The sequence below is a fragment of the Paracoccus sp. KR1-242 genome (assembly GCF_049446195.1).
Classification (GTDB): domain Bacteria; phylum Pseudomonadota; class Alphaproteobacteria; order Rhodobacterales; family Rhodobacteraceae; genus Paracoccus; species Paracoccus broussonetiae.
Window position 1 is genome coordinate 164,585 of sequence record NZ_JBMSED010000007.1, and the last position, 55,606, is coordinate 220,190.

The 55,606-nt window shown below is 66.1% G+C and carries 53 protein-coding genes, 1 tRNA gene and 1 pseudogene (2 of these 55 cut by a window edge); 14 read left to right on the forward strand and 41 right to left on the reverse strand.

Annotated elements, in window-relative coordinates:
- A protein-coding gene (gene hisS / locus ACO2Q4_RS12030) for a histidine--tRNA ligase (RefSeq protein ID WP_311758857.1) crosses the window boundary here: on the reverse strand, positions 1-1,125 show its 5' portion. 360 nt of this gene lie to the left of the window's left edge; 1,125 of the gene's 1,485 nt are visible here — the first part of the coding sequence; it begins with the start codon at positions 1,123-1,125; its stop codon lies off the left edge, out of view.
- Between the two features lie 48 nt (positions 1,126-1,173).
- Here hisS and ACO2Q4_RS12035 point away from each other — a divergent pair, with 48 nt between their 5' ends.
- Complete coding sequence (locus tag ACO2Q4_RS12035) at positions 1,174-1,389, forward strand: SlyX family protein (RefSeq protein ID WP_311758856.1); 216 nt, start codon at positions 1,174-1,176, stop codon at positions 1,387-1,389.
- Between the two features lie 55 nt (positions 1,390-1,444).
- On the opposite strand, the gene ACO2Q4_RS12040 is transcribed toward ACO2Q4_RS12035, so the two are convergent.
- The 4 genes from ACO2Q4_RS12040 to ACO2Q4_RS12055 all read right to left on the reverse strand — a co-directional run bounded on the left by ACO2Q4_RS12040 (position 1,445) and on the right by ACO2Q4_RS12055 (position 9,002).
- Positions 1,445-1,987, reverse strand: coding sequence for a DUF4177 domain-containing protein (locus ACO2Q4_RS12040; RefSeq protein ID WP_311758855.1), 543 nt, complete (start codon positions 1,985-1,987; stop codon positions 1,445-1,447).
- A 258-nt stretch (positions 1,988-2,245) separates the two neighbouring features.
- On the reverse strand, positions 2,246-3,760 hold the full coding sequence (gene gatB / locus ACO2Q4_RS12045) for an Asp-tRNA(Asn)/Glu-tRNA(Gln) amidotransferase subunit GatB (protein ID WP_423319503.1): 1,515 nt from the start codon (positions 3,758-3,760) through the stop codon (positions 2,246-2,248).
- 70 nt (positions 3,761-3,830) lie between these two features.
- Positions 3,831-5,732, reverse strand: a complete 1,902-nt coding sequence (locus ACO2Q4_RS12050) for a cation:proton antiporter (RefSeq protein ID WP_423319505.1) — start codon at positions 5,730-5,732, stop codon at positions 3,831-3,833.
- On the reverse strand, positions 5,733-9,002 hold the full coding sequence (locus tag ACO2Q4_RS12055) for a hypothetical protein (protein WP_423319507.1): 3,270 nt from the start codon (positions 9,000-9,002) through the stop codon (positions 5,733-5,735).
- A gap of 192 nt (positions 9,003-9,194) precedes the next feature.
- On the opposite strand from ACO2Q4_RS12055, the gene ACO2Q4_RS12060 reads away from it, so the two are divergent.
- Positions 9,195-9,992 (forward strand): SIMPL domain-containing protein, encoded by a 798-nt coding sequence (locus ACO2Q4_RS12060; RefSeq protein ID WP_423319509.1) that lies wholly within the window; start codon positions 9,195-9,197, stop codon positions 9,990-9,992.
- A 158-nt stretch (positions 9,993-10,150) separates the two neighbouring features.
- Here ACO2Q4_RS12060 and pgi read toward each other — a convergent pair whose 3' ends face one another.
- The 5 genes from pgi to ACO2Q4_RS12085 all read right to left on the reverse strand — a co-directional run bounded on the left by pgi (position 10,151) and on the right by ACO2Q4_RS12085 (position 15,718).
- Positions 10,151-11,755, reverse strand: coding sequence for a glucose-6-phosphate isomerase (pgi, locus tag ACO2Q4_RS12065; RefSeq protein WP_423319511.1), 1,605 nt, complete (start codon positions 11,753-11,755; stop codon positions 10,151-10,153).
- A gap of 6 nt (positions 11,756-11,761) precedes the next feature.
- The gene (pgl, locus tag ACO2Q4_RS12070) at positions 11,762-12,430 is read right to left on the reverse strand and encodes a 6-phosphogluconolactonase (protein ID WP_311759058.1); all 669 of its coding nucleotides are present in this window, start codon (positions 12,428-12,430) and stop codon (positions 11,762-11,764) included.
- A 2-nt stretch (positions 12,431-12,432) separates the two neighbouring features.
- Positions 12,433-13,884, reverse strand: coding sequence for a glucose-6-phosphate dehydrogenase (gene zwf / locus ACO2Q4_RS12075; protein ID WP_311759057.1), 1,452 nt, complete (start codon positions 13,882-13,884; stop codon positions 12,433-12,435).
- 68 nt (positions 13,885-13,952) lie between these two features.
- Positions 13,953-14,525: an RSP_2648 family PIN domain-containing protein gene (locus ACO2Q4_RS12080; protein WP_423319513.1), complete on the reverse strand. Its 573-nt coding sequence runs from the start codon at positions 14,523-14,525 to the stop codon at positions 13,953-13,955.
- Positions 14,522-15,718, reverse strand: coding sequence for an RSP_2647 family RNA methyltransferase (locus ACO2Q4_RS12085; RefSeq protein ID WP_423319515.1), 1,197 nt, complete (start codon positions 15,716-15,718; stop codon positions 14,522-14,524). The genes ACO2Q4_RS12080 and ACO2Q4_RS12085 overlap by 4 nt, the downstream gene beginning before the upstream one ends.
- Before the next feature lie 115 nt (positions 15,719-15,833).
- Here ACO2Q4_RS12085 and edd point away from each other — a divergent pair, with 115 nt between their 5' ends.
- Positions 15,834-17,636, forward strand: a complete 1,803-nt coding sequence (gene edd, locus ACO2Q4_RS12090) for a phosphogluconate dehydratase (RefSeq protein WP_423319517.1) — start codon at positions 15,834-15,836, stop codon at positions 17,634-17,636.
- 18 nt (positions 17,637-17,654) lie between these two features.
- Here edd and ACO2Q4_RS12095 read toward each other — a convergent pair whose 3' ends face one another.
- The 6 genes from ACO2Q4_RS12095 to ACO2Q4_RS12120 all read right to left on the reverse strand — a co-directional run bounded on the left by ACO2Q4_RS12095 (position 17,655) and on the right by ACO2Q4_RS12120 (position 22,021).
- On the reverse strand, positions 17,655-18,134 hold the full coding sequence (locus ACO2Q4_RS12095; RefSeq protein ID WP_311758846.1) for a low molecular weight phosphatase family protein: 480 nt from the start codon (positions 18,132-18,134) through the stop codon (positions 17,655-17,657).
- A gap of 3 nt (positions 18,135-18,137) precedes the next feature.
- Positions 18,138-18,632: a UPF0262 family protein gene (locus tag ACO2Q4_RS12100; RefSeq protein ID WP_423319519.1), complete on the reverse strand. Its 495-nt coding sequence runs from the start codon at positions 18,630-18,632 to the stop codon at positions 18,138-18,140.
- Positions 18,629-19,939, reverse strand: a complete 1,311-nt coding sequence (gene hisD / locus ACO2Q4_RS12105; RefSeq protein ID WP_311758844.1) for a histidinol dehydrogenase — start codon at positions 19,937-19,939, stop codon at positions 18,629-18,631. Before hisD ends, ACO2Q4_RS12100 begins: the two co-directional genes overlap by 4 nt.
- 134 nt (positions 19,940-20,073) lie before the next feature.
- Entirely contained in the window at positions 20,074-20,553 is a 480-nt protein-coding gene (locus tag ACO2Q4_RS12110) for a DUF2948 family protein (RefSeq protein WP_311758843.1), read from the reverse strand.
- On the reverse strand, positions 20,546-21,829 hold the full coding sequence (gene murA / locus ACO2Q4_RS12115; protein ID WP_423319522.1) for a UDP-N-acetylglucosamine 1-carboxyvinyltransferase: 1,284 nt from the start codon (positions 21,827-21,829) through the stop codon (positions 20,546-20,548). Before murA ends, ACO2Q4_RS12110 begins: the two co-directional genes overlap by 8 nt.
- A complete protein-coding gene (locus ACO2Q4_RS12120) occupies positions 21,830-22,021 on the reverse strand; it encodes a hypothetical protein (RefSeq protein WP_395133709.1) in 192 nt (63 codons plus the stop codon).
- Positions 22,022-22,154: 133 nt separating this feature from the next.
- Here ACO2Q4_RS12120 and ACO2Q4_RS12125 point away from each other — a divergent pair.
- Together ACO2Q4_RS12125 and ACO2Q4_RS12130 are read left to right on the forward strand one after the other, a co-directional pair.
- Positions 22,155-22,229 (forward strand) — tRNA-Thr (locus ACO2Q4_RS12125).
- Between the two features lie 306 nt (positions 22,230-22,535).
- Positions 22,536-22,886: a RidA family protein gene (locus tag ACO2Q4_RS12130; protein WP_311758840.1), complete on the forward strand. Its 351-nt coding sequence runs from the start codon at positions 22,536-22,538 to the stop codon at positions 22,884-22,886.
- Here ACO2Q4_RS12130 and lpxB read toward each other — a convergent pair.
- From lpxB to ACO2Q4_RS12170, 8 genes and pseudogenes are all read right to left on the reverse strand, one after another.
- On the reverse strand, positions 22,861-24,024 hold the full coding sequence (gene lpxB / locus ACO2Q4_RS12135) for a lipid-A-disaccharide synthase (RefSeq protein WP_423319524.1): 1,164 nt from the start codon (positions 24,022-24,024) through the stop codon (positions 22,861-22,863). The genes ACO2Q4_RS12130 and lpxB overlap by 26 nt on opposite strands.
- An 87-nt stretch (positions 24,025-24,111) precedes the next feature.
- The gene (locus ACO2Q4_RS12140) at positions 24,112-24,909 is read right to left on the reverse strand and encodes an LpxI family protein (protein WP_423319526.1); all 798 of its coding nucleotides are present in this window, start codon (positions 24,907-24,909) and stop codon (positions 24,112-24,114) included.
- Positions 24,906-25,694, reverse strand: a complete 789-nt coding sequence (gene lpxA / locus ACO2Q4_RS12145; RefSeq protein ID WP_423319528.1) for an acyl-ACP--UDP-N-acetylglucosamine O-acyltransferase — start codon at positions 25,692-25,694, stop codon at positions 24,906-24,908. Before lpxA ends, ACO2Q4_RS12140 begins: the two co-directional genes overlap by 4 nt.
- Positions 25,687-26,166, reverse strand: a complete 480-nt coding sequence (fabZ, locus tag ACO2Q4_RS12150) for a 3-hydroxyacyl-ACP dehydratase FabZ (protein ID WP_311758837.1) — start codon at positions 26,164-26,166, stop codon at positions 25,687-25,689. Before fabZ ends, lpxA begins: the two co-directional genes overlap by 8 nt.
- A gap of 66 nt (positions 26,167-26,232) precedes the next feature.
- Positions 26,233-28,341, reverse strand: coding sequence for a hypothetical protein (locus ACO2Q4_RS12155; RefSeq protein WP_423319531.1), 2,109 nt, complete (start codon positions 28,339-28,341; stop codon positions 26,233-26,235).
- Positions 28,338-31,114 (reverse strand): annotated as a pseudogene (locus ACO2Q4_RS12160) (DUF4159 domain-containing protein). The gene ACO2Q4_RS12155 and the pseudogene ACO2Q4_RS12160 overlap by 4 nt, the downstream one beginning before the upstream one ends.
- A complete protein-coding gene (locus ACO2Q4_RS12165; protein ID WP_423319532.1) occupies positions 31,114-31,983 on the reverse strand; it encodes a DUF58 domain-containing protein in 870 nt (289 codons plus the stop codon). The pseudogene ACO2Q4_RS12160 and the gene ACO2Q4_RS12165 overlap by 1 nt, the downstream one beginning before the upstream one ends.
- The gene (locus ACO2Q4_RS12170; RefSeq protein WP_395133696.1) at positions 31,980-32,981 is read right to left on the reverse strand and encodes an AAA family ATPase; all 1,002 of its coding nucleotides are present in this window, start codon (positions 32,979-32,981) and stop codon (positions 31,980-31,982) included. The genes ACO2Q4_RS12165 and ACO2Q4_RS12170 overlap by 4 nt, the downstream gene beginning before the upstream one ends.
- Positions 32,982-33,043: 62 nt before the next feature.
- Here ACO2Q4_RS12170 and ACO2Q4_RS12175 point away from each other — a divergent pair, with 62 nt between their 5' ends.
- Together ACO2Q4_RS12175 and ACO2Q4_RS12180 are read left to right on the forward strand one after the other, a co-directional pair.
- Positions 33,044-33,598, forward strand: coding sequence for a DUF1285 domain-containing protein (locus ACO2Q4_RS12175; protein WP_423319627.1), 555 nt, complete (start codon positions 33,044-33,046; stop codon positions 33,596-33,598).
- Position 33,599: 1 nt separating this feature from the next.
- Positions 33,600-34,355, forward strand: a complete 756-nt coding sequence (locus ACO2Q4_RS12180) for a hydroxypyruvate isomerase family protein (protein WP_311758830.1) — start codon at positions 33,600-33,602, stop codon at positions 34,353-34,355.
- Here ACO2Q4_RS12180 and ACO2Q4_RS12185 read toward each other — a convergent pair.
- The 4 genes from ACO2Q4_RS12185 to ACO2Q4_RS12200 all read right to left on the reverse strand — a co-directional run bounded on the left by ACO2Q4_RS12185 (position 34,352) and on the right by ACO2Q4_RS12200 (position 38,658).
- On the reverse strand, positions 34,352-36,673 hold the full coding sequence (locus ACO2Q4_RS12185; protein WP_423319535.1) for an aldehyde dehydrogenase family protein: 2,322 nt from the start codon (positions 36,671-36,673) through the stop codon (positions 34,352-34,354). The two genes, ACO2Q4_RS12180 and ACO2Q4_RS12185, sit on opposite strands and share 4 nt — an antisense overlap.
- Before the next feature lie 6 nt (positions 36,674-36,679).
- Complete coding sequence (gene deoC, locus ACO2Q4_RS12190; protein WP_423319537.1) at positions 36,680-37,639, reverse strand: deoxyribose-phosphate aldolase; 960 nt, start codon at positions 37,637-37,639, stop codon at positions 36,680-36,682.
- A 66-nt stretch (positions 37,640-37,705) separates the two neighbouring features.
- Complete coding sequence (locus tag ACO2Q4_RS12195; protein ID WP_311758827.1) at positions 37,706-38,365, reverse strand: DUF1523 family protein; 660 nt, start codon at positions 38,363-38,365, stop codon at positions 37,706-37,708.
- An 11-nt stretch (positions 38,366-38,376) separates the two neighbouring features.
- Positions 38,377-38,658, reverse strand: coding sequence for a hypothetical protein (locus ACO2Q4_RS12200; protein ID WP_311758826.1), 282 nt, complete (start codon positions 38,656-38,658; stop codon positions 38,377-38,379).
- A gap of 135 nt (positions 38,659-38,793) precedes the next feature.
- Between ACO2Q4_RS12200 and ACO2Q4_RS12205 the strand changes: the two genes are divergently transcribed.
- The 4 genes from ACO2Q4_RS12205 to ACO2Q4_RS12220 all read left to right on the forward strand — a co-directional run bounded on the left by ACO2Q4_RS12205 (position 38,794) and on the right by ACO2Q4_RS12220 (position 42,940).
- Positions 38,794-39,087, forward strand: coding sequence for an FtsB family cell division protein (locus ACO2Q4_RS12205; RefSeq protein WP_311758825.1), 294 nt, complete (start codon positions 38,794-38,796; stop codon positions 39,085-39,087).
- Positions 39,088-39,217: 130 nt separating this feature from the next.
- Positions 39,218-40,249: a pyruvate dehydrogenase (acetyl-transferring) E1 component subunit alpha gene (gene pdhA, locus ACO2Q4_RS12210; RefSeq protein ID WP_395133688.1), complete on the forward strand. Its 1,032-nt coding sequence runs from the start codon at positions 39,218-39,220 to the stop codon at positions 40,247-40,249.
- Between the two features lie 15 nt (positions 40,250-40,264).
- Positions 40,265-41,629 carry a pyruvate dehydrogenase complex E1 component subunit beta gene (locus tag ACO2Q4_RS12215; RefSeq protein ID WP_423319540.1) on the forward strand — a complete coding sequence of 455 codons (1,365 nt, stop codon included), beginning with the start codon at positions 40,265-40,267 and terminating at the stop codon, positions 41,627-41,629.
- Between the two features lie 12 nt (positions 41,630-41,641).
- Positions 41,642-42,940: a pyruvate dehydrogenase complex dihydrolipoamide acetyltransferase gene (locus ACO2Q4_RS12220; RefSeq protein ID WP_423319542.1), complete on the forward strand. Its 1,299-nt coding sequence runs from the start codon at positions 41,642-41,644 to the stop codon at positions 42,938-42,940.
- Between the two features lie 97 nt (positions 42,941-43,037).
- Here the strand turns inward: ACO2Q4_RS12220 and ACO2Q4_RS12225 are convergent, their stop codons facing one another.
- The 3 genes from ACO2Q4_RS12225 to ACO2Q4_RS12235 form a co-directional block, all read right to left on the reverse strand.
- Positions 43,038-46,094: an efflux RND transporter permease subunit gene (locus tag ACO2Q4_RS12225; protein ID WP_423319544.1), complete on the reverse strand. Its 3,057-nt coding sequence runs from the start codon at positions 46,092-46,094 to the stop codon at positions 43,038-43,040.
- Entirely contained in the window at positions 46,091-47,296 is a 1,206-nt protein-coding gene (locus tag ACO2Q4_RS12230; RefSeq protein WP_423319546.1) for an efflux RND transporter periplasmic adaptor subunit, read from the reverse strand. Before ACO2Q4_RS12230 ends, ACO2Q4_RS12225 begins: the two co-directional genes overlap by 4 nt.
- Positions 47,297-47,370: 74 nt before the next feature.
- The gene (locus ACO2Q4_RS12235) at positions 47,371-48,150 is read right to left on the reverse strand and encodes a division plane positioning ATPase MipZ (RefSeq protein WP_311758819.1); all 780 of its coding nucleotides are present in this window, start codon (positions 48,148-48,150) and stop codon (positions 47,371-47,373) included.
- Positions 48,151-48,417: 267 nt separating this feature from the next.
- Here ACO2Q4_RS12235 and ACO2Q4_RS12240 point away from each other — a divergent pair, with 267 nt between their 5' ends.
- The gene (locus tag ACO2Q4_RS12240; RefSeq protein ID WP_311758818.1) at positions 48,418-48,666 is read left to right on the forward strand and encodes a hypothetical protein; all 249 of its coding nucleotides are present in this window, start codon (positions 48,418-48,420) and stop codon (positions 48,664-48,666) included.
- On the forward strand, positions 48,663-48,890 hold the full coding sequence (locus ACO2Q4_RS12245) for a hypothetical protein (protein ID WP_311758817.1): 228 nt from the start codon (positions 48,663-48,665) through the stop codon (positions 48,888-48,890). The genes ACO2Q4_RS12240 and ACO2Q4_RS12245 overlap by 4 nt, the downstream gene beginning before the upstream one ends.
- Positions 48,891-49,017: 127 nt before the next feature.
- Here the strand turns inward: ACO2Q4_RS12245 and rpmE are convergent, their stop codons facing one another.
- The 10 genes from rpmE to ACO2Q4_RS12295 form a co-directional block, all read right to left on the reverse strand.
- Entirely contained in the window at positions 49,018-49,239 is a 222-nt protein-coding gene (gene rpmE, locus ACO2Q4_RS12250; RefSeq protein ID WP_311758816.1) for a 50S ribosomal protein L31, read from the reverse strand.
- An 11-nt stretch (positions 49,240-49,250) separates the two neighbouring features.
- A complete protein-coding gene (rplS, locus tag ACO2Q4_RS12255) occupies positions 49,251-49,631 on the reverse strand; it encodes a 50S ribosomal protein L19 (protein WP_311758815.1) in 381 nt (126 codons plus the stop codon).
- The gene (gene trmD / locus ACO2Q4_RS12260; protein WP_395133682.1) at positions 49,628-50,503 is read right to left on the reverse strand and encodes a tRNA (guanosine(37)-N1)-methyltransferase TrmD; all 876 of its coding nucleotides are present in this window, start codon (positions 50,501-50,503) and stop codon (positions 49,628-49,630) included. The genes rplS and trmD overlap by 4 nt, the downstream gene beginning before the upstream one ends.
- Positions 50,500-50,835, reverse strand: coding sequence for a hypothetical protein (locus ACO2Q4_RS12265; protein ID WP_311758813.1), 336 nt, complete (start codon positions 50,833-50,835; stop codon positions 50,500-50,502). Before ACO2Q4_RS12265 ends, trmD begins: the two co-directional genes overlap by 4 nt.
- Complete coding sequence (rimM, locus tag ACO2Q4_RS12270) at positions 50,832-51,341, reverse strand: ribosome maturation factor RimM (protein ID WP_311758812.1); 510 nt, start codon at positions 51,339-51,341, stop codon at positions 50,832-50,834. Before rimM ends, ACO2Q4_RS12265 begins: the two co-directional genes overlap by 4 nt.
- Before the next feature lie 4 nt (positions 51,342-51,345).
- Positions 51,346-51,711, reverse strand: coding sequence for a 30S ribosomal protein S16 (gene rpsP, locus ACO2Q4_RS12275; protein ID WP_311758811.1), 366 nt, complete (start codon positions 51,709-51,711; stop codon positions 51,346-51,348).
- A gap of 45 nt (positions 51,712-51,756) precedes the next feature.
- Positions 51,757-52,053: a chorismate mutase gene (locus ACO2Q4_RS12280; protein WP_311758810.1), complete on the reverse strand. Its 297-nt coding sequence runs from the start codon at positions 52,051-52,053 to the stop codon at positions 51,757-51,759.
- Positions 52,054-52,110: 57 nt separating this feature from the next.
- Positions 52,111-52,644, reverse strand: a complete 534-nt coding sequence (locus tag ACO2Q4_RS12285) for a GNAT family N-acetyltransferase (RefSeq protein ID WP_395133679.1) — start codon at positions 52,642-52,644, stop codon at positions 52,111-52,113.
- Positions 52,644-54,140 carry a signal recognition particle protein gene (ffh, locus tag ACO2Q4_RS12290; RefSeq protein WP_311758808.1) on the reverse strand — a complete coding sequence of 499 codons (1,497 nt, stop codon included), beginning with the start codon at positions 54,138-54,140 and terminating at the stop codon, positions 52,644-52,646. Before ffh ends, ACO2Q4_RS12285 begins: the two co-directional genes overlap by 1 nt.
- A gap of 206 nt (positions 54,141-54,346) precedes the next feature.
- A complete protein-coding gene (locus tag ACO2Q4_RS12295) occupies positions 54,347-54,934 on the reverse strand; it encodes an FMN-dependent NADH-azoreductase (protein WP_311758807.1) in 588 nt (195 codons plus the stop codon).
- A 97-nt stretch (positions 54,935-55,031) separates the two neighbouring features.
- Here ACO2Q4_RS12295 and ACO2Q4_RS12300 point away from each other — a divergent pair, with 97 nt between their 5' ends.
- Positions 55,032-55,606, forward strand: partial view of a LysR family transcriptional regulator gene (locus ACO2Q4_RS12300; protein ID WP_311758806.1) — the 5' portion only. 274 nt of this gene lie beyond the right edge of the window; 575 of the gene's 849 nt are visible here — the first part of the coding sequence; its start codon is at positions 55,032-55,034; its stop codon lies beyond the right edge, outside the window.

Here is a 55,606-nt window from a genome sequence, read left to right on the forward strand (position 1 = left end):
CTTGGCACGCAAGGCGGCCAGCAGGCGGTCGACACCGATCGAGACGCCGGTTGCCGGAACCTTCTGGCCGGTGAACCGCTCGACCAGGCCGTCATAGCGCCCGCCCCCGGCAACGCTGCCGAATTGGCGTTTGCGACCCTTTTCGTCCAGGATCTCGAAGGTCAGCTCGGCCTCGAACACCGGGCCGGTGTAATAGCCCAGCCCGCGCACGATCGAGGGGTCGATGATCGCCCGATCCTCGCCCACGCCCATTGCGGCCAGCATGTCGGAAATCTGGGCCAGTTCCTCGACACCCTCGGCGCCGGCTTCCGAGCCGCCCACGGCCGCGCGCAGGTTGTCCAGCGTCGCCGCATTGTCAGCGCCTTTCGAGGTCAGGAAGGCGATGACCGGATCGGCCTGTTCGGGACGCAGTCCCACGCCCTCGATCTCGGCCCCGGATTCGTCCTTGCGGCCGGTGGTCAGAAGCTGACGCACGCCTGCCTCGCCCACCTTGTCGAACTTGTCGATGGTGCGCAGCACGTCGTCGGCGGGTTTGCCCGCCTCGACGCCCATCGCCTCAAGGATGCCGTTCAGAACCTTGCGGTTGTTGATGCGGATCAGGTAATCGCCGCGCTGGATCCCGGCATGTTCCAGCGCCGCGGCCAGCATCCCGCAGATTTCCGCATCCGCCGCGACCGAAGCACTGCCGACAGTATCGGCGTCGCATTGATAGAACTGGCGGAAGCGACCGGGACCGGGTTTTTCATTGCGCCAGACCGGACCCATCGCATAGCGGCGATACGGAGATGGCAGATCGTTGCGGAACTGCGCCGCGACGCGCGCCAGGGGCGCGGTCAGATCATAGCGCAACGCAAGCCAGTCCCCTGCCCCGCCCCCCGGAACCTCGGCCTCTTGCCAGGCAAAGACGCCGGCATTGGGTCGATCCACGTCGGGCAGGAATTTTCCCAGCGCCTCGACCGTCTCGACGGCGCTGGTCTCCAGCGGTTCGAAACCGTGGCGATGATAGATTTCGGCGATGCGGTCCAGCATCTGCTTGCGCTCGGTCACGTCCGCGCCGAAATAGTCACGGAACCCCTTGGGCGTCTCTGCCTTGGGTCGGGGCTGTTTTTTCTGATCTTTCGCCATGGTATGCCTCGGGCTTTTCCATGCGGGGGTCTAACGGATGGAGGATGCATGGACAAGCAGGCGCTGGAGAGAACCGAGCGGCTTGAAGAGGCTGTCGCGCATCTGACGCGCATCACCGACGACCTTTCGGGCATCGTCGCCCGTCAGGAGGGCGAAATCGCCCGCCTGCTGAGGCGTCTGGACCTGCTGATGGAACGCGAGGCCGAGCGCGAGGCCGAAGGCGGGACCATCCCGCTGGCCGACCAGCGACCGCCACACTGGTAGGGTCAGGAAGCGGCCCTGCCCCTCGGCCCTGGGTATTTGAGAAGCGGCGAAGCGGTCAGCGGCTGGCCGGTCCCAGACGCGGCGTGACCGGGGCCGGGGCTTCCGGCGCGGTCAGGGGCGGTTCGGCCATGCGGACCTGCGCCGCACGCTGACTTGCGGCCCGCATCGGCTGGCTGAAGGGCGCGCGGATCGGCGTATCGGCCGGAAGATCGACATGGGATTGCAGGGGCTCCGGCGGAACGGGCGCTGGCGCGGCCTGCGGCGCGGGAGCCGCGACCGGGGCCGGAGCGGCTGGAGCCGGGGCGACCGGGGCCGGTTGCTGGAGGGTCGCGGCGGTCGGAACCGGCTCGCGCAGCGGCTCTGGCGCGGTCGAGCGGCGGAAGACCAGCAGGTTGTGATAGATGGTCGTGCGGCTGGTCAGGCCCGAGCGTTCCTCGGCCGGGAGAACCTCGGCGCGGACATATTCCCAGCCGTCGCGCGCCATCTCGTTCAGGACCTCGCCGAGCGTGGCGGCGAAACGTTCGATCCCGGCCTTCGCGCCCTTGGTCTTTTCGCCGCGGGCGGGTGCGGGGATGACGGTATATTCGTAGCTGCTCATGCGACTGCCTTTCCTTTGGCGCAGAGGTTAGGCGAGATGCGCCGCCAATGGAAGCGGGGCACGCCGAGGCGGGATATCCCGGCGCCTGCACAAGTTCGGGAGCATTGGCGAAACCTCCGGAGTTTTGCGGGGCTTGCAACGGAACATCGCGCGGGCCGCGCCCATGATAACGTCCGCGGGGCGGCACGGTCGGGCAAGCAAAAGCCGCCCCCTGCGCTGCATTGGGGCGGCTTTCCGCGGTAACGGGTCAGCGGGCGTTTACTGGCCCAGTTTCTTCGCCACCAGTTCGTTCACCGCGGCCGGGTTCGCCTTGCCGCCCGTGGCCTTCAGCACCTGTCCGACGAACCAGCCCGCAAGCTTGGGATTCGCCTTGGCCTTTTCGACCTGGGCCGGGTTCGCGGCAATGATCTCGTCCACCGCGGCCTCGATCGCGCCGAGGTCGGTGACCTGTTTCATGCCGCGCGATTCCACGATCTGGGCCGGCTCGCCGCCTTCGGTCCACAGGATCTCGAACAGGTCCTTGGCGATCTTGCCCGAGATGTCGCCCTTGGCGATCAGGTCGATCACGCCGCCAAGCTGACGGGCCGAAACGGGCGAGGTCTCGACGCTGAGCCCTTCCTTGTTCAGGCGGCCGAACAGTTCGTTGATGACCCAGTTCGCCGCCAACTTGCCATCGCGACCGGTGGCCACCGCCTCGAAGTAATTGGCGTTCTCGACCTCGGCCGTCAGCACGCCGGCATCATATTCCGACAGGCCAAGATCGTTGACGAAGCGCGCCTTCTTTTCATCCGGCAGTTCGGGCATTTCCGCGGCGATGCCGTCGACCCAGGCCTGCTCGATTTCAAGCGGCAGCAGGTCGGGATCGGGGAAATAGCGATAGTCGTGGGCTTCTTCTTTCGACCGCATCGAGCGCGTCTCGCCCTTGTCGGGGTCGTAAAGACGGGTTTCCTGCACGATCGTGCCGCCATCCTCGATGATGGCAATCTGGCGCCGGGCCTCGTATTCGATGGCAGCCTGGATGAAGCGCAGCGAGTTCATGTTCTTGATCTCGCAGCGGGTGCCCAGATGGCTGAAATCCTGGGTTTCCTGATAACGCTCGTAGGCGCCCGGCGCGCAGACCGAAACGTTCACGTCGGCGCGCAGGTTGCCGTTCTGCATGTTGCCGTCGCAGGTGCCCAGATAGCGCATGATCTGGCGGATCTTGGCGACATAGGCGGCAGCCTCCTCGGGGCCGCGAATGTCGGGGCGGCTGACGATCTCCATCAGCGCGACGCCAGTGCGGTTCAGGTCGACGAAGGACATGTTCGGGTCCATGTCGTGGATCGACTTGCCGGCATCCTGTTCCAGATGGATGCGTTCAATGCGGACGCGGCGGGCGACGCCGGGGGCCATGTCCACGATCACCTCGCCCTCGCCCACGATCGGGTGGTAGAGCTGGCTGATCTGATAGCCCTGGGGCAGGTCCGGGTAGAAATAGTTCTTGCGATCGAAGGCCGAGCGCAGGTTGATCCCGGCCTTCAGGCCAAGGCCGGTCTTGACCGCCTGGGCCACGCAGAATTCGTTGATGACCGGCAGCATCCCCGGCATCGCCGCATCGACGAAGGCGACATGGCTGTTCGGTTCGGCACCAAAGCCCGTCGAGGCGCCGGAAAACAGCTTGGCGTTCGAGGCGACCTGGGCATGGACCTCAAGCCCGATGACCAGTTCCCAGTCCTGTTTCGCGCCCTGGATGACTTTGGGTTCCGGCGCGGTATAGGTCAGATGGTCGAGCATGGCGTTTCCCTTGGCATTTTGCGGGACGTTCTAGGCCCTCGGGGCGCGGCTCGCAAGTGTCGCGGCCGGGTCAGCGTCCGCCGGGGCGGCCCCGCGCCGCATAGTTCGGCAGGTCGTCTTCGTTCACCGAGATGGGGCCGGCGCTTGGACCCTGGGAAAACCGCTCGACCAGGGCCGATTCAAGCTGGCGGTTCAACTCGCGGCTGCGCTCGATATATTCGGCGTTCGAGGCCAGAGCAACGCCGGGCTTCCAGACCTCGGCCAGCTGACGCAGCCCGGCGCGGTCCATCTGGTAATAGATCCGCTCAAGCTCGGCAGCCTCGTATTCCGACAGGCCCGCGCGTTCCAGCACATAGCGCCCGGCGCGCAGCGAGCTGTCGAAGGTCTCGCGCACGATATGGTCGACCTTGGCGCCGTAAAGCTGGAAGACGTTCACCCTGTCATAAGCCCGCGCGATGATGACGAGATCCGGCCGGATCTCGCGCGCATGATGGATCAGGCGCAGGTTCGCCTCGGGGTCGTCCAGGGCCGCGACCAGGATCCGGGCCTTGTCGATGCCCGCCGCGCGCAGGATCTCGGGCCGGGTCGGGTCGCCGTAATAGCCCTTGAAGCCGAAGCGGCGCATGACCTGGATCACCTCAAGGTCATGGTCCAGAACGATGGTGGGGAAGCCCGACATGGTGACAAGCCGGTTCACCACCTGGCCGAAGCGGCCGATCCCCGCGATGATGATGGGCTGCTGTTCCTCGATCACGTCGGGCGGGTCCGACGCGCGTTCCTCGGCGATGCGGCGCGAGATGTAGTCCGACAGCATGAACAGCAGCGGCGTCGCCAGCATCGACAGCGCGACGACCAGCAGCAGGGTCTGTGCCAGCGGTCGTGGAAAGATCGCCAGCGAAACGGCAAAGGCGATCAGCACGAAGGCGAATTCACCCGCCTGCGCCAGCGACAGGGTGAACAGCGTGCGGTCCCGCCCTCCCAGCCCGGTGGTGCGCGCAGTGGCATAAAGCACCAGCGACTTCACCGCGATCAGGGTGACGGTGGCCCCCAGAACGACAACCGGTCGGTCGAACAGGATGTCGAAATTCATCCCTGCACCAACCGTGATGAAGAAAAGCCCCAGCAACAGCCCCTTGAAGGGCGCGATCTGGCCTTCAAGGTCGTGGCGGAACTCGGACCCGGCCAGCACCACCCCGGCAAGGAAGGTGCCAAGCGCAGGGGAAAGGCCCACCATCTCCATCAGCGAGGCGATGCCGACGACGATCAGCAACGCCAGCGCGGTATCCAGTTCACCGATGCGCGAGGCGTTCACATAGCGGAATGCAGGGCGGACAAGATATTGCCCGATCGCGATGACGGCGGCGACGGCACCCAGCGTGACGGGGGCCAGCGCCCAGCCCGGCAGGTTGTTGAGCAGGTTGGCCGCCCCCTCTTCGGTCGCGCCGGGCACGGCGCGGGTCGCCAGTAGCGGCAGAACTGCGATCATGGGGATGACGGCGATATCCTGCGTCAGCAGGACCGCAAAGGCGCTGCGCCCGCCCGCCGTCTGCATCAGCGACTTCTCGGACAGGGTCTGCAGGACGATGGCGGTCGAACTCAGGGACAGGATCATGCCGATCGCCAGCGCAACCTGCCAGCTTTGCCCAAGCGCAAGCGCCGCCAGCGCCAGCAACGCAACCGTTCCCAGGATCTGCATCCCGGCAAGCCCCAGCAGCTTGTGCCGCATCTGCCAAAGGGTGCGGGGATCCAGTTCCAGCCCGATCAGGAACAGCATCATGACGACGCCGAATTCCGCAAAATGCTGCAGGTCGGCGCGCTCGCCCTCGCTTCCGGCAAGGCCCAGGACCGGCCCGATCAGGATGCCCGAGACCAGATAGCCAAGGACCGATCCCAACCCCAGCCGCGCCGACAACGGCACGGCAACGACCATCGTCAGCAGGTAAAGCGTCGCAACCGGCAGCAGGGCTTCCATCTATCGCCCGTCCAGCATCCTGAGTTCGCGGACCCGACCGGCCTTGACATAGGTAAGGCGGCCATCGCCGATCGAGTTGATGGTGCCGCCGTCGATCTTGTCGCCCAGCCGGACGGTCACGACCTTGCCATTGCGCAGACGGATCAGCGCGCGGCTGGCATTGCCCGCGCCAATGATGCCGATGATCGTGGTCCGGCCGGTGTCCAGCGCGCGCGACTGCGTTGCCGCCTTGGCGACACTGGCCGTCGTCGCGCCGCCGCGCGCGGCATTGCTGGCGATTTCGGGTTCGTCATCGACCTCTGGCGGCTTGTATTGCTGCTGGCGGGCGCGGGCCGTGCGCTCTTCGGCGGCGGCTTGAGCACGGGCACGAGCCTCGGCCTGGGCGCGGGCCTGCGCCTCGGCGGCGGCATCGGCCTGGGCGCGGGCGCGGATGCGCGCCTCGGCCTGGGATTGCAACTGCTCATCCAGCGCACGGCGGGCGGCCAGCTCGGCCTCGTCGGGGCCGGGGGCGGCTGCGGCGGCGACCGCAGCGGCACCGGCACCCGCAGCAGCGGGCGTATCCGGCTTGTCGTCATCGGCGGCGCGCGCCGGCCCATCCTCGGTCCGCCGGGGCGGCAAGGGCGAAGAGTTCAGCGCTGACAGCTTCATCGCGTTCGGGATAGCGGGCGAGGCATCGACCGCTGCCGCAATCGCCTTTTCGACTGCCTCTTCCGAAATGCGGTGAGTGCCGCCCGGCCGGGCCGCCGGACGCATCGAGCCGCGCAGCGAAGCTGGCGCAGCCGCCGTGGTCTGGTCAGGCGCGGGGTCTGCTGCCTTGGCGGTTTTGCCCGATGCCTTTGTTGCGGCCTTGGCCGGACGCTCTGGCGGGGCGGCCGTGGCCGAGCGCAGGGCATCCTCGACGGCCGAGGGCGAAACCGCATCCGTGACGGTCTTCGCGTCCTTCGGCTTGCGCAGCGGGCGCGCCTCGGCCAGCCGGACGGCGGGACGGGTCACAGTCGGCTGCGGCAGGGCCAGCCCGTGGTGGCGCAGATCCTGCACCAGCGCATCAAGCTGAAGCCGGTCCGCGTCGTCCAGAAGCTGGGCATCCGTTTCCGGCTGGATGATCTCTGGCGCCGAGCCTTCGGGGCGCTGCGGCGGCCGCGCCCTGTGGGTCGGAGCCGTCACCGGGATCTCGTGCGTATCCGCGGCGCTGGACACCTTCTCGCGGGTATGCGCGGGCGCGGAACTGCGCGCGGGCGGACGGGCGCTGGCCGTGGGCCGCGTCGATTTCTGGCTGGCCGCATATGGCAGCGGATCCGATGGCACGCGCGGCGCCGTGTCCATCCGCGGCGTCGAGGTCTGGGGGGTGCTGCGGCGCGGGGAAAGCTGCGGGCGGGCCGAGCTGCTCAGCTGCGGTTTGGCGGCAGCAGGTGCGTCCACTTCCGATGCAGCCTGCGCAGGCGCGGGCGCGGCGACCTTGCGGTTCGCGCTGGCCGGGCGTTCAGTCCCGACCGTGCTGCGGGTCGGGGCTGGCGCCGCGCTGCGGGTCTGGCTGGACGCAGGCGGCTGGACCGCCGCAGGTTTCACGGCTGGAACCGTCGCCGCCGGCTTGGCCGGGGCGGGTTGAGCGGTCGCGGCTTCGGGCGTGGGAGCGGAAGGAGTGCCCGCCACCGGGGGAACAGGCTCAGAGACGGCGGCGGCGGTTTCGGCAGGTACTGCAGCAGGCGGCGGCACCACGGCGGCGGCCACCGCGGCAGCGGCCACGACAACGCGGCGCGCATCCCTATCGCTCATTTCGTGCAGCATCAGCGGCGGCAGCGCCTCTGCTTCGGTCACGGTGCTGTCCGCAGTGACGGAAGCGGCGGCGGTATCTTCGCGCAAAGTGGCCGGAGCTGCGGGCAGATCCGTGGTCATCTCGGCCGCGGGATCTTCGGCGGAAAGCGCCTGGGCCGCGGGGTCAGCGACGGCGGGGTCCGTGACGGCCTCGTCGCTGGCCTGATATTCTTCGACCGGATCTTCTGTCGTTGGATCGGCTGCGTTCGGATCCTCGACCACGCGCGCATCCGCCGCGGGCAGATCGACGGCAGCGACCTGCACCGGGGTGGGATCCGGGGCGACCTGTGCGACAGGTTTGTCCTGCACAAGGAAGGCCCAGGCAATCGCCAGCCCGACCACCAGCACGGCAAGCATCACGAACAGGCCGGAATGACGACGCATGGAGGTCCGGGCCGAAGCCGGACGAACGGGGGCCGATGGCGCCGCGCCGGGAACGCGGTTCTGCCGCGCCTCGGCAGCGCGCTGGTGTACGGCGCGGGCGCGCGGATTCAGCGGATCAGCCGGGGCCGCCTCGGATTGGGGCGGATGGCGCAGGATCGCGGCCGCCTCGGGGGACATGTCAGGCCGTTCGGCATCTTCGAAAGCCGTATCGGGATCCTGCTCGTCCCTTTCGGCAAGGGATGGCAAAGGCTGGAAACTGGTTTCCGCCACCGAGCCGGCGTCGGTCGCGGTCCCCGAGAGGTGCCCGGCCGGTTCCTCGTCCTCGGCGGGGCTGTCCGGCGGCACTGTGTCAAGGTCATCCGCGGCTTCGGCCAGGGGTGCATCCCCGGCCGCTTGCGCAGCGTCCTGCAACGCCTCGTCTGGGGCGTCTTCGGCCGCTTGCGGCACGAAGTCATCCTGAGCCGGGTCGTCCTTTGCCACCTCGACATCGTCCGAAAACATCAGCGCGGCAGCGGTCACGCCCGCCTGCGCAGGGTCGATGACGGGGCGCTGGCGCCCGGGCGCGGCCAGGGCGAAATCGGGCTCGCCAACGAACTGGTCATGCTCGGGATCGGCCGAGAAGCGCTGCCCCTCGAACCCGTATTCACGGGCGAACTCCAGCGCCTCGCGCAGGGTCTGGCGCGCAACCGCGGCGACGCGCACGCTGTCCCCCTCGCCCTCCCAGTCGAAGGAAAGCTCGTCGATGGGATAGGGGGTCAGCCCGTCCAGCGATTTTGCCACCGCCCTTTCGCGGTCGCCCGAAGGCGCGATGGTCAGGGTCGTGTAAAGGATCTGGTCGTCTGGGATCACCAGCGTCACCGCCAACGGAACCTCTGCCCCTTCGCCCGTCGCCATCGTCCGCAATTCGGTCAGCATGTCGTGAAAATCGGGTTCGTCGAAATCTACCGAGCCGAGATGACGCCATGCAGGCTTGCGCTCATGCGGTCGCGACGGCGTGAAAGGGTCACGCTTCTGCAGGTGCACGGCGTCCCCGCTGAAAGTCAGGGCGTATTCGGTAACGGAATCAAGCGACATCTATCGGCTTTGCCTTGCAGATCCGGGCGCCGCGGCGCGACTTCAAATTGTATGCATGAACTACCTCAGATCACGCCGCGTGAAAAGCGGAACACCCTTTTGTGAGGGATCGGAAGCGATGGTTTCGCGTTAGACCGTTTCGACTGCAACACCTGCGGCCGGGACGCCCGACCGCACCTAGGAGAACCAGAGATGACCCCTTTCCGACCGTTCCTGACGGCTGTCTCGCTTGCGGCGCTGCTGGCCGCGCCTGCCATGGCGCAGTCCCCCGCGCCCGGCCCGAACGATGCGCCGTCGGCCGGGATGGGCCACAAGATGCCGCATCACGCCGCCAAGCTGACCGTCACCGGGCAAGGACGATCGAGCGCGGCCCCGGATCTTGCGCTGATCACCCTGGGTGTCAGCACCGAGGCCGCAACCGCTGAAGAGGCGATGACCCAGAACTCCAGCCGCCAGAAGGCCGTGATCGACGCGCTGACCGCCGAGGGCGTCGAGGCGCGCGACATCCAGACCGCCGGGCTGAGCCTGTCGCCGAAGATGGTCTATGACAACAACCAGCCGCCGAAGATGGTGGGCTATGTCGCGCAGAACACCGTGAATGTCCGCGTCCGGGATCTTGACGGCCTTGGCGCAGTGCTGGACCGGCTGGTTTCGACCGGTGCGAACGAGATCAGCGGGATCAGCTTCGCCCGTGAGGACATGGCAGAGGCCGAGGACAAGGCCCGTGCCGATGCCGTGGTCGATGCCCGCCGCCGCGCCGAATTGATGGCCGAGGCGGCCGGGATGCGGCTTGGCCAGATCCGCATGCTGTCCGACGCGGCCATCCCCGAAGGACCACGCCCGCTGATGGCGATGCGCGCCGAGGCCAAGGCGGATTCCTCGGTCCCGATCGCCGCGGGTGAGCTTGAAGTCAGCGCGCAGGTCACCGCGGTCTTCGATCTTCTGCCCGCTGAAGGTGCCCCCGACGCCCCGAAGGCACCTGCCGAGTAAGGCCGGAAACTGGATGAGGAAGGCGGCGGAAGCCATTCCGCCGCCTTTGTTATTTTCCGATGCTCGGCGGTGGCGGGCATTGCGGAAATGCGATCGCCGCCGGGCCCGTGGCACCGGCGGCGAATGGGTATTTGGAAAACGGTGATGACCGCGATGGGTCAGCCGCGCAACTCTCGGATCAGTGCCGCGAGATGTTCGGTCGATGGGTCATGGCCGGGCGATGCGACACCGTCCAGAAGCGGCGCTACCTGCAGCGCGAGTTCCTTGCCCAGTTCCACGCCCCATTGATCGAAGCTGTTGATCCCGAGGATCACGCCTTCGACAAAGACGCGATGTTCGTAAAGCGCCACGATCTGCCCAAGAACGAAGGGCGTGAGTTCGGGAAAGACCAGTGTCGTCGATGGCCGGTTGCCCGGAAAGACCCGGTGGCGGGCCTGGCGTTCAAGTTCCGCCCCCTCAAGGCCCTTCGCCCGCATTAGCCCGCGCGCTTCGTCAAGCGAGCGGCCGCGCATCAGCGCCTCGGACTGGGCAAGGCAGTTCGCGGCCAGAAGCAGGTGATGATGGGCAAGGTCCGGCTCATGCCCGCGCGCCGCCAGCATGAATTCGCAGGGGATGACCTGCGTGCCCTGATGGATCAGCTGATAGAAGGCGTGCTGGCCATTCGTCCCCGGCTCTCCCCAGATCACCGGGCCCGAGGGCAGGGTCAGGTCTCTGCCATCCATCGCCACCCGCTTGCCGTTCGATTCCATCTCGAGCTGCTGGAGATAGGCCGGCAGGCGTGCAAGCCGATTGTCATAGGGCAGGACGGCGCGGGTGCCATAGCCGCAGACCTGATTGTGCCACAGGCCGACCAGCGCGAGCAGCACCGGCAGGTTCTGCCCGTCCGGCGCGGAACGGAAATGGCGGTCCATCGCCAGCCCGCCGGCAAGGAATTCGTCGAAGGCATCCGGGCCGATGGCGATCATCAGAGACAGGCCGATCGGGCCCCACATGGAATAGCGCCCGCCGACCCAGTCCTCGAACCCGAAGACACGGTCCGCATCGATGCCCCATTGCGCGGTCTTGCCCTGGGCCGAGCTCAGCGCCGCGAATTGGGTGGCCGGGGTCGTCACCGATCCGGCCATCCAGTCCCGGGCGGTCGCGGCATTGGTCATCGTCTCGATCGTGGTGAAGGTCTTGGAGGCGACGATCACCAGCGTCGTCGCGGGATCAAGCCCCTTCAGCGCGTCCGCGATATCCGCCCCGTCCACGTTCGAAACGAAATGCACCCGCGGCCCGTCATGCCAGGGCGACAAGGCCCGCGTCGCCATGGCCGGGCCAAGGTCGGAACCGCCGATGCCGATGTTCACGACATCGGTGAAGCGCCCGCCCTGCCCCGAAAACGCGCCGCTGCGCACGCGCGCGGCAAAATCGCGCATATGCTGATGGGTCTCGCGCACCTGAGGCATGACGTCCTTGCCGTCGACGGTCACGCTGCCGTCAAGGTTGCGCAAGGCGGTGTGCAGGACGGCCCGATCCTCGGTTTCGTTGATGCGTTGGCCTGCGAACATCGCGTCACGACGGGCGGCGACGGGGGCCGCCAGTTGCAACAGCAGGTCGCGCGCCGTGGCGTCAATCGCCGTCTTCGACCAGTCGAAGACCAACCCGTCGGCCGAGGTCGCAAAGCCTGTCGCGCGACCGGGATCGGCAGCAAACAGATCCTCGATCCGCAGGTCGCCCTGCTGCCGGCGGTGTTCGGCCAAGCGCTTCCAGATGTCGTTCATGTCAGGTTACTCTGCCCAGTGCACGGTAATATCGCCCAGAAAGGCGCGGATCGGCGCGTCGCGCGCATCAAGCGTCTGGGCACGTTCCAGCGCCTCGCGCTTGTCGGCGCCCGTGATCATCAGATGCGGGCAGATCGCCTTTTGCAGCGCCGAGGCGGTCAGCGTGATCCGGGGTTCGTCCTTGATGCTGCGCACCGCCATCACCGGGGGCGCATGGGGGGCAAGGGCCTGCGCCGTCTCGGGGGCGCCGGGAAACAGGCTTGCGGTATGCATGTCCGTGCCCATGCCCAATAGCAGCACCGTGATCGGCAGCAGAGGCTGGATCTGGGCGGCAAGGGTGTCGACCGCCTGCTCGGGCTCGGGGTCGCCGGTATAAAGGTCGATATAGCGGGCTGCGGCCGCATTGTTCGTCAGAAGGTGGCGATGCAGCAGGCGGCTGTTCGAACGCACATGTTCGCCGTCCACCCAGCGTTCGTCGTTCAGAAAGACCGTGACCCGCGACCAATCCAGATCGCCACCCGACAGCGTGTCGAAAAGCGGGCCGGGCGTCGTTCCCCCCGGAACGCAAAGGGTTGCCGTCTCGTTCACGCGCAGATGCTGGGCCAGTTCGCCCGAGATCTTGCGGGCCAGCGACAGGGCCATCATCTCGCGGTCGGGGTATTCGACGAATTCCATGGTCACGGCCTGATCTCCCTCCAGCGGCGGTTGTCGCGATGCAGAAGGCGCAGCGCCTCCTCGGGTCCGCTTGAGCCCGCATCATAAGGCTCGGGGCGTTTCGATCCAGCCTCCCATTCGGCGATGATGGGATCGGTCCAGGCCCAGGCCGCCTCGACCTCGTCGCCGCGCATGAACAGCGTCTGGTTGCCGCGGATCACATCCATGATAAGCCGTTCATAGGCATCGGGCATGTCGGTGCCGTTCGCCCCCAGCGCGTCGGCAAAGCTCATGTCCAGGGGCACCTGCACCAGGCGCATCCCGCCCGGCCCCGGCTCCTTGATCATCACGGTCAGGTCCATGCCCTCGTTCGGCTGCAGCTTGATGACAAGCTGGTTCGAACGCGGGCCGTCCACCTCGTCAAAGATCGAATGCGGCGGCGCCTTGAACGTCACCACGATTTCGCTGGTCCGGGCGCGAAGCCTTTTGCCCGTGCGCAGATAGAAGGGCGTGCCGGTCCAGCGCCAGTTGGCGATGTTCACCTTCAGCGCGACATAGCTTTCGGTGCGTGAGGCGGGGTTGTCGACGTCGCGCAGGTAATCCGAACCGTCCGGCCCGCCGTGATACTGCCCGCGCACGATGTCCCCCGGCGTCAAGGGCTCCAGTGCGCGGATGACCTTCAGCTTTTCGTCGCGGACCGCGTCCGGATCGAAGTGATAGGGCGGCTCCATCGCGATCAGGCACAGAAGCTGCATCATGTGGTTCTGGACCATGTCGCGGATCGCGCCGGAATGATCGTAATATTCGCCACGCCCGCCGACGCCCACCGTTTCGGCCACCGTGATCTGGACGTGATCGACATATTGCGCGTTCCACAGCGGCTCGAAGAGCATGTTGGCGAAGCGCACGGCCATCAGGTTCTGGACCGTTTCCTTGCCCAGATAATGGTCGATCCGGTAGATCTGGTTTTCCGCGAAATGTCGGGCCAGCGTGGCATTCAGCTCGCGCGCGGTCGCAAGGTCGCGGCCAAATGGCTTTTCCACCACGATGCGACTGTTTGCATCCGCGATGCCGTGATCGGCAAGGCGCTGCGCGATGTCGCCGAACAATGCCGGGGCAACCGAGAAGTAGAAAGCATGCACCACGCCCTGCCGGATGCGGGCCTTGAGTTCCTGCCAGCCATCGGTTCCGCGCGCATCGATGGCGACGTAACCAAGATGCGACAGGAAATCGTCAAGCTGGGACAAGTCTTCGGTCGGACCCGCGAACTCCCGGATCGCGTTGCGCGCTTCCTCGCGGAAGGCGGCGTCGTCCTGACGCGTGCGCGCCGCGCCGATGATCTGGGCCGAGGGCGGGATCTGGCCCGCCACATAGCGCCGGTAAAGCCCCGGCAGGATCTTGCGATGCGCAAGATCGCCAGTCGCGCCAAAGACCACCAGGTCGAATTCTTCCACCGGAATGATGCGCGAAACCATTAGGCCCTCCTCGTCCATGGGAATGGGACTAGCGTCTGTTAGCGATAACATCAACCCTGCCCTCATCTCTACCTACCCTCGCCCGATCCGCGCTGCGCCGCAACATCCGACCCTGCCAGCCGGTCGATCGCCTTGGCAAGACGTGGCAGGCGGGCCCGGCGCATCAACTCCTTGCGAGCGAGTTCGCCGCCAGCGCGCCGCGCGCGATCCTGCGTCGCGGCGACCGCGCCCAGCACGGGATCGGGGTGATTGAGGAAAAAATCGCGAAGAAATTCATCGGGGTGAATGGCGGCAAGCCCTGCCGCCGCCAGGGCACTGCGGGGGAAATCGCGCAGGTTCGCCGTCACGATCATTCCCGCCCCCGACGCCAAAGCGGCCTCGACCACATGGCGGTCGGCGGGATCGGGCAGATCAAGCCCCTCTGCCCCGCCAGAGGGCAGGGTCATCGCCTGCGGGAACCGGTCCTGCAGCAGCGCAATTTCGACCCCCGCGGGGACGCCTTGCCGGTCTGCGGCGTGACGCCATTCATCAAGGATGCGCTGCGACCAGACAGGCTGGAACAATCCCGCCGCCGCCACGTCGCACAAAATCTCGCGCAGGACGGTGGGATAAAGAACGCAGGCGTCCAGGACCGCCTTCATCCGTCCAGCCGGAAGAACAGGGCCTTCAGGTACCCCGTTTCGGCCAGTTGCGGCAGCGTCGGGTGATCGGGTCCGGCCTGCCCGGTATGGATCAGCTGACTGCGACGTCCGCCCCGGCCGATACCGCGGGCGCTGGCATTGCGGAACGAGGTCAGGTCGGCCGCATGGCTGCACGAGCAAAGGCCCAGATAGCCGCCCGGCGCGACCAGCGGGGCCGCCAGCTTCGCGACGCGTTCATAGGCCCGCAGCCCCGCCTCCAGCGCCTGTTTCGAAGGGGCGAAGGCCGGCGGGTCGCAGATCACCACGTCGAATTGCGCGCCCTCGGCCGCCAGCGCCTCCATCTGCGCAAAGGCATCACCCTGCCGGGTCACAAGCCGGTCGGCCGCGCCCATCGCCTTTGCCCCGCCCTGCGCCAGTTGCAGCGCCGGCGCCGAGCCGTCGATGCAGGTCGCCTGCACGGCACCGCCGGCCAGCGCGGCAAGGCCAAAGCCGCCGACATGGGAGAACACGTCCAGAACGCGCGCGTCCTTGGCCAGACGCTGGGCAAAGGCATGGTTCGGGCGCTGGTCATAGAACAGGCCCGTTTTTTGTCCCTGCATCAGGTCCGCAAGATAGATGGCGCCATTCATCGACACCTCGACCGGACCGGACATCTCGCCCGACAGGATCTCCAGCCGCTCGTCCAGTCCCTCAAGGCCGCGCGCCCGTCCCTGTCCGTTCAGGATCACGGTGCGCACGCCCGTCACCTCGCGCAGCGCGGCGGCGATCTCGGCCGACATGCGCTCGGCCCAGGCGGCATTGGGCTGAATGACGGCGGCGTCGCCAAAGCGGTCGATGATGGTGCCGGGAAGCCCGTCCGACTCGGCATGGACAAGGCGGTAGAAGGGCTTGTCGAACAGCCTCTCGCGCAGCGCCAGTGCGCGCGACAGGCGCGCAGCAATCCAGTCACCGTCGATGCGCGCGCCGGGGTCGGCGTCCATCACTCGCGCGATGATCTTGGAGTTCGGATTGACCGTGCACAGGCCCAGCGGGCGATGTTCGGCATCCTGAAGCTCGGCGAAACTTCCGGGGGCAATCGCGCGGGTGCGGCGGTCGGTCACCAGTTCATCCGCAAAGACCCAAGGGAAACCATGTCGGATCGCCTGGGGTTTGGACTTGGGGCGCAGGCGGATGATGGGCAGGTCAGCGGTCATTTTGGGCCTCGTTCGAACGGCGCAGGATTGCCACGACCCGGCGCGCGGGGCAAGTGTGACGCGGTTGCGCCGTTATCGCTAACGGACTATATAACCGCTCAGGAGGACGCCAGCCATGACCTTGCACGCCACCGTCGACCGAGTGACCGACCGCATTCGCGAACGTTCGGCCAAGACCCGCTCGGACTATCAGACAAAGATCGCCCGCGCTGCCGAGGACGGCCCGCGCCGCGCACATCTGTCTTGTGGCAACCAGGCCCATGCCTATGCGGCCATGCCCGACAAAGATGATTTCGCCGCAGCGCGCAAGCCCAATGTCGGGATCATCACCGCTTATAATGACATGCTGTCCGCGCATCAGCCCTACGAACGCTATCCCGATCTGATCCGGCGCGCCGCCCATGCGGCAGGCGCGACCGCGCAGGTCGCGGGCGGGGTTCCGGCGATGTGCGACGGCGTTACGCAGGGCCGCGCCGGGATGGAGCTGTCGCTGTTTTCGCGCGATGTGATCGCGCTTGCCTCGGGCGTTGCGCTGTCCCATGACACCTTCGATTCAGCGCTCTACCTGGGCGTCTGCGACAAGATCGTGCCCGGCCTTGTGATCGCCGCCGCGACCTTCGGCCATATTCCCGCCGTCTTCATTCCGGCCGGGCCGATGCCCTCGGGCCTGCCCAATGACGAGAAGTCCAAGGTCCGCCAGCAATTCGCCGCAGGCGAAGTCGGGCGAGAGGCCCTGATGGCGGCCGAAATGGCCAGCTATCACAGCCCCGGCACCTGCACATTCTATGGCACAGCGAATTCGAACCAGATGCTGATGGAGTTCATGGGCCTGCACCTGCCGGGCTCAAGCTTCGTGAACCCCAACACGCCGCTGCGCGAGGCGCTGACGACGGCCGCCGTTACCCGAGCCGCCGCGATCACGCGACTGGGCAACGACTATCTGCCCGCGGGCGACGTGCTGGATGAACGCGCCTTCGTGAACGGGATCGTCGGCCTGATGGCGACGGGTGGATCCACCAACCTGATCATCCACCTGCCCGCGATGGCCCGCGCGGCGGGCGTCCTGCTTGATATCGAGGATTTCCACGACCTGTCGGAATGCGTCCCGCTGATGGCCCGGGTCTATCCGAACGGGCTGGCGGACGTGAACCACTTCCATGCCTCTGGCGGGCTGGGCTTCATGATCGGCCAACTGATCGAAGCGGGCCTGCTGCATCCCGACGTCAAGACCATCGCGGGTGGCGGGCTGGACCTTTACGCGCAGGAACCGCAATTGCACGACGGGCAGGTCCATTGGGTCGAGGGCGCGCGCGCATCGTTGAACGACAAGATCCTGCGCCCAGCCTCGGACCCCTTCGCGGCGACCGGCGGGCTGAAGCAACTGGACGGTAACCTTGGCCGGGGCGTCATCAAGGTGTCCGCCGTTGCCCCGGAACGCCATGTCATCGAGGCCCCGGCCCGCGTCTTTTCGGACCAGGAAGAGGTCAAGGCCGCCTTCAAGCGCGGCGAGTTCACCCAGGATACGATCGTCGTAGTCCGTTTCCAGGGTCCGCGTGCCAACGGAATGCCTGAACTGCATTCGCTGACACCCACGCTGGCGGTGCTTCAGGATCGTGGGCTGCGGGTCGCGCTGGTGACGGACGGGCGCATGTCGGGCGCCTCCGGCAAGGTTCCCGCCGCGATCCACGTCTCGCCCGAGGCAGCGGATGGCGGTCCGCTTGCGCGGCTGCGTGACGGCGACCTTCTGCGCCTTGATGCCACGCGCGGGGTGCTGGAATGCCTGAGCGAGGATTTCGATACGCGCGAGAATGCAAGCTTTGACCCCGCGCGTTCGGCCGAAGGCATGGGGCGCGAGCTGTTCGCGGCCTTCCGCGCCCATGTCGGCCCCGCAACCGAAGGGGCTGCGGTCGTCGTCTGACGGCTGCGCCCCCCTGCCCTAGATGCCTTCGGCGGCGGCCGAGGGCACGATCGGGGGACCAAAGCGGTCGATCATGCGGTGGCGGATCTGGTCGCGGATCTGGCGATAGATCGCCAGCTTCGCATCGCGCGATTCCGCCAGCCCCGTCGGGTCCATGATCGGCCAGTACTCGACCTCAAGATGCGAAACCCGCGTCAGTTCCAGCGCCTGCCTTTGGCTGGCCGGCGACAACGCCACCACCAGGTCGAAACTGCCCAGGTCGTCGCCCCATTCCTTCATCTCGGCGAATGAACGAGAGCGGTGCTGCGAGATCTCGATCCCGAGTTCCTTGCAGACGGCGATGGCGAAGCCGTCCACCTCCATGTCGTTCTTGACGCCTGCCGACTGGACATAGGCTGCACGACCGTAGAAGTGCTTCATCATCCCCTCGGCGATCGGGGACCGAATCGCATTGTGGTCGCAGCAGAACAGCACCGAATGGGGGATCTGTCCTGCCACGGATTACTCCGGGATCAGCGCGCAGATCAGTGTGAACAGCCTGCGCGACGTGTCGATATCGACAACCGCCTTACCCTCAAGCCGTTCCTGCAGGGTGCGCGCGCCCTCGTTATGGATGCCCCGGCGGGCCATGTCGATCGCCTCGATCTGGGCGGGAGGCAGGCGCTTCACCGCGTCGAAATAGCTTGCGCAGATCTGGAAGTAGTCCTTGACCGTCTGGCGGAATGGACCCATCGCAAGGTGGAATTCCGCCACCTTCTCGCCCCCCTCGGTCGAGATGTCGAAGACCAGCCGCTTTTCCCGCAGTGCAAGCACCAGCGCATAGGGCCCCGCAGGCACGGCTTGTCCTTCCCGGCCCGGCAGGCTGAAGCTGTTGTCTTCGAGCAAATCGAAAACGGCAACGCGGCGGTCCTGCTCCATCTCGGGAGAGGCCGGAGGCATGGCCCTGTCGTCGATCTCGACACGGCACAGCCGGGCCGTGGTCGCAATCGCGATCATCCCTGCCCTCCGTTCAGCGCGCGGATCCGCGAGGCAACGGAAAGCCCATGGGCCGAAAGCCCCTCCGAGGCGGCCAGCACCACCGCATCGGGGCCGATCTTCGCCAAAGCCTCGGGGGTCAGCCGCGCCATCGTCGTGCGCTTCATGAAGTCCATCACCGACAGTCCCGACGAAAAACGGGCCGAGCGCGCAGTCGGCAGGACGTGGTTCGGTCCGCTGACGTAATCTCCCACCGCCTCGGGGGTCCAACCGCCCAGGAAGATCGCGCCAGCATGGCGGGTCTTCGCGGCAAGTGCCTCCGGGTCGTCGACGCAAAGTTCAAGATGTTCGGGCGCAATGCGATCCGAAAGGGTCGCCGCCTCGTCCAGATCGCGGGTCAGGATCACGGTGCCATAATCGCGCCAGCTTGCCCCGGCGACCTTTGCGCGGGGCAATGTCGGCAAGATCCGCTCGACCTCAAGGACTACTGCATCGGCCAGCGCCTTGTCGGGGGTAATCAGAATCGACTGCGCATCGGCGTCATGTTCCGCCTGCGCCAACAGGTCCAGCGCCAGCCATTCCGGGTTCTGCGCGCCCTCGGCAATGATCAGCACCTCGGACGGACCGGCGATCATGTCGATCCCGACGCGACCAAAGACATGCCGCTTGGCCGCCGCGACATAGGCATTGCCGGGCCCGGTGATCTTGTCGACCGGTCGAATCGTCTCGGTGCCATAGGCCATTGCGGCGATGGCCTGGGCGCCCCCGATGCGATAGATTTCATCGACGCCCGCCAGTTGCGCGGCCAGCAGCACCAGCGGATTGACCTGCCCATTCGGCGTCGGCACGCAGATCACCAGCCGTTCGACACCCGCGACGCGCGCCGGAATCGCGTTCATGAGCACCGAAGAGGGATAGCTGGCCTGCCCGCCCGGCACATACAGGCCCGCCGCCGAAACCGGCGTCCAGCGCCAGCCCAGCGTCGCCCCCTCGGGGTCGGTCCATTCCATGTCCTCGGGCAATTGCCGCGCGTGATAGGCGCGGATGCGGTCGGCCGCCACAGTCAAGGCCGCCCGCTCTTCATCCGAAACAAGGGCGATCTGCGCCGCAATCTCGTCCTTGTCGAAGGCCAGCGTCTGCGGTGTCAGGGCCACCCGGTCGAAGCGTCCGCTCAGATCGACCAGAGCCTCGTCCCCTCGTTCCCGCACATCGGCGATGATCGAGGTCACGACGTCGTTCACATCGGCCGAATCCTCACGCTTCATGGAAAGCATGGCGGCAAAGCGCTGCTGGAAATCGGGTTCGGCGGTCGACAGATGGATGGGCATGGTCACACTCGTAATGGTTGGACCTTGTTAGCGGCTGCCGCCCGGCGGCTCAAGCGGCCTGCGCCTGCTTGCCGCCGGGGGAATCGCGGTGGATCGTCGCGCCCCGCAAGGGGCGCGGCGTGGCGCGGCCGCCGCTAGTCCTCGGGGTGTTCCGGCGCGCGGCGGGACGGCGCGACATAGGGTCGCGTCACATCGCGCAGTTCGACGTTCAAGCATTCCGCATCGACCGAAAGCGTGCCGTCGCCCGCGAATTCCAGCAGCAGCTGGCCGGTCCCGTCCTCGCCCGCCTGCCAGCGCAGCGCCAGCAGTTCCAGGATCAGGTCAGCATCCTCGCGGTCGATCCCGTCGCTTTGCACGCGGGTCACGTCCGAGATCAGCAGGACCGTCCGCACCCGTTCATAGGGCCGCTCTTCGCGCCGCGCACTGTCCGCGTCTTCCCAGCGAAAGCGGTTCAGCAGCAGCGCAAGCTGGCGGTGGCGCAGATCATAGGAAATCTCGGTGATCGGCAGGATCGCATCCTGGACCAGGGCGGAAACAACCGTCAGATCCTCGACATCCCCCGCCATCAGCGCCAGGGGCGCGGGATCGGCATCGCTGAAACGCGCGTCATTCATCGGATGGTGTCCCCTTGATACGTTCGATATCGGCGCCCACGCCCCGCAGCTTGCGCACGACCTTCTCATAGCCGCGGTCAAGGTGATAGACGCGGCTGACCACGGTTTCACCCTCGGCCGCCAGTCCGGCGAGGATCAGGCTGACCGAGGCGCGCAGGTCCGTCGCCATGACCCGCGCCCCGCGCAGCTTGTCGACGCCGTGGACGGTCGCATGTCCGCCATGCACTTCGATACGCGCACCCATGCGGGTCAGTTCCGGCGCATGCATGAAGCGGTTCTCGAAAATCTTCTCCTCAAGCACCGAAGTCCCCTCGGCCATGCACAGCAGCGCCATCATCTGCGCCTGCAGGTCGGTCGGGAAGCCGGGGAACGGCTCGGTCACGACATCGACCGCCCGGATGCGGCCGTTCTTGCGTGCAACCTTCAGCCCCCGGTCGGTTTCCGTCACCTCGATCCCAGCGGCATCCAGCTTCTCGCAGAAGGCCGAAACCAGGTCGATCCGGCCACCAAGGCATTCGACCTCGCCCCCGCAGATAGCGGGAGCCAGCATGTAGGTGCCAAGCTCGATCCGGTCCGTGACCACCGGATGGGTCGCCCCGGACAGGGCCTGCACCCCTTCGATCGTGATGGTCGAGGTGCCCTCACCCTCGATATTCGCGCCCATGCGGCGCAGGCACTGCGCAAGATCGACGATCTCGGGCTCGCGGGCAGCGTTCTTCAGGACCGTCGTGCCCCGGGCAAGAGTCGCCGCCATCAGCGCATTTTCGGTCGCACCGACCGAGACGATCGGAAAATCGATCACCGCGCCACGAAGCCCGCTCACGGGCGCCTTGGCATGGACATAGCCATCGCGCAGATCCAGTTCCGCTCCCATGGCCTCAAACGCCTTCAGGTGCAGGTCCACCGGCCGCGCACCGATCGCACATCCGCCCGGCAACGACACGATCGCCTGCCCGTCCCGCGCCAGCATCGGGCCCAGAACCAGAATCGAGGCCCGCATCTTGCGCACGATGTCGTAATCGGCGGTATGGCTGTTCAGGTCGTGGCTGGACAGTGCCAGGACCTGTCCGTCCTGCAGGCTGGCGACCTCTGCCCCAAGCGAGCGCAGCAGGTCGGTCATGGTCCGGATGTCCGACAGACGCGGCGCATTGGTCAGCGTCAGCGGCTGGTCGGTCAGCAGGGTCGCGGGCATGAGCGTCAGGCAGGCATTCTTCGCACCGGCGATCGGAATTTCGCCGTGAAGCGGCCCGTTGCCCCTTACAATGATCTGATCCATCTATTCCTCGTCCTCGGGCATCGGCCCGTCCTGTATCGCCCGCGCCGCAGGCCCATCCTGATCGGGGGATTCGTCCTGTGCGGCGCGTGCCCGCCCCTGCGTCTTGCGACGGGCAAGATTCGCGCGCAACGCGGCTTTCAGCCTCGCTTCGCGGTCGTTCACAACATCCGGCTTGCGGGGTCCCTTTGTCATGGCCCCCTGTTACCGCCTGAGCAGCCTTGCGTCCAGCATCGGGCTTTCCGTGCGGGGCGACCGGAGATTTCATTTTTTCTTGCACCACCCCCTTGCGCCCCCCGATCAGTCGGTCTAAACGCCCTCCACCGGCGCTGCGGTAGCTCAGTGGTAGAGCACACCCTTGGTAAGGGTGAGGTCGAGAGTTCAATCCTCTCTCGCAGCACCAGGAAAACCTCCTGAAATCGTTGGCCTAATCGAGCAGGGGCACCTGCCGCGGATCGATATGGCCGTTCGCGCGCATATGTGCCGCGCCTTGCAGCTCTCGCCGTCATCTTCCTGTCGTCTGCCGCGCACATGATCGCAGGGCGATGCCCCCATCGGTGCGGTGGCGCCCGGCGGGTCCCCTCTGCCGGGCGCCTTTCGCTGGAATGGGCAGCTGATGGCATTGAACGCCGGCGCGCGCTTTGGCATGACGAACCGGCTTCGCCGGCGGCTCGATCCCCGACCACCGGCCCAACCCGAAAGGAATCCCATGTCCGATATCAAACGCATCGAGACCGGCGCCCGCATGAGCCAGGCCGTCATCCACAACGGCACCGTCTATCTGGCTGGCCAGGTCGGCAATCCGGGTGCAAGCGTGACCGAACAGACCCAGCAGGTGCTGGCCCAGATCGATCGCCTTCTGGCCGAATGCGGCTCGGACAAGACCCGCATCCTTTCGGCGCAGGTCTGGATGGCCGACATGAGCCAGTTCGCGGACATGAACGCAGTTTGGGACGCGTGGGTCCCCGCTGGCCACGCTCCGGCCCGCGCCACGGGCGAATCGGCACTGGCGACGCCGGACTACAAGGTCGAAATCATCGTGGTTGCCGCGCAGAACTAAGCGCCGCCATGACGGAGCGCGCGGCGCGCAGGCCCGGAGCCTCGCCGCCGCGCCCCAGCCGCTCCATCGTCAGGGCCATAGCCTCATGCTGGGCGGCCCGCGCGGCCGGGTTTTCGATCAGCTCGTGCAGCGCCTTGAACATCGCACCTGGCTGGCATTTACGACCCAGAAACTCGGGAACCGTGCGCGTTTCGCTGACCAGGTTGACCAAGGTCACGGTGTCCGTCTTCAGCATCAACCCGATGATCATCCGGCTGAGCGGAGCCACGTCATAGCCGATCACCATCGGCACGTCATTGGCTGCAAGGTCCAGGCTGACCGTCCCCGAAGCCGCAAGGGCAAGATTGGCGGCGGCGAATGCGGCGCGCTTGTCCTCGGGCGTCTCGACGACGATCGGGGCAGTGGGCCAGCGCTTCGCCATGTCGCGGACCAGGCCAGAGACCCCGCGCACCGTCGGAATGACGACGCGGATCTCGGGCAGGCGGTCGCGAAGCTGCATCAGGGCCTCGTCGAAACGGGGACCAAGCCGCGCCACCTCTCCGCGTCGCGAACCGGGCAGGCAAAGGATAAGGGGCGCATCCGCGGCAATATCATGCGCCTCGCGGAAGGCGATGCCTTCATCCGCGGTGCCGACGGGCTCGGCAGCGATCGGATGACCCACGAAATCGCAGCTCATGCCTGCGGCCTGCATATAGGGCGGCTCGAAGGGAAGGATCGCCAGCACATGGTCGATGACCTGCGCCATCTTCGCCGCACGTCCCGAACGCCACGCCCAGACCGAGGGCGCGACGTAATGGATTGTCCGCAGGTCGGGCATCATCTCCCGCGCCTCGCGCGCGACGCGAAGGCAGAAATCCGGGCTGTCGATGGTGATGAGCGCGTCCGGCCGCGCCTCGGCCACCGCTTTCGCGGTCTGGCGGATACGGGCCTTCAGCTGGCGGTATTTCGGCAGCACCTCGACGATGCCCATGACCGAAAGCTCTTCCATGGGGAACAGGCTTTCCAGCCCCTCGGCACCCATAGAAGGGCCGCCGACGCCAAGAAAAGCGGCTTCCGGATCGAGGGTCTTCAGCCCGGCCATCAAGGGGCCGCCCAGATTGTCGCCCGAAGGCTCGCCCGCGATCAGGAAGAACTTCATCGCGTCACTCCGCTTGCGCCGTCGCTGATGGGTATTTGTGAAACGATGAATTGCCCGATGGTTTTCGCCGTTTTCCAAATACCCAATTCAAGCCCGCGCCCAAAGGAACAACCCCGCCTGATTGGCACAGTGGACGGCCTCGTCCCGTTCCAGCAGGATGACGCTCCCGGCTTCCCAGACGATGCCGCCAAGCCCGGCTTCGGCCGCCTGGCGGACCGTGTCGGGACCAATGGTCGGCAAATCGATCCGGCGGTCCTGTCCGGGCTTTGGCGCCTTGTAAAGGAGCCCCTTCGCCCCCTTGGGATCGGGTTTCAGCCCGGCATGAAGCTTTGCAAATTCAAGCATCGCCTGCGTGCCGGGCAGCGCCTCGATGGCAAGGCACAGGCCCTGGGCCACAACGGCGCCCTGTCCCACGTCCAGGGGCCCAAGCCCATGCACGATCTCGGCCGCGCGGCCCGCGTCCTTCTGGTCGCGGGGGCTTGGCTCACCGGCCAGCACCCCTTCTCCCGGCACCAGCTCGGGCAGGATTTCATCGACCGAGACGATGTGGATCCCCGCCTCTTCGAAGACGTCAAGAACGGCGCGCAGTGCGGCGTCGTCGCCCGACTGCATCCCCATCAGGATACGGGGCACGATCGCCATTGTGCGCTGGTCGAAGAGGTCGGGCTCGATCCGCGGACGCCGGATGGCGCCGGCAAAGACCGCACGGGTGACGCCTTGGTCGGTCAATTCGTCCAGAAACGGCACCAGCCGTTCAAGCCGAAAGGGCTTGGCCTCGATCTCGGGGCGAAGATGGTCCAGCGCATAGATCACGGGGGTGTCCAGCGCGGCGGCAATGGCGGGGGCAAGGCGACCCTCGCCTGCGATCAGGGCGATGCGGCTCATGAATGCGGCGCCAGGAAGCTGCGGTCCGAGGGACCGAGGATGAAGTCCAGCACCTCGCGCACCATCGGCCCGGTTTCCTCTTCGGCCAGTTGGCGGGCCTTATCGCGGAAGCTGCCCTCGCCCAGACGCGCGAACATCTCGCGCAGGGCGTGGATTTCGTCGCGGGAAACGCCGCGGCGCTTCAGCCCGACCAGGTTCAACCCGTCCAGGTGGCCGCGCGGCCCCTGAACCAGACCGAACGGAATCACGTCTGCGGTGACCATGGTCAGCGCACCGATCATTGCCCCGCGCCCGATGCGGACGAATTGGTGCACCCCGGCAAGCCCGCCGATGGTCACGTCATCCTCGACGATGCAATGGCCAGCCAGCGCGGCATGGTTGACGATGGTGACGCGGTCGCCCACCTGGCAATCATGCGCGACATGGCTGCCCGCAAGGAACAATCCGTCATCGCCGACGCGGGTGATGCCGCCACCGCCCTCGGTGCCGGGATTCATCGTCACATGCTCGCGGATGCGGTTCCGGGCACCGATCACCAGCTTGGTATGTTCGCCCCTGAACTTGCGATCCTGCGGCACCTCGCCGATCGAGGCGAAGGAATAGATCTCGGTCCCGTCGCCGATGACGGTATCGCCCGCCAGCACGACATGGGATTTCAGGACCACGCCCCGGCCAAGGACGACCTCGGGGCCGATGACGCAGAACGGTCCGATCTCGCAGCCCTCGCCGATCTTCGCGGCGGGGTCCACGACGGCCGAGGGATGGATGATGATCGGATCAGCCATTGTCGCCACGGTTCAGCATGGCCATCACCTCGGCCTCGGCGGCAAGCTTGCCGTTGACCAGGGCACGGCCTTCGAATTTCCAGATCTTGCCGCCACCGCGCAGGGTCTTCATGTGCAGTTCCAGCACGTCGCCCGGCACGACCTTCTGGCGAAAGCGGCACTTGTCGATGGACATGAAATAGGTGCCCATCCCCTTTCCGGCCAGATCCAGCGACACGCCGACCAGTACGGCCGCGGCCTGGGCCATGGCTTCGATGATCAGGACGCCAGGCATGACCGGCTCCTGCGGGAAGTGGCCTTCGAAATGCGGTTCGTTCGCGGTCACGTTCTTGACGCCGACGCAGCTTTCGCCCGGCACGATATCACGCACGCGGTCGATCAGCAGGAAGGGGTAACGGTGCGGCAGGATGCTTTTGATCGTGACCAGATCGACTTCGGTCGGCGGAACATAGGCGGTCGCGTCGGTGGACATGGGCGGCCCTCAATAACTGTTTTCGATTGCCTAGCAACGGGGCGCGCGCTTGGCAAGTTTGCGGGATCAGGCCCGGCGGATACCCGACCAGCCGCGCCCCTCGCTTAGCCAGCCAGCAAGCGCCAACCCGGCCACCAGCAGAAGCCAACCCCAAGGCGGCAGGATCGGCTGGTGAGTGATCCCCGAGGTCGAGGCCGCACCCCGCGGCGTGATCGCGATCCAGTCACCCGCGACACCGCGACCATGGGCGGGACGCCCCTCGCGGACGGTGCGCAGATCGGGGATTCCGGCGGACAGGTCCAGCACCGCGCCGCGGGTCTTTTCGACCAGAGGACCCAGCGCGGACGAGGTTGCGACCGTCTCTTCAAACTCGCGCGGCGCGGCGGGGCCAAGCGCCATGACCCGGGTGATCTCTCCATCGGTCAGGCGGTAAAGGCCGGGTTCGGGGGCTGTCCAGCGGGCGGTGAAGCGTCCCGGCCCGGCCTCGGTCAGGTCCAGCGTCCGGGTGGTCCCATCGGGGCCTGTGATGCGGACGGGCTTTGCGCGCTCTGCCATCGTCCGGCGGGTGATCGTGACCGTCAATCCCGAGGCGACATCGGCCAGCAGGGCCTCTTCCTCCAGTTCCGGTTCCTTCATCGACCAATGAGCGATGCGGCGCAGCAGTTCAAGCTGCGGCCCCCCGCCTTCGAACCCGCGCCCCCAAAGCCAGACCTGATCCGAGGTCAGCATCGCCACTCGGCCCTTGCCGACGCGGTCCATGATCAGCAGCGGTTCATCCCCCGCCCCGGTCATGACAACCTGCGCGCGCGGGTTAGGGATGACCTGAGACATCCGCAGCCAGCGGCCCCAATGCGTCTCGCTGCCTTCGGTCGGAGCGCCGGACAGGCCCGCCGTCACTGGATGGCGCAGCCCTTCCTCGGTCAGGCGAGGCAGGAAAGGCTCCTCGAAGATGCGGCCGGTCGGGCGACCGGGCAGGATCATGCCCATCGGGGACAGGTTGAGGCTTTCGACGGTCGACATCTCGGGGCCGGCCGATACCAGGACCGCCCCACCCTCTTCGACATAGCGGCGGATATTGTCGAAATATTGCGGCATCAGGATACCGCGCACGCGATAGCGGTCGAAGATGATCAGATCGAAGTCGCGGATCCGCTCCATGAACAGTTCCTGGGTCGGGAACGCGATCAACGACATCTCGTCGACCGGAACCGCATCCATCTTGTCCGGCGGACGCAGGATGGTGAAATGGATCAGGTCGACATTGGCATCCGATTTCAGAAGATTGCGCCAGGTGCGCTCGCCCGCATGGGGTTCCCCCGACACCAGCAAAACGCGCAGGCGGTCGCGCACGCCCTGGATCTGCAGGGCGACGGCATTGTTGCGGTCGGTCAGTTCGGGAACCGCGGCATCCGGCGCGTCGAAACCGATCGAGACCACGTTCTGGCCCGCATGTTCGGGCACCACCGGCAGGTCCAGCGGGACTCCCGGTGGCAGGTCCAGGCTGCGGTCCTCTTCTCCGTCGACCAGAACATGCAGTCGGGCCGGCGTCCCGGCGATCTCGGGCGGCACCGCGCCCTGATCCTCGACCCGCAGGCGGATCGTCACCGGCTGATCGATCAGCCCATAGGCCGGGGCCTCCTCGATCACCAACCTGCGGTCCCAGTCACCCGGCTGCCCGGTCTTGAGCAGATGGACCGGTGCCGGGGCATCGATCGGCAGCAGGGGCGCGTCATGGGCCAACCCATCCGTCACCGCGATCAAGCCCGCGACGCGGGCCTGCGGCTCGGCGGCAAGCGCCCGCGACAGGGCCGCACCGATCAGCGTGCCATCGGGATCGTCGGCCACGGTGACGCGGCGGATTTCGGTATCGGGCAGCGCTGAAAGCTGGCGGGTCAATTGCCCGATGGCCGCATCCGTCTGCTCGGTCCGGCCCGGCAGCGATTGGCTGGCGCTGCGGTCATCCAGCAGGATGACGATGTCCGAAAGCTTGTTGCGGATGCCGGATTCCAGCGCAGGGCCGGCCAGCGCAGCCGCTGCCGCAAGACCCCCAAGGCCGCGCCAGGCCCAGCCGCGCAGGCCCCGCCACAATGACCACAGCGCGATCAGCAGCGCGATCCCGGCGACCGCCGCCACCAACGACCAAGGCAACAGCGGATCGAAGCCCAGCCCGGTCATTGCATGACCTCTTCCCCGCGCAACCGCTCCAGCAGGGCGGGAACATGGACCTGATCGGATTTGTAGTTGCCGGTCAGGACATACATGATCAGGTTGACGCCAAAGCGATAGGCCATCTCGCGCTGATGCTCGCCCTCAAGCCCCGAACCGACGCTGAACAGGGGCATGCCATTGTCGCCGATGGCCCAGGCCTCGGCCCAGGAATTGCCACCGATGATGACGGGCGAGACGCCGTCGTTCAGGCTGCGAAAGGGCACGCCCTCAGCCGCCTCGGCCCCGGCCGGCGGCGCTTCAGCCCAGACCTCCAGCCCCTGATAGCGGCCGGGGAAGTCATGCAGCAGATAGAAGCTGCGGGTCAGGACATGGTCTGTCGGGATCGGCGCCAGAGGCGGGATGTCCAATGGCGCCGCCAGCCGCTGCAACGCCGCCGATCCGTTCGGACCGCCAAGCCCGGCAATGTCACCGTCGCGGGTGTCAAAAAGGATCATGCCGCCCGATCGCAGGAAGTGGTTCAGCCGCACATAGGCCTGTGGTCCGGGCATGGGCTGGCTGTCCGTGACCGGCCAGTACAGGAAGGTCAGCAGGGAAAGATCGTCCCTGTCCAGGTCGATTCCGATGGGTTCGCCCGGCTCGACGGTCGTGCGGTCCGTCATCACGCGCGAGATTCCCCGCAGCCCCGCGTCAGAGGCCTTGTCGACCTCGGCATCGCCGGTGACGACATAGGCCAGCGCGACCTCGTCCGCGGCGCGGATCAGGCGGGGATCGGGATCCTCCTGGGCCAGGGCCATCGTGGCGGCAAGGGATGCGATCAGCAGAACCAGCACCCTCATCATGCGCCGGCCCCTTTCCGGTCGCGGGGCGCAAGGCCACCGCGCGCCAGCCAGGCACTGCCGAGCGCGTCCAGCGCAAAGACCAGCGCGGCAAAGGCGATCAGCCAGCCCCGCAGATCACGGCCCGGAGCTTCGGCCGCGGCCTCGATCCGGGCGCCGGGCCAGGATGCGCGCGCAAAGGGGCCACCTGCGTTTAACGCCGCCGCCCTTTCGCCCGCGCGGTAAAGCCCGGCGGGGGCCCCCGGCCCGGGTCCGCGCGCGAATTCTGCAGCCGGGACGGGAACCAGATCCTGCGGATCGCCCGCCCGGCCGAAACCGTCCAGCACCTGTGTCGGGGTCCAGAACATCTCGCCATCCATCTCGGGCTCGGGCGCCTGCGCGCTGGCGCGCGCGGTCTGCACCAGCCGGTCCAGCATTCTGACGAACAGCCCGGACAATGCAAGATTCGACCATTCCGCATTGGCGGTGGTGTGGAACAGCACGACCTGCCCCTGTCCCAAGGCCGCGCGGGTGATCAGGGGGGTTCCGTCCGTCAGTTGCGCCAGCGTGCGTGACGCAAGATCCGGCGATGGCTCGGCCAGCAGCTGGGCCCGAACGGTCGCGTCCGACGGGATCGCCAGCCCGGCAAACGGCCCCTCTGGCGGAAATGGGGCTACGCCTCGCGGATCGCCCCAACTGAGCGCACCGCCCACGTCCCGTCCCCCGCTGCGCAGGCGGACGGGCAACAGAGCCTCGTCCCCAAGCCGTTCGGATGCAGCCATGCGCGGTCCAGAAAAGCGGATCAGCAAGCCGCCCTTGTCGACCCATTCCTGCAATGCCCCCGTCTCGGCCGGGGCAATCTGGTCGACCAGCACGATCACGTCCGGAGAGGCCTGCAGCACGTCGCCCAACCCGCCTTCGATCAGGTCGGTGCGGGGGGCAAGCGCGCGACGCAGGTAATGCAGCGGCGACAGAAGGCGCTGACCCTCGTTCGCGCGATCGTCCCCGACCAAAGCCACCTTGCGGCGGCGCAGGCTGTCATCGGCCAGAACGACCGTGCCCGCCGATCCCTGCCCTTCGATTTCGAAGCGCGAAACGCGGTTGCGCAGTTCCGAGGGCAGCGCGATCGGGACAAGACGGCTGATCACGCCCGAGGTTCCCGCCTCTGCGGCCTCGGGCTCCAGCCGTGCCAGTTGCCGGGGCGTTCCCTGCGGATCGACACCGATGGCCAGCACGCCCGGCGCAGGGCCATCGGTGTCGGAATGCATCCGCAATGCCGGCTGTTCGCCCGCGACCAGTTCCAGCGCCAGCCGCGGCCCCTGCGGCGGAACCACCGTCACCGTCGCGCGATCCTGCAGCGCCGAAAGCAGCGCCGTGCGGCCGGGATGGTCCAGCCCGTCGCTGAGCCAAAGCACCGAAGCCGAGGCAGGAACCTGGGACAGGGCTTCGGTCAGATCCTGCGGATAGCGGGTCTCCCATGCCACGGGCTGCTGGGCGCGCAGGCGGGCCGCAAGCTCGCTGGCGGGCTGGAAAGGCACCGCGCCTTCGGCCTGACCGTCCGCGACCAGCAGCGCGGCCGGCTGCCCGGCGCTGGCCGCGCGTTCCAGCGCACGCAGCGCGCGCGCCTGCCGCTGGGACCAGTCGGGCGCGGCGGCCCAGCCCGCATCCATCACGATCAGGACCGCCCCCTGCCCGGCCTGTTCGGGCGCGGGCTTCCAGATGGGCCCGGCAAAGGCAAGGATAAGGGCCGCGATCGCCAGAACGCGCAGCAACAGCAACCACCACGGCGTGTGCCGCGCGACGGGGCGCGGATCCTTCAACCCCAGAAGCAGCCGGGTGCCCGGAAAGCGCAGCAGGCGGGGTGACGGGGGCATGGCCCGCAAAATCAGCCACAGCACCGGCAGGGTCGCCAGCGCGGCCAGAAGCCAGGGCGTCAGGAAACCTATCGGACCCAGGATCAGCATCAGCCCTCCAGCACCGACCACAGCCACATCAGCGCCTGCGCGGGCGGGACGGCGGTATCATGCGTGCCGAAATGCCAGCCCGCCTGAAGTGCCGCGCGGGACAACATCTCGCGCCGCTCGGCCAGCCGGGCCAGATATGCCTCGCGCAGACCGGCCGCATCGCGGGTATCGTGCCTGAGCAACCCCGATCCCGAACGGAACAGCACGGCCCCGGAATAGGGAAAGCCCTGCTCGTCAGGGTCAAGCACCTGCAGCATCGCACCCTGCACCCCGAATCCCGCCGCGCGCTGCAGATAGGCCAGCGCCGGAGCGGGATCACCCAGGAAATCGTCGAACAGGATGACACGCTGGCCGGGACGCAGCGCCTCGGCCGGAGGCATGTCCTCGTCCACGTCAAGGCGGGTCCGCGCCACCAGCGCCTGCCCCATGCGTTCCGCCTGAAGCCTGCCGGTCCGGGGCGGCTGTCCCGCCAGAGCGACGCGTTCACCGCTGCCCAACAGGGCCAGCGCCAGCGCCAATGCCAGCAGATTGGCACGGTCCGCCTTGCGCGGGCGCGTCGCCGCGCCCGAATAATCCATCCCGGCCGCGCCCGACACCCAGATCACCGCGGATTGCGCAACCTCGGCCTCGCGGTCGCGAACGAATTGCGCATCCGACCGGGCCGAGCGCCGCCAGTCGATGCTGCGGGCCGTATCGCCGGGGGCGGCGGGGCGGTATTGCCAGAAATCCTCACCCGTGCCCGCGCGGCGCTTGCCATGCGCGCCGGGCGTCGCTGCTGCGGCAAGGCGCTCGGCCGAAAGCATCAGGGCCGGCACTCCGGTCAGGGCCGCCTCGGCCTCGGCACGAAGCTCGGCAGCGGTCCTGTTCACGCGGCGGCCTGCATCCGGTCGCCCAGCAGGCGCGAGATCAGCCCTTCGACCGTCTCGCCCCGCGCGCGGGCGGCAAAGCTCAGGGCCATTCGGTGACGCAGCACCGGGGCGGCCATCGCCTCGACATCCTCCAGCGTGGGGGCGAACCGCCCTTTCAGCGCGGCGCGGGCACGAGTGACCAGGGTCAAAGCCTGCGCGGCGCGTGGCCCCGGACCCCAGACCAGCATGTCCGACATCCAGGCGGGCGCTTCAGCCGCACCGGGACGCGCGGCGCGCACAAGGTCCAGGATCGCGTTCAGCACCGTCTCTCCCACCGGCATCCGGCGGATCAGGGCCTGCGCATGGATCAGCCCCGCCGCATCGAAGACGGCATGGGCTGCGCCCTGCTCGACCCCGGTCGTGGCCAGAAGGATTGCGCGCTCGGTGTCGCGATCGGGGTAGTCGACGTCGATCTGCAGCAGGAACCGGTCAAGCTGCGCTTCGGGCAAAGGATAGGTTCCCTCCTGCTCGATGGGGTTCTGGGTCGCAAGAACATGGAAGGGGCGACCAAGCGGGCGGTGTTCGCCGCTGATCGTCACCTCGCTCTCTTGCATCGCTTGCAGCAACGCGGATTGCGTCCGCGGACTGGCGCGGTTGATTTCGTCCGCCATCAGAAGCTGGGTGAAAACAGGCCCCTCGATAAAGCGAAAGGCGCGACTGCCATCGGGGCGCAGGTCCAGCACCTCGGACCCCAGAATGTCGGCGGGCATAAGGTCCGGGGTGAACTGGATGCGCGCACTGTCCAGTCCCAGCACCGTCGACAGGGTATCGACCAGCATCGTCTTGCCAAGGCCCGGCTGGCCCACCAGGAGCGCATGCCCGCCCGAGAGGATTGCGGCCAAAACTTGCTCAACTACGGCGTGCTGACCGACGAAACGCCGCTCAATGCTTGCATGGGCATCGGCAAGGCGTGCCGTCAGCGCCTGAATTTGGGAGACAAGTTGATCATCCTCGGTCATGACAATGCCTCTTTTCTGCTCTAGGACAGCATAGGATGAGGAACGACAAGGCTCCACTGGTAATGGGTCGCAAGACTGACAATCCCGTGAGCATCGCGGACGGACTGGCACAGGCGGCAACACTTGCCTCGAAAAAGGGCCCGCCTCCGGTCCATCTGTGGAACCCGCCCTTTTGCGGTGACATCGACATGGAGATCCGTGCGGACGGCACCTGGTTCTATCAGGGAACGCCGATCGGCAGACCAGCGATGGTGCGGCTTTTCGCCTCGATCCTGAAGCGCGAGGGAGACGCGCATTTTCTGGTGACACCCGTGGAAAAGTTGGGAATCCGCGTCGTCGACGCCCCCTTCCTGGCGGTCGACGCCGATGTCGACCCATCAACGGGTGCTGTGATATTTACGACCAATGTCGGCGATACCGTCACCGCCGGCGTCGACAATGCTGTCACCGTGCGGGGCAGCGCCGATGCGCCGCGGCCCTATCTGCATGTCCGCCGCGGGCTTGAAGCCCTGATCGACCGCAAGACCTTCTATCGCCTTGCCGAGCTGGCCACCCCCGACGATTCCGGTCGACTGGTCCTGCGTTCGGCCGGGGCCATTTATCCGCTGGAGCCCTGACATGGCCCGCTTTGCCGCGAACCTGACCTATCTGTTCACCGAATTGCCCATGCAGCAGCGATTCGCCGCTGCCCGGCGCGCCGGCTTCGACGGGATCGAGATCCTGTTTCCCTATGATCTGCCCAGCGACGATCTGGTCCAGGGCGCCGAATCGGCGGGGCTGGATTTTGTGCTTCTGAACACCCCGCCCCCGAACTGGTCCGGGGGACCACGGGGCTTTGCCGCGACGCCCGGAAACGAGGCGCGCTTCCGCAGCGATTTCGATCGCGCCGTCCAATTGGCGACGGCGCTGAAGGTCCGGCATGTCCATGTCATGGCCGGACGCGCGCAGGGCAGCGCCGCGCGCCGGACCCTGGTCGAGAACCTGACATGGGCCGCGAACCGCGCCCCCCATCTCAGCCTGACGATCGAGCCGATCAATACCAGCGACCATCCCGGCTATTATCTGAACAGCTTCGATCTTGCCGCCGAGATCCTGACCGAGGTCGGCGCCCCGAACCTGGGCCTGCAATTCGACGCCTATCAGGCCCAGATGATCCACGGCCGTTTGCTGTCGCTGTGGGAGCGCTTCGCCCCCCTGACGCGGCATGTGCAGGTCGCTGGCTGGCCCGGCCGTCACGAACCCAGCGCGGGCGAGATCGATTTCTCGCGCTTCTTCCGCGCGGTCGAGGCCAGCAACTACGACGGCTGGATCGGCGCGGAATACACCCCGCTCGCCTCGACCGAGATGGGCGTGGACTGGCTGCGCTCGGCCTAATAGGCCGAGTTGCCGGTACCGGCCGGAAGCGCCCCGTAAGGCAGCCAGATCGTCTTGGCCCGGCTCGCCGCCCGCAGGAAGCGGCGACCCTGCGCGTCCTCCGAACCCCAGTCGGAAACAGCGGGCGACCAGACGGGGATCAGCGTCTCGGCCGCAGCGCGTTCTACGGCGGGATTGGATTCAGGCTGCCAGATCGCGTTCACCCCGTCATGCGCGGCCAGCGCTTCGGCCAGCGCGTTGCGAGGGCCGGTAACGATATTGACCACCCCGCCCGGAACGTCCGAACAGGCCAGCACCTGCGCGAGGGTCAGCGCCGCCATGGGTCGCTCCTGAGAGGGCACGACGATGGTCGCATTCCCCATCGCGATGGCGGGAAGCAGCAGGGACATCAGCCCTGCAAAGGGCGCGTTCTCGGGCGCGATGATGCCCATCACGCCCTGCGGTTCCGGCTGGACAAGGGTCAGCAGCCCACCCTTGGCGGATACGGTCTGACCATCGTACTTGTCCGCGAAGCCCGCATAAAAGAAGCAGCGCCGGATCGCGGTCTCGACCTCGGCATCCGAGGCGAAGCGCGCGAACTCGGTTCGCCTCAGCGCAAGGTTCTCGGCCATGAAATACAGCACCTGCGCCCGACCGTGCCCGCCCAGCGCCTGCCATTTCCCAATGGCGCCCTGCGCGGCTTCGACGGCATTGCGGATGTCCTTGCGCCCGCCCAGCGGGATCAGCTCTCCCTGCGCGGCATAGCTTGCCCCGCCGTCGGGACGCTTCTGTGCGCCGCCAATATACAGCTTGACGGTGCGGTCAATCTCTCCGGACCCGACCTCGACGGGGTTCGGTGGGCGGGGTGCCGCGCCCTTGCCTGCGGGACGGGACTGCGGCGCGGCCAGATAATCCAGCATCCCTTCGCGCCCGCCTTCGCGGCCATAACCGCTGTCGCGGACCCCGCCAAAAGGCGCCGCCGCATCGAACAGGTTTGCGCAGTTGATCCAGACCACCCCCGCCCTGATCCGCGCGGCAAGATCGGTCGCCACGGTCGCGCTTTCCGACCAGACCGAGGCCGCCAACCCATAGGCGGTGTTATTCGCAAGCTCGATCGCCTCATCGGGCGTGCGAAAGGTCGAAAGTGTGGCGATGGGACCGAAAATTTCCTTCCGCATTCCCGGATTGGCGGGCGCAATTCGTCGCAAATAGCCCGGTGCGATAAAGCAGCCGCTACCTTCCTGCCCGCCGACCAGTTCGGCGCCTGCCGCCTGCGCCTCGGCCAGGATTTCAAGGATGCGCTGCTTTTGCACCGGATCGACGATCGCGCCGATATCGGTCGATTTGTCCAGCGGAGGTCCGACGCGCAGCTTTTCCATCCTGCGGCGCAGCAGCGTTTCGAACCGCTCGGCTATGGCCTCGGCGACCAGGATGCGGGAGCCGGCGCAGCAGACCTGACCCTGGTTGAACCAGATCGAATCGACGACGCCTTCGACTGCCGCGTCCAGATCGGCATCCGCCATGACGACAAAGGGCGACTTGCCGCCCAGTTCCAATGTCAGCCTCTTGCCCGTTCCCGCAAGCGCACGGGCAATGCCGCGCCCGACCTCGGTCGAGCCGGTGAAGGCGATCTTGTCGACGGGCGCCTGCACCAGCGCGGCACCGGTTGCGCCATCGCCCGTAACGATGTTCAGGACGCCGGGTGGCAGACCGACCTCGGCGCAGATCTCGGCAAAGGCCAGCGCGGTCAGCGGCGTGTATTCGGCGGGCTTCAGGACCACGGTATTGCCTGCGGCAAGCGCGGGCGCGATCTTCCATGCCAGCATCAGCAGCGGAAAGTTCCACGGGATGATCTGGCCGCAGACGCCAAGAGGGGCATGGCCCGGAAACTCGGTTGTCGCGATCTCGGCCCAACCGGCATGGTGATAGAAGTGGCGCACGACCAGCGGGATGTCGATGTCGCGGCTTTCCCGGATCGGCTTGCCGTTGTCCAGCGTCTCAAGCACGGCCAGAAACCGCTCTCGCTTCTGGACGGTCCGGGCGATTGCGTAAAGGAAACGCGCGCGGTCATGGCCAGAGGTCGCGGCCCAACCCGGCGCTGCGCGGCGCGCGGCACGCACGGCCCGCGCGATGTCTTCTTCGCTGCCCTGCGAGACCTGCGCCAGGTCCTGCCCCGTCGCAGGATCGCGGGTCGCAAATGTCTTGGCCGGCTTCGTGAACTTGCCGTCGATGAAATGGCCAAGGCTGCCCTGCCGGGCCAGCCATTCGCGAACGGCCGAGGCATCCTCGGTCGCGGGGCCGTATTCCATGCTTTCCATGATCTCGCCTACGCTTGGCATCTTCGCTTATCCTGCCGCCAGACGGTGCGAGGCGGCATAGCGCCCCGTCACGTGATGGGAAATCTGCCGCTCGATATCCCCCAGAAGAGAGGACGCGCCGATGCGGAACAGGTTGGGGCGCAGCCAGTCGCGGCCCAGCTCCTCGACCATCAGCACCTGCCAGTTCAGCGCGTCCTTGGCCGTCCGAAGCCCGCCCGCGGGCTTGAACCCGACCGCGAAGCCGGTCTGGTCGCGATAATCGCGAATGGCGCGCAGCATGGTCAGGCTGACAGGCAGCGTGGCATTTACGGGCTCTTTCCCGGTCGAGGTCTTGATGAAATCGGAACCGGCCTGCATCGCGACATGGCTGGCCTTCGCGACGTTCTCCAGTGTCTTCAGCTCTCCGGTCGCAAGGATCGACTTCATCAGCGCGCCGCCACAGGCCTCGCGCATGGCGCAAAGCTCATCGTAAAGCGCGGACCAGTCACCCTGCAGGACATGGGCGCGACTGATGACGATGTCGATTTCGTCCGCGCCCTGGTCCAGCGCATAGCGGATCTCGGCCAAGCGAAGCTCCAGGGGCATCAGACCCGCGGGAAAGCCGGTGGCGACGGATGCCACCGGGACGCCCGAGCCATCCAGTGCACGCTTGGCCGCGGAAACCATCGTGGGATAGACGCAGACGGCACCGGTGGTCAGCCCGTCGATCCCCAAGGCTGAAAGCTGCCCGGCATCGATCGGCTGCCGCGCCTTGGCGCAAAGCCGCGCGACCCGGTCGGAGGTGTCATCACCCGACAGCGTGGTCAGGTCGATGCAGCGAACGGCGTTCAGCAGCCATGCCGCCTGCCATTCCTTCTTCAGGCTGCGCCTTTGGGGCAGGCTGGCTGCGCGACGCTCGCTTGCGGGCGTGTTGACGCGGATGGTCTCGAACCATTCCCGATGCAGGGCGGTGCCGGGATTTCGGCGTCCGGGTGCTTCGTCTTTCATGCGTCCCCCTTTTCGTGGACCCCGGCAAGCTAGTCGTCGCCGCTCGCTGCGGCAAGCGGTCAGCGGTCAGCGGCCGCGCAGCCCGCGCCACCAGCGCCCGACCCGCCCCGCCGCGCGATCCCGCGCAGCGTCAGCACGCGCGTCGATGCGGTCCCAGGTTTCATCCGCCGAACGCAGGGCCGGATCGATGCTGCGTTCGCGGAACTGATTCCACATCCGCCAGATCATGAACAGGAACAGCCCCATCACCAGCAGGATGATGACCGCGGGCCAGTTGAAGGGCCTGACGTCCGGCCCCGCGACCGGTCGGACCGCGATCGCGTTGGGATAGATCGACAGCCACGACACCCGCCACCCGTACGAGGTGATGCTGACCCATTCCGGCGCGGCCGAGCTTGACTTCAGGTCGGTCGCCTTGGCGTGCAGGTTCGAACTGTCGTATTTGAAATAGGGCGGCCAGATCCAGCCGGTATCCTCGTTGCGATAGACATAGGGCTTGCCGTTGGGGCGCACCGTATCGATGAACCGCACGTCGCGCTGGCCCTGCGCGTTCTGGATCGTGCCGGTATCTGCCGCGGCATAGAAGATCGAGTTCGCCCCGATTTCGGTCAGGCGGTTATAGGTATTGGTGATCCGAACCGTCTGCTTGGAAGGCAGTGAATAATCCAGGAACAGAAAGACGGTGACGCCGAAAAGCACACCCAGAAAAGTCAGAAACCAGCGCATCGGCGCCCCCTTCAGTCATAGTTCACCAGGATCACGATCATCACGATCACGACCAGCGGAAGGACCAGCACCAATCCGACCAGTCGCGCGCGAAGGGTCTTCCCGAAACCGACCATGGAACGGCGGACGAACTCGCGCCGCGGGGCCGAGTTCCCTGCCGCCGACGGGTGACGCCTGTCCCATTCCTTTTCAAGCGCCTCGCGCCTCGTGCTGCGGATATAGATCGAAAGAAGGACATAGAAGATCAGTTCGATGACAAGCACCAGCCCGATCAGTCGCAAGAGGGCAATCATGGTCTTTCCCGAAGGCTCTGGTCGCTGGGCATGCCCCATGGAAAGACCGCGCGCAGGATCTGTCAATGACCCGCCTTTGGGATTCCCACCCGCCGCATGCTGTGGCATCATCCCGAAAAACGAGGAAACGCCTTGATGTCCGAACGCCTTTCGATCAGCGCCCTGGTCTTTTTCGTCGTGATGGCCCTGATGGGCACTTATTTCGCCTTTGCCGCGGTTCAGGGGCCGTCGGGGGTCCTCAGGCGGGAACAGATCAAGGCCGACACGCGCGAACTTGTCGCGCAGCGCGACCGGCTTCAGGCGGATGTCGACCGGATGCGGAACCTGACCCATCGCCTTTCGGACGATTACCTGGATATCGACCTGCTGGACGAACGGGCGCGGGACGTTCTGGGGTATCTGCGACCGGAAGAAATCATCATCCGCTGATCGTCCGGCAGGCAACCGGGCGCGGTCTGGCGCCGGAACCCGCGTGGCGGCAGATCGCAGGTTTACTTTCCCCGGAACTCCGTCCTAGAAGTAGTTTAACGCTGAACTATTCCTGCGCCGAGGAGGACCCATGGTCAAAAAGCCCACAGCTACGGAGAGCGCGTCCAACGTTTCCAAGGACGAGCTGCTGAAATACTACCGCGACATGCTGCTGATCCGCCGATTCGAGGAGAAGGCGGGCCAGCTTTACGGCATGGGCCTGATCGGGGGCTTCTGCCACCTGTATATCGGCCAGGAAGCCGTCGTCGTCGGCCTTGAGTCCGTGACGAAGGAAGGTGACAAGCGCATCACGTCCTATCGCGACCACGGCCACATGCTGGCCTGCGGCATGAGCGCGAACGGCGTCATGGCCGAGCTGACCGGACGCGAGGGGGGCTACTCCAAGGGCAAGGGCGGCTCGATGCACATGTTCAGCCGCGAGAAGCACTTCTACGGCGGCCACGGCATCGTCGCAGCGCAGGTGCCGCTGGGTGCGGGCTTGGCTTTCGCCGACAAGTATCTGGGCAATGACAACGTGACCTTCACCTATTTCGGTGACGGCGCGGCGAACCAGGGCCAGGTCTATGAAACCTACAACATGGCCGAACTCTGGAGCCTGCCGGTCGTTTTCGTGATCGAGAACAACCAGTATGCGATGGGCACCTCGGTCAAGCGCTCGACCCGCTCGACCACGCTGTTCGGCCGCGGCGCCGCGTTCGGCATCCAGGGCGAGCAAGTCGATGGCATGGACGTCCTGGCAGTCCGTGCTGCCGGTGAAAAGGCCGTCGCCCACTGCCGTGCGGGCAAGGGCCCCTATATCCTTGAGGTCATGACCTATCGCTATCGCGGTCACTCGATGTCGGACCCGGCGAAATACAGGACCCGCGAAGAAGTCCAGAAGATGCGCGACGAACGCGACGCCATCGAGCATGTCCGCGACCTGCTGCTGACCGGAAAGCACGCGACCGAGGAAGACCTGAAGGCGATCGACAAGGAAATCAAGGATATCGTCAACGAATCCGCCGAGTTCGCCAAGGAAAGCCCCGAGCCGGCGCTGGAGGAACTCTGGACCGATATCTATGCCGATGACCTGCCCCAGGGCGTGGTCAAGCAGAACGCCTGAGCGGGAGAAGACCATATGGCAACCGAGATTCTGATGCCCGCCCTGTCGCCGACCATGGAGGAAGGCACGCTGGCGAAATGGCTGAAAAAGGAAGGCGACGAGGTCAAGGCCGGTGACATCATCGCCGAGATCGAGACCGACAAGGCCACGATGGAGTTCGAGGCCGTCGACGAAGGCATCCTGGGCAAGATCCTGATCGCAGAAGGCGAACAGGGCGTGAAGGTCAACACCCCGATCGCCGTGCTGGTGGCCGAAGGCGAAAGCGCCGACGACATTAAGGTCGAAGCGCCCAAGGCCGAAGCCGCGCTCGCCGCCGCCAAGGCCGAGGCTCCTGCCGCCGCAAGCGTCCCCGCCGCGCCGAAAACCGACCGCTCGCCCGACTGGCCGGAAGGCACCAAGATGAAGACCATGACCGTGCGGGAAGCCCTGCGCGAAGCCATGGAAGAGGAAATGAACCGCGACGAGACCGTCTTCCTGATGGGCGAGGAAGTCGGGGAATACCAGGGCGCCTACAAGATCTCGCAGGGGTTGCTGGACAAGTTCGGTCCGCGCCGCGTGGTCGATACCCCGATCTCGGAAATCGGCTTTGCCGGCATCGGCACCGGCGCCGCCATGGCCGGTCTGCGCCCGATCGTCGAATTCATGACGTTCAACTTTGCCATGCAGGCGATCGACCATATCATCAACTCGGCCGCGAAGACGCTTTACATGTCCGGCGGCCAGATGGGCTGCTCGATCGTGTTCCGCGGCCCGAACGGCGCCGCTGCCCGCGTCGGCGCTCAGCACAGCCAGGACTATGCCGCATGGTATGCGCAGATCCCCGGCCTGAAAGTGGTGATGCCCTATTCCGCGGCCGATGCGAAAGGCCTGCTCAAACAGGCGATCCGCGACCCGAACCCGGTCATCTTCCTTGAGAACGAGATCATGTACGGCCGCAGCTTCGAGGTTCCCGACCTTGAAGACTTCACCATCCCCTTCGGCAAGGCGCGCATCGCCCGCGAAGGTAAGGATGTCACGCTGGTCAGCTTCGGCATCGGCATGACCCACGCGCTCGACGCGGCCGAGAAACTGGCCGCAGAAGGCATCGACGCCGAGGTGATCGACCTGCGCACCCTGCGCCCGCTTGACTATGGCACCATCATCGAATCGGTGAAGAAGACCAACCGTCTTGTCACCGTCGAGGAAGGCTTCCCGGTCGGCGCGATCGGCAACCACATCTCGGCCTACGTCATGGAAAACGCCTTCGATTATCTCGATGCGCCGGTCATCAACTGCACCGGCAAGGACGTGCCCATGCCCTATGCCGCGAATCTTGAAAAGCACGCGCTCATCACCACGGCCGAGGTGGTCGAGGCGGTGAAAAAAGTCACCTACCGCTAAGGGAAACGCGAGATGCCGACAGAAATCCTGATGCCTGCGCTTTCCCCCACCATGGAGGAAGGCACGCTGGCCAAATGGCTGGTGAAGGAAGGCGACGAGGTGAAAGCGGGCGACGTCATCGCCGAGATCGAAACCGACAAGGCCACGATGGAGTTCGAGGCCGTTGACGAAGGTCGCGTGGGCAAGATCCTGATCGCCGAGGGCAGCGCCGGGGTCAAGGTGAACACCCCCATCGCCGTGCTGCTGGAAGAAGGCGAATCCGCGGCGGACATCGGTGCGGCCTCCGCCCCGAAAGCCGCGGCCACGACCGAAGCTCCCAAGGCCGAGGCGGCCCCGGCACCTGCCGCCGCCAGCGCCCCTGCCCCCGCCGCCGCGAAGGCAGCGGATGGCGGCCGCATCTTCGCCTCGCCGCTTGCGCGCCGGATCGCCGCCGAGAAAGGCATCGACCTGGCCACCCTGACCGGTTCGGGCCCGCGCGGCCGGATCGTCAAGGCAGACCTGGAAGGGGCAAAGCCCGGCGCGGCGAAACCCGCAGCCGAGGCTCCGCGCGCCGCTGCCGCTCCGGCTGCGACCGCACCTGCCGGCCCGTCGGCGGAAACCATCCTCAAGATGTATGCCGACCGCGAGACGACCGAGGTTCAGTTGGATGGCATGCGCCGTACCATCGCCGCACGCCTCAGCGAAGCCAAGCAGACCATCCCGCATTTCTATCTGCGCCGCTCGGCCAAGCTGGACGCGCTGATGGAATTCCGTGCCTTGCTGAACAAGCAGCTGGAATCGCGGGGCGTGAAGCTGTCGGTCAACGACTTCATCATCAAGGCCTCGGCCCTGGCGCTGCAGGAAGTTCCCGACGCCAATGCCGTCTGGGCAGGCGACCGCATCCTGAAGCTGAAGCCCTCGGACGTGGCCGTCGCCGTCGCGATCGAAGGTGGCCTGTTCACCCCGGTCCTCAAGGATGCGCAGCAAAAGACGCTGTCCACTCTTTCGGCCGAGATGAAAGACCTGGCCAGCCGCGCCAAGTCGAAGAAGCTGGCCCCGCATGAATATCAGGGTGGCAGCTTCGCCATCTCGAACCTCGGCATGTTCGGGATCGAGAATTTCGACGCGGTCATCAATCCGCCGCATGGCGCGATCCTGGCGGTCGGCGCAGGCATCCAGACCCCCGTGGTCGAGAATGGCGAAATCGTCATCCGCAATGTCATGTCGATGACGCTGTCGGTGGACCATCGCGTGATCGACGGGGCATTGGGCGCCCAGTTGCTGGAAAAGATCGTCAGCCATCTGGAAAACCCGATGGGCATGCTGGCCTGATCCGACCCGGATCGCCACGACGACCAAGGGGCCCTCGCGGGCCCCTTTACTGTTTCAAGATACCCGAGAGGTCCAGGGGCAGCGCCCCGGTCCTGCGTCACTCGCCCGGCATGTCCGGTGCCGAGTTGAGCCCGATCCGGCGCCCCAGCCACCCCCCGATCCGGCTTTGACCGCCGTGGATCACCGAGAACAGCGACGGCACGAACAACAGGGACAGCAGCGTCGACAGAAGCAGCCCGCCAATCACGGCAATGGCCATGGGGGCGCTGAACTCTGCACCCTCTCCCGTGCCCATGGCCGAGGGCACCATGCCTGCGGTCATCGCGATGGTGGTCATGACGATCGGCCGCGCGCGCTTGTGAACCGCATCCAGAATGGCCGCACGCTTCGGCGTTCCGCGATCCATGGCGGACAATGCGAATTCGATCAGCATGATCGCGTTCTTGGTCACGATCCCCATCAGCATCAGGAAGCCGATCACCACCGCCATGCTGATCGAGTTTCCGGTCAGGAACAGCGCCAGAATCGCGCCCCCGATGGCCAGCGGCAGCGACATCAGGATCGAGACCGGAGTGACGAAATTGTGGAACAGCAGCACCAGCACGACATAGGTCAGCATGACGCCCGACACCATCGCGACGGCGAAAGCCTCGAAGACTTCGCCCATGATCTCGGCATCGCCCGAGGGATTGATCTCCGTGCCCGGCGGCAATTCGATCTGCTGCTGCAACTGGGCCACTTGCTGGTTGACCGGACCCAGCAGCGCGCCCTCGGCCAGGTTGGCCGAGACCGTGGTGCGATAGCGCCGATCATAGCGCCCGATCTCGGTCGCACCCGCCGAGATAGCTATGTCGGCCACCGCCTCCAGCGGAACCTGCCCGGCAGAACTGGGCACGCGCAGGTCACGCACGGTCATCAGGTCGTGGCGCGCACCTTCGTTCAGGCGCACCATGATCGGGATCTGCTCCTCGCCGGTGTTGAACTTGGCAAGGTTCGACTCGGTATCGCCCAATGTTGCGATGCGCAGCGTGGTCGCCAGCGCGCTTGCGGTCACGCCAAGCTCGGCCGCGACGGCATCGCGGGGATGGATCTGGATCTCGGGCCGCTGAAGTGCCGCCGATGAGGTCACGTCCTCAAGTGTCGGCAGGCCCTTCATCGCAGCCATCAGGCGTTCCGCCGCCTCGGCCGCGCCCTGTTCGGTCGTGCCCAGAACCGAAATCTCGAAATCGTTGGTCCCCGCCTCGTTCAGGAAGTTCAGGCGCATGTCGGGGAACTCGGACAAGTCGCGCTTCAGCACATCCTCGATCTCGAAGCTTGAACGCTTGCGTTCCTTCTTGGGGCCGTAATTGACCAGAACGCGCGCATCGGTCACCTGCCCGTCGCCGCCATTGACGAAGACCGAGCGGACCTCTGGCTCCTGCATGATCCGTTCCGAGATGCGCCGCGTCGCTTCGGATGTCTGCGCGATCGTCGATCCTGGCGGCAACTCCACCGAAACCTGGCTGCGTCCGACATCCTGCGCGGGCACGAACTCGGTCGGCAGCAGCGTCGCCGAAAAGATCGAGCCGGCAAAGACCCCCAGCCCCAGCAGCAGTGTCAGCCCGCGATGCCGCAGGGTCCAGCCCAGGATGCGCATCAGGAAACGCAGCATCGCTCCGTCGCGCCCTTCCGCGATATGGGTATTGTCGCGCAGGATATAGGCCGCCAGCATCGGCGTAATCAGCCGCGCCACAAGAAGCGAGAACAGGACCGATACCGCCACGGTCAGCCCGAACTGCTTGAAATACTGACCGGCAATGCCACTCATGAAGCTGACCGGCGCAAAGACCGCGACGATCGAGAAGCTGATCGCGATCACGGTCAGGCCGATCTCGTTCGCGGCCTCCATGCTCGCCTCATAGGCGGGGACGCCCATGTTGATATGTCGGACGATGTTCTCGATCTCGACGATGGCGTCGTCGACAAGGATGCCGGTTACCAGCGTGATCGCCAGCAGGCTCACCCCATTCAGCGTGAAGCCCAGCAAATGCATGACGAAGAATGTCGGGATGATCGACAGCGGCAGGGCCACCGCCGCGATCAGCGTGGCGCGCCAGTTGCGCAGGAACAGGAAGACCACGATCACCGCAAGCGCCGCGCCCTCGTAGAGCGTGTCCATGGCCGAGTGATAGCTGGCCGCCGTATGCGTGGTTGCGTCGTCGATCAGATCGATCCGGGTGCCGGGATTGCGGGCCATGATCTCGGCGATGCGTGCCTTGGTGCCGTCGCCCGCGACAAGGTCGGATTCACCGCTGGCACGAAAGACGCCGAAGGCCACGACAGGCTGGCCGTTCAGCAACGCGAATTTTCGTTCTTCGCTGGGACCATCGGTTACGCTGCCCAGCTGGTCCAGCCGTACCGTCCGGCCCTGCCCGATCAGGATCGGGGTCGCCGCCAGTCGCGCGACATCGGGGGCCGATCCCAGCGCGCGGATCGAGTATTCGGTCCCGCCCAGATTGCCCCGACCGCCGCCAAGATCGATGTTCTTGGTCCGCAGTTGGTCCGAGATTTCGGCCGCCGTCAGCCCGAACGCCTGCATCCGCGCCGGGTCCAGATCGACGTTGATCTGCCGTTCGGCCCCACCGATGCGCGTGATGCTGGCGACGCCCCTGACAGTCGACAGGTCGCGTTCCACAACGTCGTCGACGAATTTCGACAGCTCCTCAATCGACTTGCCGGGATCGCTGACGGCATAGGTCAGGATCGCCATGCCGCTGATGTCGATGCGCTGGACCAGTGGTTCAAGGATCGAGTCGGGCAGGTCCGATCGCACGTTCGAGACCGCGTCCTTGACGTCGTTTACCGCGCGGTCGGTATCCGTCTCAAGCTCGAACTCGACGGTGATGACGGCCGAACTGTCGGTCGCGGTCGAGCTGATATGCCGCACCCCGGTGATGGACGAGATCGAATCCTCGATCGGCTGGATTACCTGCCGCGTCAGTTCCGACGGAGCGGCGCCGGGCTGCGAGACCGTGACGCTGACCAGCGGCAGGTCGATATTCGGCATCGCGGTGACGGCAAGCTTGCTGAAGCTGTAAAGCCCGATCAGAAGCAGGACCAGAAAGACCGCAATCGGTGGAACCGGACGGCGGATGGACCAGGTGGCGAAATTCATGGCGCGGCTTCGGCAAGGTCGCCGTCCTGCTGCGCGGGCCGGGTACGAACCCGGTCACCAGCCCGGAAGAAGGCCCCGGCACGGGCGATGACTTCTTCCCCCGGCTCCAACCCCTCGACCACCTCGCGCTGGCCCTGCCAGACGATGCCGGCCTTGACCGGGCGGGTTTCGACGACGCCGTCGCGCACGACCTGCACACGCTCGCCCTCATCATCGGCAAGAATGGCTGTCGTGGGCACAGTGATGGCCTGGCGGCGGTCGGTGATGACCCAGCCGCTGGCGAACAATCCGATGCGCAAGCGGGGATCGGAGGCAAGCGAGATGCGGGCCTGACCCAGTCGCGTGACGGGATCGACAGCAGCGGGCACCAGCCTGACCTTGCCTTCGACCGGGACGATGCCGGCCAGCATGACTTCGACCGGATCACCTTGCTTGATCTGCATCAGCGCGGTTTCAATCACGTCGGCGGCAAGTTCAATTTCCCCGCGCGCGATCATGGTGAAAAGCGCGTCACCACCCGTGCCGGAAATCGTCCCCATCTCGGCCGTGCGTCCGACGACCACGCCATCAACCGGCGCCTTGACGCGCGAACGGTCAAGGTCAAGCCGCGCGATATGGCGCGCGGCATCGGCCTGCGCCAATTGTGCCTGCGCGACACCCAGCCCGTCCGACGCCGAAGCCGTCGCCGCGCGGGCTGCGGCTTCGGTCGCCACCGCGTCGTCCAGCGCGGCCTGCGCGGCGCTGCCGCTTTTGCGCAGGCTTTGCGTGCGATCCAGCGCAAGCTGGGCCTGTCGCATTGTTGCTTCCGCGCTGACGATCTGGCTTTGCGCCTGGCTGACAGCGGCCACAGCGCGCTGATGTTCGGCATCCGCCTGCGCAAGCTGCGCGGCCAGCGTTTCGTCATCCAGGACGGCCAGCACGTCCCCCGCCTTCACCGTGTCGCCGACCTCGGCCAGCACTTCGCGGATCTTGTGTCCGGCGACGTTGGCGTGCACCTGCACCGGCTCTCGTCCCACCAGCGATCCCGTGACGGGCACCCGCGCTTCGATCGTGGCGACGGCGGCCTGCGCGGTGGTGACCACCGGCACCTCCTGGGCGACGGTCGCCGCATCGGCCTCTTGCGCCGGCACGGGCTGCGCCAGCGACAGGGCCATGCCAAGACCGGCCCAAAGGGCGGCGATGCACCTGCGACTTGCTGACATCGTCGAAATTTCCTCCCGGCACGTGCCGCAGAGATAGGCATGACCTGCCGCGGCAACAATGGTTCGAAGGGGACTTAGAACGATACGGAAACGCCGGGAAGCCGCAATTCCGTGAACAGGTCGCGAAGCTCCTGCCGGGCGGCGATGTTGGACATGCTCAGCTGATCGGTGCCGATGTCCTTCAGGTCCAGCAGCGTCAATCCGCGCGGGAACAGTTCGCGAAAGATCACCCGCTCGGAAAAGCCCGGCGCGACCCGGAATCCGATTCGCCGCGACAAGGTTTCAAGGGCACCGCCGACCTTGCGCTTGTTGTGCATCTGCTGCGTTCCCAGTCGGTTGCGCAGGACCAGCCAGTCGATGGGGCCCGCCCCCGCCTCGCCCCGCATCTGGCGCGCGCCCCAGACCATCTCGGCATAGATCGAGGGGCCAAGAACCTTTCCGTCAGGCGACATCCGCGCCAGCAGGTCGAAATCGATGAAGCTGTCATTCATCGGGGTGATAAGCGTATCGGCCAGCGAATGCGCCATCTGGCTTAGCCGGGTGTGCGAGCCGGGGCAGTCAAGCAGGATGAAATCGCAGACCGTCTCAAGTCCCGCGATGGCGTGGGACAAGGGATCGGTGCCGTGGATCTCGGGTTCCAGCAGGCCCAGCATCGGCGTCGGCAAGTCCATCCCTTCGCGCGACAGGAAATGGATGCGGTTTTCAAGATAGCGGGCGAAGCTGCGCTGGCGCACGTCAAGGTCCAGTGCCCCGACCCTGTGCCCCATCCGCGCCAGCGCCGTCGCGACATGCATCGAGGTGGTGGATTTGCCCGAACCGCCCTTTTCGTTCCCGACGACGATGATATGCGCCACGAATCCCCCTGCCAGACCACGTCACTGCGGCTGAGAATAGGAGGCGCATCCCGACTTGAAAAGCGTGGGCTGGGAACGAAACCCGACAGCAGCGGCGACCTGAAATCCGCGCATACTGCGCATCGGGCATCGGCAACACGCTGGAAACGTGACGTTTTAAAAGACGACGAAGCCGGTAGAGTTTTTCTTGCAAAAGACGATCATCTATGTCGTAATAAACCTTGCCAGCAAATGCGCTGCGCGGCTGTGTCACGAAAGGAGCCAAAGATGACGATGTTGAACCATCTGTCGGCTTTCGCCGATCGCGCGATCCGGGCGACGGTGCCCGCCTCGCCCAGCTATGCCGTGTCGCTGATCGATCGCTGTTCGGGCCGGCCGCACATGATCTCGGGGATCCCTCTGGTCCTGATCTCGCGCGAGCCGGTCGAAACCTCGCGCGAACTGATGCGCAATCGCGACCCGTCGCGCTGGGACACATTCATCGAACGCATGGACGAAAAGGGGAACCGCCAATGATCCGCTTCAGACTTGCCGCTGTCGGCCGCGCCGTCACCCCCTTGCAACGCTATGCCACGATCGCGCTTTCCGCGCATCAAAGCGTGCAGGGCCCGGTGCTGCGCCGTTACCACGACGGGCGCGTGATGATCGACACCGGCAGTGGCCCCGTGACCGGCAGGCCGCTGGGCGCGGGTCAGGTCAATGCCCCGGTCTGGTCGCCGCTTTTCGCAGGCATGATCTGACCTTCAACCGGTCACTCCGGGCGCCTCCCTCCGGCTTTCGGACAGGCCCACCGTTTCGAAAGCCCGGCCCGGAAAGAGAAACGCCGCCCGAAAGGGCGGCGTTTCCAATTCAGCGCGACGGCAGGGATCAGAAGCCCAGACCGGCGTATTTGTTTTTGAACTTCGACACGCGACCACCGGTGTCCATCAGTTTGGCCGAGCCGCCGGTCCATGCCGGGTGCACGGTCGGGTCGATGTCCAGCGACATGACGTCGCCTTCCTTGCCCCAGGTCGAGCGAACGGCATAGATGGTGCCATCGATCATCTTGACTTCGATCAGGTGGTAGTCGGGATGGATGTCTGCTTTCATGGCGCGTCTCCTCAGGCCTTGGCGTCGGCTTTGGGCTTGTAGTTGGTGACCTCGGCGATACGAGCCGATTTACCGCGACGATCACGCAGGTAGTACAGCTTGGCGCGACGAACGCGGCCACGGCGGACGACGGTGATCGAATCGACGTTGGTCGAATACAGCGGGAAGACGCGCTCGACGCCTTCGCCGAACGAGATCTTGCGCACGGTGAAGGACGCGCCGATGCCGCCGCCCTTGCGCGAGATCACGACGCCTTCGTACATCTGGACGCGCGAACGCGTGCCTTCGGTGACTTTATAGCCGACACGAACGGTGTCGCCGGCCTTGAAGTCCGGAATTTCCTTGCCGAGCGCAGCGATCTGCTCGGCTTCGAGTTGGGCGATCAGGTTCATCGCTTTTGATCCTCTGGTTGCTCGCGGTAAGTCCGCGATTGGTCTGATGCGCCCGAGAGCTGTCGGTCCTTTGTCGGGTCCATACGGGTTTCCTCGTATGCCCGCCACAGGTCGGGGCGGCGTTCCTTGGTCAGCCTTTCGGCCATGTCGCGTCGCCATGTGGCAATAGCCGCGTGATTGCCGGATAGAAGAACATCCGGGATCGCGCGGCCTTCCCACTGGGCGGGCTTCGTATACTGCGGATGTTCAAGCAGGCCGTCGGAAAAGGATTCCTCGGCCAGAGAGTCCTGATTCCCCAGCACGCGCGGTATAAGGCGAACCGTCGCGTCGATCAAGACCTGAGCTGCAAGCTCTCCTCCGGTCAGGACATAGTCCCCGATGCTGATCTCTTCGACCCCGTGCGCGTCCAGCACGCGCTGGTCGACGCCTTCGAACCGGCCGCAGATCAGCGTCATGCCGGGACCGTTCGCCAGCTCGCGCGCACGGGCCTGGGTAAAAGGCTTTCCGCGCGGCGAAAGATAGATGACGGGAAGCTGCCCGCCTGCCTCGCGCAGCGCCGCGTCCATCACATCGGCGCGGATCACCATCCCCGCGCCGCCGCCTGCGGGCGTGTCATCGACATTGCGGTGCTTGCCGATGCCAAAGGGGCGCAGGTCGGTGGTGCGCAGGTTCCACAGCCCCTCGGCCAGCGCACGCCCCGTCAGGGACAGGCCCAGAATGCCGGGGAACGCCTCGGGGAACAGCGTCACGATCTGCGCGGTCCAGGCGCCGCGCACCTGTGGTTCGGCCATCAGGTCGCGCGGTTGCAGGCTCGGCTGGATCGACAGGCGGCCATGCGATTTCGAACCCGAGGATTTGGGTTGCTCGCTCATGCCTTGCGCAGTCGCAGAAGGTTGGCGGCGGCGGCCAGAAGCGCGCCTGCGACGGTGCTGCCGACCGGCGCATTCGCGGGCAGGATCTTCGGCTGGAACAACCCGCCAAGATACCAGGCCCCCAGCGCAATCGCGCCGCAGATCAGGATGCCCTGCACCATCACGCGCGGGCTGGGCGAAAGGTTGCGCCCGGCAAGGGCCGGGATCACCCCGGCCAGCATCACCGGTGCAAAGACATAGGCGTTCGGGTTTTCGGCCCCACTCAGCCCCTGCAGGAAGGGGCCGGTCAGCATCAGAAGCACGGCCAGGACGAACAGGGCACGATACATCATTCGTCCTGCTCCTCTTCGGGCGGATCGGCGATGAGGCGACCGGCCGCGATGTCCACGGTCGGCACAAAGGCGCGGGTAAAGGGCAGAAGCAACGCCTGGTTCCGACCCGGACCAAAGATTTCAAGGATGTCGCCCGCGCCGTGGTCATAGACCGCGCGGACCTTGCCGATCAGGACGCCACCCGCGTCATAGACGCTCAGGCCGATCAGGTCGGTGTGATAGAATTCGTCATCCGGCAAAGCCGGCAGCTTTTCGCGGTCGGCCCAAAGGGTGACGCCCTTCAATGCCTCGGCATCGTCACGTGTCTCGACGCCCGAAAGCCGGGCGCCAAGCCCGCCCGTCACCGGCCGCGTCAGCCGCACGGTGAACGAGCGCTTGCCATCCTCGGACCAGAGCGGACCATAGGCGGCGATATCGTTGGGCTCCGAGGTGAAGCTTTTCAGCCGCACCTCACCCCGGACGCCAAAGGCGCCCGCGATCGCGCCGACACAGATCCGCTCGGTCATCGGATTATTCCGAAGCGGCTTCTTCGGCGGGGGCAGCGGCGCGCGCGGCCTTCTTCTCGGCGCGCTCTTTCGCGGCCTTGCCCGGCTCGCCTTTTTTCAGGTTCTTGCGCTCGGCTTTCTCTTTCACGCCGGCAGCTTCCAGGAAGCGGGCGACGCGGTCGGTCGGCTGGGCGCCTTGCGACAGCCAGTACTGGACGCGCTCGACATCCATCTTGATGCGGTCTTCCGAGTCCTTGGCGAGCAGCGGGTTATAGGTGCCCAGCTTCTCAAGGAAGCGGCCATCACGCGGCATGCGCGAGTCGGTCGCGACGATGGCGTAGTGCGGACGTTTCTTCGAGCCACCACGGGCCAGGCGGATCTTCATAGCCATTGAGATTTCTCCTTTGAAATGGCGGGATTGCGGGGAAACCCCGCGTCAGGATTGAAAGGTTTCGTGGTGCCGGATCACTTCGGCAATCACGAAGTTCAGGAATTTGCGCGCGAATTCCGGGTCGAGATCGGCCTCGCGCGCGAGGCGTTCCAACCGCTCGATCTGCTGCGACTCGCGCGCGGGATCGGACGGAGGAAGGTCGTGTTCGGCCTTGAGGCGGCCGACGGATTGGGTGTGCTTGAACCGCTCGGCCAGCGTATAGACAAGAATCGCGTCCAGCCTGTCGATGCTGGCGCGGTGCTCTTTCAAAAGGTTCGCGGCGCGGGCGATGGCGTCAGTCATTCAGGTCTCCGGGCTGGGTGCGCAGCGTGCACTTGGCGATGCGTGTCGTGATCATGCTCAGGCGGTTCCCATCGGATGACGGAACACGACGCAGGGTGTGCCGCGGATCACGGTTTCCGATTCCGGCGCGGCGCCCATCCGCTCGGCCAGACGGCGCGAGCGCAGGTTCCCATGCGCGATAAGCGAGATCAGCGGCCCAAGACCCATTGCGCCATAGGCATGCTCGCGCGCGGCAAGCGCGGCTTCGTAGGCGATGCCCTTGCCCTCGAAACCATCATAGAGATGCCAGCCGAGTTCCGGCTCGGGCCAGTCGATGTTGTGGCCGATGCCAGTCCGGCCAGCGACCTGCCCCGTCGCCTTGTCTTCGATCATCCACCAGCCGTAGCCCCGGATGATCCAATGGCCGATCATGCCGGTCAGGATCGACCAGCTTTGCCACGGGGGAACCGGTCCGCCCACGAAATGGGAACGCTCGGACAGGCCGAAAGCGGTGATTGCCTCAAGATCGGTGAACCGCGGCGCGCGCAGGATCAGGCGATCGGTCTCGATCACCGGAACATCCACATGCATGGTTTCGATCCCGTGGCGCATCACTTCTTCCCGAACAGCCCGGAAAGCCCGCCGGGCAGGTTCAGACCGCCAAGTTGGCCGCCAAGGCCCTTGGAATCCTGCAGCATCTTGGTCGCCTCGGCCATCTGCGCGGGATCGACATTGGCCATGTCGGGCAGCCCGCCGCCCTTGCCCGCCATCGCGCGCATGGCCTGCTTCAGCATGCCGCCCTTGCCCATCTTGCCCAGCTTCTTCATCGTGTCGGCCATCTGCTTCTGCATCTTCAGAAGCTTGTTCAGCTCGGACACGTCCATGCCCGCCCCGGCCGCGATCCGCCTTTTGCGGCTGGCCTGCAGCATGTCGGGATTGGCCCGCTCTTTCTTGGTCATCGAGTTGATCAGTGCGACCTGACGCTTCAGCGCCTTGTCGTCCAGACCCGCGGCCTCGGCCTGCTTGGCCATCTTGCCCATGCCCGGCATCATGCCCATGATGGACTGCATCCCGCCCATCTTCATCATCTGCTCAAGCTGGTTCTTCAGGTCGTTCATGTTGAACAGACCCTTCTGGAAGCGCTTCATCATGCGCTCGGCCTGTTCGACCTCCAGCACTTCCTGCGCCTTCTCGACCAGCGCGACGATGTCGCCCATGCCAAGGATGCGGCCCGCGATCCGATGCGCGTCGAAGACCTCGATCGCGTCCATCTTTTCGCCAAGGCCGACGAAACGGATCGGCTTGCCGGTCACGGCCCGCATCGACAGCGCCGCACCGCCGCGACCGTCGCCATCCATCCGGGTCAGGACGACGCCGGAAATGCCGACCTTGCCGTCGAATTCGGTGGCGACGTTGACGGCGTCCTGACCCGTCAGGCCGTCAACGACCAGCAGGGTTTCGCGCGGGTTTGCCACGTCACGAACCGCTTGGACCTCGTCCATCAGGACCTGATCGATATGCAGGCGGCCGGCGGTATCAAGCATGTAGACGTCATAGCCGCCCAGCGTCGCCTGCTGCTTGGCGCGCTTGGCGATCTGGACCGCGTTTTCGCCCGGCACGATCGGCAGGGTGTCGACACCGATCTGCTGGCCAAGGATGGCCAGCTGCTCCATCGCGGCGGGACGGTTGGTGTCAAGCGAGGCCATCAACACCCGCTTCTTCTCACGGTCCTTCAGGCGTTTCGCCAGCTTCGCGGTCGTCGTGGTCTTGCCCGAACCCTGCAGGCCGACCATCAGGATCGGCGCCGGGGGGCTATCGATGCGCAATGCGTCCGGCGCATCCTCGCCCTGCAGGACCTTGATCAGCTCGTCATGGACGATCTTCACGACCTGCTGGCCGGGCGTCACCGATTTCGTGACCGCCGCGCCCGTGGCCTTTCCGGTCACCGCCTTGACGAAGCTGCGCGCCACCGGCAGCGACACGTCCGCTTCAAGCAGCGCGACGCGCACTTCGCGCATCGCGGCGGCGACGTCATCCTCGGACAGCGCGCCCTGCTTGGTCAGCCGGTCGAAGACGCCGCCAAGGCGGTCGGACAGGTTTTCAAACATCGGCGGCCTCCATAGGTCGGTTTCCGTGCGCCCCGCGAAACGGGACATGATAAGCAGTAACGCCCCCGTGGGCGCAACGCGCTGACGGGGGGCGATCCCCGCCCAGCGGGGACCGGAAGGGCTGTCCTTCCGGGAATTCGGCGATCAAATACGAAAAAACGGCCTCCGAGTCAACGAAGGCCGTTTCTTTCCGGCAAATGACGGAATCAGGCGGCGATCTTGTCCAGCGCTTCCTGCGCACGGGCAAGGCCGGCTTCGCGGTCAAAGGCCAGACGGTCGGCCGGAACGAACTCGACATCGGTGATGCCGATGAAGCCCAGGATATGACGGATATAGCCCGAAGCGAAGTCCACATCCGAACCGAAGGGCGTGCCCGCCGCCGCATAGGCGATGATGGCGCGCTTGCCCGTCAGCAGGCCTTCCGGACCTTCGGCGGTATAGCGGAAGCTGACACCGGCACGGGCGATCTGGTCGAACCAGTTCTTCAACTGCGCAGTCAGCGTGAAGTTATAGATGGGCAGGCCGATCACCAGCACGTCCGCGGCCTGCACTTCGGCCAGATACGCGTTCGAGGTGTCGATCAGGGCCTGCTGCTCGGCCGTCGGGTTTTCCGGCGACAGGCGGACGGCCTGGAACCAGTCGTTGTCGATCGCGGGCACGCCTTCGGCCAGGTCACGATAGGTGACGGTGGCATCGGCGCGCTCGGCTTTCAGCTTGGCGACGATCTCGGCCGTCAGTTGACGCGAGACCGAAGCATCGCCGGTGATCGCGCTGTCAATATGGAGGATGTTCATCTGCGGTCTCCGCTAAATCTGTTTCGGGATTGAATTAGGTCTTTGCGCAGATGAACAAAAGGGCGATATTTGCGCAGTGACTGTGCGCAGGTGCACAATGGAAACGGAAAGCTGGGACGATATCCGCGCCGCATTGGCGGTCGCGCGTTGCGGTACTGTCAGCGGTGCGGCACATCTTCTGGATGTACATCACGCGACGGTCATCCGCCGTATCGACGCGCTTGAGGCGCGGCTGGGCGCCCGGCTGTTCCAGCGCCACTCGCGCGGCTATTCCCTGACCGAGGCCGGGCGGCTGCTGCTTGATGCCGCCTCGGCCGCCGAGGCGCGCTTTGCCCAGATGGCCGCACGCATCACAGGAACCGGCGACCGGATCGAGGGCGAGATCACCGTGACATCCCTGATGGGGCTGTCAGAACTGGTCATGCCGCGGCTGGTCCCGCTTTTGCGTCAGCATCCGGGACTGCGGTTGAACTATACCACCGACACGCGACTGTTCCGTCTGGATGCTGGCGAAGCGCATGTCGCGATCCGCGCGGGCGCCAAGCCGGTCGAACCAGATTATGTCGTCAGCCCCTGGGTCCGCGTGCCCGAGACACTCTATGGATCGGCCGACTACCTGCGCCAGCATGGCCCGGTCGAGGATCTGAGCACACATCGCTTCGTCCTGCCCGG

Coding starts and splice junctions, on each gene's coding strand:
- lpxB (WP_423319524.1), bottom strand. CDS start 24,024: ATGAAGTTCTTCCTGATCGCGGGCGAGCCTTCGGGCGACAATCTGGGC.
- ACO2Q4_RS12295 (WP_311758807.1), bottom strand. CDS start 54,934: ATGAACATCCTCCATATTGACAGCGCGATCACCGGCGATGCTTCGGTC.
- ACO2Q4_RS12040 (WP_311758855.1), bottom strand. CDS start 1,987: ATGAGCAGCTACGAATATACCGTCATCCCCGCACCCGCCCGCGGCGAA.
- ACO2Q4_RS12220 (WP_423319542.1), top strand. CDS start 41,642: ATGCCGACAGAAATCCTGATGCCTGCGCTTTCCCCCACCATGGAGGAA.
- ACO2Q4_RS12100 (WP_423319519.1), bottom strand. CDS start 18,632: ATGATCGCGATTGCGACCACGGCCCGGCTGTGCCGTGTCGAGATCGAC.
- ACO2Q4_RS12155 (WP_423319531.1), bottom strand. CDS start 28,341: ATGACCGGGCTGGGCTTCGATCCGCTGTTGCCTTGGTCGTTGGTGGCG.
- gatB (WP_423319503.1), bottom strand. CDS start 3,760: ATGCTCGACCATCTGACCTATACCGCGCCGGAACCCAAAGTCATCCAG.
- ACO2Q4_RS12050 (WP_423319505.1), bottom strand. CDS start 5,732: ATGGAAGCCCTGCTGCCGGTTGCGACGCTTTACCTGCTGACGATGGTC.
- ACO2Q4_RS12080 (WP_423319513.1), bottom strand. CDS start 14,525: ATGAAGGCGGTCCTGGACGCCTGCGTTCTTTATCCCACCGTCCTGCGC.
- rimM (WP_311758812.1), bottom strand. CDS start 51,341: ATGACCGAGCGGATCTGTGTCGGCGCGATCGCGGGCGCCTTTGGCGTC.
- lpxA (WP_423319528.1), bottom strand. CDS start 25,694: ATGGCTGATCCGATCATCATCCATCCCTCGGCCGTCGTGGACCCCGCC.
- rpsP (WP_311758811.1), bottom strand. CDS start 51,711: ATGGCTATGAAGATCCGCCTGGCCCGTGGTGGCTCGAAGAAACGTCCG.
- hisD (WP_311758844.1), bottom strand. CDS start 19,939: ATGCCCATCCATCTGTCGACCGCCGAACCCGATTTCCAGCAGCGCTTT.
- ACO2Q4_RS12060 (WP_423319509.1), top strand. CDS start 9,195: ATGACCCCTTTCCGACCGTTCCTGACGGCTGTCTCGCTTGCGGCGCTG.
- murA (WP_423319522.1), bottom strand. CDS start 21,829: ATGGATCAGATCATTGTAAGGGGCAACGGGCCGCTTCACGGCGAAATT.
- ACO2Q4_RS12215 (WP_423319540.1), top strand. CDS start 40,265: ATGGCAACCGAGATTCTGATGCCCGCCCTGTCGCCGACCATGGAGGAA.
- ACO2Q4_RS12240 (WP_311758818.1), top strand. CDS start 48,418: ATGACGATGTTGAACCATCTGTCGGCTTTCGCCGATCGCGCGATCCGG.
- deoC (WP_423319537.1), bottom strand. CDS start 37,639: ATGAAAGACGAAGCACCCGGACGCCGAAATCCCGGCACCGCCCTGCAT.
- fabZ (WP_311758837.1), bottom strand. CDS start 26,166: ATGTCCACCGACGCGACCGCCTATGTTCCGCCGACCGAAGTCGATCTG.
- pgl (WP_311759058.1), bottom strand. CDS start 12,430: ATGGAATTCGTCGAATACCCCGACCGCGAGATGATGGCCCTGTCGCTG.
- ACO2Q4_RS12120 (WP_395133709.1), bottom strand. CDS start 22,021: ATGACAAAGGGACCCCGCAAGCCGGATGTTGTGAACGACCGCGAAGCG.
- ACO2Q4_RS12245 (WP_311758817.1), top strand. CDS start 48,663: ATGATCCGCTTCAGACTTGCCGCTGTCGGCCGCGCCGTCACCCCCTTG.
- pgi (WP_423319511.1), bottom strand. CDS start 11,755: ATGAACGACATCTGGAAGCGCTTGGCCGAACACCGCCGGCAGCAGGGC.
- ACO2Q4_RS12200 (WP_311758826.1), bottom strand. CDS start 38,658: ATGATTGCCCTCTTGCGACTGATCGGGCTGGTGCTTGTCATCGAACTG.
- ACO2Q4_RS12205 (WP_311758825.1), top strand. CDS start 38,794: ATGTCCGAACGCCTTTCGATCAGCGCCCTGGTCTTTTTCGTCGTGATG.
- pdhA (WP_395133688.1), top strand. CDS start 39,218: ATGGTCAAAAAGCCCACAGCTACGGAGAGCGCGTCCAACGTTTCCAAG.
- edd (WP_423319517.1), top strand. CDS start 15,834: ATGACCTTGCACGCCACCGTCGACCGAGTGACCGACCGCATTCGCGAA.
- ACO2Q4_RS12055 (WP_423319507.1), bottom strand. CDS start 9,002: ATGTCGCTTGATTCCGTTACCGAATACGCCCTGACTTTCAGCGGGGAC.
- rplS (WP_311758815.1), bottom strand. CDS start 49,631: ATGAACCTGATCGCCCAACTCGAAGCCGAGCAGATCGCTGCGCTCGGC.
- ACO2Q4_RS12285 (WP_395133679.1), bottom strand. CDS start 52,644: ATGCGCCACGGGATCGAAACCATGCATGTGGATGTTCCGGTGATCGAG.
- ACO2Q4_RS12230 (WP_423319546.1), bottom strand. CDS start 47,296: ATGTCAGCAAGTCGCAGGTGCATCGCCGCCCTTTGGGCCGGTCTTGGC.
- ffh (WP_311758808.1), bottom strand. CDS start 54,140: ATGTTTGAAAACCTGTCCGACCGCCTTGGCGGCGTCTTCGACCGGCTG.
- ACO2Q4_RS12035 (WP_311758856.1), top strand. CDS start 1,174: ATGGACAAGCAGGCGCTGGAGAGAACCGAGCGGCTTGAAGAGGCTGTC.
- ACO2Q4_RS12225 (WP_423319544.1), bottom strand. CDS start 46,094: ATGAATTTCGCCACCTGGTCCATCCGCCGTCCGGTTCCACCGATTGCG.
- ACO2Q4_RS12130 (WP_311758840.1), top strand. CDS start 22,536: ATGTCCGATATCAAACGCATCGAGACCGGCGCCCGCATGAGCCAGGCC.
- ACO2Q4_RS12180 (WP_311758830.1), top strand. CDS start 33,600: ATGGCCCGCTTTGCCGCGAACCTGACCTATCTGTTCACCGAATTGCCC.
- ACO2Q4_RS12175 (WP_423319627.1), top strand. CDS start 33,044: ATGGGTCGCAAGACTGACAATCCCGTGAGCATCGCGGACGGACTGGCA.
- ACO2Q4_RS12185 (WP_423319535.1), bottom strand. CDS start 36,673: ATGCCAAGCGTAGGCGAGATCATGGAAAGCATGGAATACGGCCCCGCG.
- zwf (WP_311759057.1), bottom strand. CDS start 13,884: ATGGTTTCGCGCATCATTCCGGTGGAAGAATTCGACCTGGTGGTCTTT.
- ACO2Q4_RS12085 (WP_423319515.1), bottom strand. CDS start 15,718: ATGACCGCTGACCTGCCCATCATCCGCCTGCGCCCCAAGTCCAAACCC.
- ACO2Q4_RS12265 (WP_311758813.1), bottom strand. CDS start 50,835: ATGATGTATCGTGCCCTGTTCGTCCTGGCCGTGCTTCTGATGCTGACC.
- ACO2Q4_RS12110 (WP_311758843.1), bottom strand. CDS start 20,553: ATGAATGACGCGCGTTTCAGCGATGCCGATCCCGCGCCCCTGGCGCTG.
- ACO2Q4_RS12140 (WP_423319526.1), bottom strand. CDS start 24,909: ATGAGCCGCATCGCCCTGATCGCAGGCGAGGGTCGCCTTGCCCCCGCC.
- trmD (WP_395133682.1), bottom strand. CDS start 50,503: ATGAGCGAGCAACCCAAATCCTCGGGTTCGAAATCGCATGGCCGCCTG.
- rpmE (WP_311758816.1), bottom strand. CDS start 49,239: ATGAAAGCAGACATCCATCCCGACTACCACCTGATCGAAGTCAAGATG.
- ACO2Q4_RS12195 (WP_311758827.1), bottom strand. CDS start 38,365: ATGCGCTGGTTTCTGACTTTTCTGGGTGTGCTTTTCGGCGTCACCGTC.
- ACO2Q4_RS12170 (WP_395133696.1), bottom strand. CDS start 32,981: ATGACCGAGGATGATCAACTTGTCTCCCAAATTCAGGCGCTGACGGCA.
- ACO2Q4_RS12280 (WP_311758810.1), bottom strand. CDS start 52,053: ATGACTGACGCCATCGCCCGCGCCGCGAACCTTTTGAAAGAGCACCGC.